This is a genomic window from Nostoc sp. (assembly GCF_036919495.1).
Taxonomy (GTDB): Bacteria; Cyanobacteriota; Cyanobacteriia; order Cyanobacteriales; family Nostocaceae; genus Nostoc.
Map to the genome: position 1 here is coordinate 1 of NZ_JBALBZ010000007.1, position 57,671 is coordinate 57,671.

Below are 57,671 nucleotides of genomic sequence, written 5' to 3' on the forward strand. Positions count from 1 at the left end.
TAATAATTATTTGTCAAAAAATGATGGTTCGACACAAGTTCTCTATTTAAACAAGAGAATTTTATCTGATTTTTTTTCAAAATGAGAATTGCTGTATATTATACTAGAGTTTGGATGTTTTGCGTAAATTTTTAACTTAGATAAACTTGGCATTTTATGCAAAACTTCACAAAAAAAGTGTTTCACTTCATTGATTCATTACATTTATTACCGTAGTTTTATGCGGTATTTACGTATATATCTTTCTATCGTAAGCTTAGTTTTGTTTAATGCATTGATATCTGCATTATTTCAATTAACTTTGGAGCTATGATTATGAAAAATATTTTCAGCCAAATCGCCGCGATCGCAGCAACCAGTGCTGCTTTTAGTGTTGCTGTTGCTACTGCTAACAACCCAGCACAAGCTATTGAGTTAAACTTTAACTGGCAAGGTGATGCTGGTTATTCAGCAATAGGTTCATTCAGCTACGACGAAACTACAGCACCTACAATTATTTCAGAAGCTGGTCCTGGAGCAACCAACTTTTTACAATCCTTGAATGTATCCTTTTTAAATCCATCTAAAAATCTTTTGGGAACTTATAACACCGTTACTGGTGGAGTATCAGAATCTGATTTCTTTAAATTCAACTTTGATACTTCCACTCAAACATTGTTTGGCCCCTTTGATATAGCAGGAGGAAAGGCTGTAATTGGAGAATATTTCCTTCAGGGAACGGTTGGCGACTCTTTGTTCTTACGTCAGTATATCGGGCAAGACAAACCAGACATAACACTAGATCAAAATTCTGGCTCTATTCAGGTATCCAAAGTCCCTGAACCTGCTTCTATGTTGGGTTTGCTAGCGTTTGCTGCCTTGGGTCTAGGTTCATCTGTGAAGAAAAAGCAAGCCTCTTGCTAGCAATTAAGGCTTTCTAGTCAGAGCTTGCTCAATTTACTGAATCTCTATTCTAGCCCTACTAGTTCACTGAACTGGTAGGGCTATCATTAAAACTCATTAATTCTCATCAACACTATGTGCCAGTTTAAAGGGCGGAATGCGGGTTATATGCACGAGCTTGAATATGATGGTAGAATCCCCCAAGTTGCAAATTTAGGCATTAGTTCAGAAACAACCAGGACAAATATTGTCATAAATAACCAAAAATTAAAACCTATGTCTAGAAGAGGATGTTTTAAAAGGATATTTTACTTAGTTGGTGAACATAGCGAAGCATTTCAGTACATAACTGAAAGCTAATCTTTTCGTTGTAGTTCATCCAAGTCAGTATCAGAAAATTATCCCTTCTGGAACTTTTAAAACGACCTCTAAAAACCTAAGGTATTTACACAAGGTAATATCTTAATTTTTCAGTGCTTTCTGTAGTACAAAAATTCTCTTTTAAAAATCACTAAAAAATTCATCAACAATGTTTAACGCACTGTTAATGAAGCAAATTTATAAATTCAAATAACTAATAAAATTAGCAGCCCATACTGACTATGAAGGAATAAATCCGATTATCTCCGGCTGTCTTCACAAAAATCACAAATAGCTCATGCACATTCTGATTTATTCCTATAACTATCATCCAGAGCCGATTGGTATTGCTCCGTTGATGACTGAATTAGCAGAAGGACTAGTAAAGCGAGGTCACCAAGTGCGCGTGATTACGGGAATGCCGAACTATCCTCAGCGCGAAATTTACGATGAGTATCGGGGTAAGTGGTACGTTACTGAACAAATAAATGGCGTCATCATTCAACGAAGTTACTTACGAATTAAGTCTAAACCTAATCTCCTAGATCGGCTATTGCTGGAGTTAAGCTTTGTTTTCACGAGCTTACCCCAAGCCTTTAAAGGCAGACGCCCTGACGTGATTATTTTAACAGTTCCGCCTCTTTTCGGTACTTTACCAGTAACAATATTTGGTTGGTTATATAACTGCCCAGTAGTTCTGAATGTGCAAGATATTCTACCAGATGCTGCGGTACGTATCGGGCTATTGAAGAACAAGTGGATGATCCGAACTCTTGCAGGTCTAGAAAAATTTGCATATCGGTCTGCACATACTATTAGTGTCATTGCCGATGGGTTTCGTGAGAATTTGGTGAATAAGGGAGTATCTGCTAATAAAATCGTTTGTATTCCCAATTGGGTAAATGTAAATTTCATCTGCCCATTACCAAAACAGAACAACTCCTGGATATCTAGCCATCAACTTGATGGAAAATTTATAGTCCTTTATTCGGGCAATATTGCTCTAACGCAAGGTTTAGAAACAGTAATAGAAGCAGCACTTTCCTTGCGTCATATCAAGGAGATTGTCTTTGTTATCGTTGGCGAATCAATAGCATTGCAAAGGTTGCAGAAATATTGTCTTTTAAATGGAGCAGATAATGTTTTGCTGCTACCGTTGCAGCCGCGAGAAAAACTACCCGAAATGCTAGCAGCATCTGATGTAGGGTTGATTGTCCAAAAACGCAATGTGATTTCATTCAATATGCCTTCAAAAATACCACTACTGTTGGCGAGTGGCCGCCCGATTGTGGGTTCAGTTCCCGCTACTGGTACTGCTGCAAAAGCAATCAAACTTAGTGGTGGTGGGATAATTGTTGAGCCAGAATCACCCAATGCAATGGCTGCTGCGGTGCATGATTTATATACTAATCCTACTCTAGGGACGAATCTAGGTAACGCAGGAAGACAGTTTGCCGAAGAAAACTATTCCTTGGAACAAGCACTTAATCGATATGAAGGGCTGCTTTCTCATATTGTTGCTAACCAAAAGTCACCTCTAGGTATCTTGCCAAAATTAAATTCCAAGAAATCAGTTGTAGATGGTTGATATGGCTGGATAGTGGAGATTTTTTCCCAAAATGAGATGCTTCTTAATTAGCAAATATTAAGCGGTTGAGAAGACAAAACCGTAATTAGGAAAAATTAAATCACCCATTCGGGTGAGTTGAAAATCAACCGGTCGGGTGACCTAAGTGTAGGAAGTTGAGACTGCTCAAAAATAGGAATCTAGAGAACACTGGTTAAATTGCACGTAGTTAATAGCGTTGGCGTACTACTAGGTCGAAGCAAGTTACGCGCAGCGTGTCGCAGACAAACCTCTCCAAGAGTTGGGATTGCTGCGTACTTTTCTCTTTCTTAAGATCAGTATTCACTACTACTTAAGAGCGATAAACTCATCTGTAACTTACACTAGTGTCGTGTTTTATGTGGTTATAATGCAAGCAAGCACTTGCAAACACTTATGGAAAACTTAGCATCAAGGACGGCACAAACTCATGCACGCTTGATCAAAGCAGCAACTCAGGTGTTTGCAACAGCAGGTTTAACAGGAGCGACAACGCGGGAAATTGCTCGTGTTGCTGCGGTCAATGAGGTAACTTTATTTCGTCATTTCCAGACCAAAGAGCAACTATTAGCTGCTGTGATTACCGAAGCGATGCCTTCGGCGGGCTACGCCTACGCTTTACAGGCAGAAGCTTTAGCCTATCACGACGACTGGACTCAAGACCTATACATTGACCTCAAGAATTATGCAAAGCTTTGCAACCAGATGATAGAGGAGCATGAAGACCTGATTCGGACATTTATTGGGGAAGCGAAGCGACATCCCCAAGCCGCCCGTCTGATTTTATACGAAACTGACAAATCGCTGCGCGAACAGCTAGTTGTGTACTTGCAAAAGAGTCAAGAGAAGGGCACGGTATCCTCAGATATAGATTTAAAAGCTTCTGTGGATAGTTTCACTGGTATGTTGCTTCACGGTATCCTGCGTTTTAGCGACATCCCCACCGCACTAGAGTACAGTCGTGAATGCTACATGGAAACTTGTGTGAATTTATTTATGCGCGGTATTAGCCCTTTGCCGTTATAGAAGTCAGGAGGTTTAGTTGATTAGTCTGCAACAAGATTAACCCTATTTTCTTTTTCAGCTAAGGCACTGGGTTTATACTACCTAAAAAAAGTTTTATAAATTACACTTTGAAAATGATTTGAGCTAAGTAATGTACAAAATAACCATAATGTGCTGAATAATATTGATTTCAGGTGCTAGACAACGTGAGCGATCGCCCAAATACCCAAATATATATTTGTTACCAACATCAATAAAAAAGAGCTAAAAACTATTTAAATAATCAATCCTTTTTTAGCGAAGAGTAGATTGCCCAAGTCTAAATTCACAAGACGAGAAACCAAATATTATGTCCAATTCTGAGTTCCCTGATTCTACCCTACCTATTGAAACAGAACAGGCTTCTGTTAATGATTCTAGTCAAGAGTTGCAACCATTGCCAGAGCGATCGCCAAAGCCACCTCAAAAGCGGCGTTGGCCCTTGCTGTTGGGAATCGTACTGTTAGTTGCAGGTGTTGGTATTGGTTGGCGCTGGTGGCAAACTAGTAATGCTAGCAATGCACCACCGGGCGGGCCTGCTGCTGGTCAACCGATGGCAATTCCCGTTAAGCTAGCAACTGTGCAAACTGAAACTGTGCAGGAAAGCTCAGAGTTTATTGGCTCCTTAGAGGCTCCACGTGCGGTAATCATCAAGCCACAGGTTGAAGGACGAATAACCCAGATTTTCATCCAAGAGGGCAACCGTGTTCAACAAGGGCAAGTTATTATTAGCCTAGAAAGTGATAATGTCCGAGCGCAATTATCACAAGCAAAAGCCGGATTAGAACAAGCCCAAGCAAAGCTTGCGGAACTTGTTGCAGGTACGCGACGAGAAGAAGTTGCCCAAGCTAGAGCGCAGTTAGCCCAAGCCCAAGCTCGGTTTAGAGATGCCCAATCGGGATCGCAACCACAAGAAATTGCTCAAGCTGAGGCTCAAATTCAGTCAGCTAAATCTGATGTAGAACTCGCACAGTCACGAGCCAAGCGATACACACAATTGAGAAAAGAAGGTGCTGTTTCTCAAGATACCTTAGAAGGATATGTTAAAGAACAGCAAAGTGCTGAAGCTGCCCTTGTCGTAGCCCAGAAACGCCTAGATCAACTCCGCCAAAGCAGAAATTCTAGTATCAATGAGCTAGCTGGCGCCCTAGAACAACAGAAACAAAACTTAAGGCAACTAGAAAATGGTTCCCGCCCAGAAGAAATTGCCCAAGCGCGATCGCAAGTAAGTCAAGCAGCTGCCCAAGTCCAAGCTGCCCAAGTCCAAGTACAATATACAAAAGTCCTTGCACCTTTCACTGGCATTGTTGGTGATATTCCAACAAAGGTGGGAGATTATGTGGAAAAAGCAGACCAGCTGACTACACTGACTAGAAATGACTCTTTAGAACTGAATATTTCCGTTCCCCTAGAAGAAGCCAAAAAGCTGCGCTTGGGATTACCAGTGCAAATGCTGAACGCCCAAGGCGAACCCACAGCAAGGGGTAAGGTGAATTTCATCTCTCCAAATGCCAGTTCAGATTCGCAAACAGTTTTGATAAAAGCCAACTTTGGTAATTCTAGAAGTCAACTGATCAATCGCCAGTCAGTCCAAACCAAAGTGATTTGGAACCAACGTCCAGGAATTTTAATTCCAGTTACAGCAGTATCTCGCCTGGGTGGAGAGACTTTTGTGTTTGTAGCTGAAGCGCCAACAGAAAAGAAAGCTGAAGCGCCAGCAGAGAAGAAAGCTGGAGCACCATCTTTAGTTGCTCAACAAAAACCTGTGAAATTGGGAGTTATTGAGGGGAATAATTATCAAGTTATCGAAGGACTAAAAGCTGGGGATAAAATTGTTGTTTCCGGTATTCTCAACCTAACTAATGGCGCTCCCATTACCCCTGCACCAGAAGAAGTGGGTAGTCAGAAGCTTTAGTTGAAGAAGGGAATGGGGAGTGGGGGCAATACGGTTCGGTTAAGCCCAAAAAATGAAAAAGAAACGAGTGATTGTATTGAGTACCTTTTAAACTCATTCCCTGTTCCAATCTGTGATAAAATTCGTATTTTAACTGTATTTTCTACATTGGGGATATTTCCGTTGGCTATTGCTACAGGTGCTGGCGCGGGAAGTCGGCAATTAGGAACAGCAGTATTTGGAGAGATGTTAATTGCGACTTTCTTGAGTTTGTTTCTAGTGCCAATTTTGTATGTCGTAGCCAGTGCGCCCTTGCGGTTCCCCAAGTTCGCTCTTAGCGTTCCCGCTCTTTAGCAACTGGCGCGACACAGAGAAAAGAGAAAAGTGCTTTATTTCAGTAATCTTAGACCACTGAGGGTAACTAACACTGTAGAACCTTCATGCCCAATCACGCCGATGGGTAGGTTAATATTGCCTAGAAAGTTGCCCACCAAAAGCAACATAATGAAACCCAACGCTACGAATATATTCTGTTTTACTATGACTTGCGATCGCCTACCCAAATGCATCGCTACCGCAATTTTTTCTAACCTGTCTGCCATCAGTACTATATCTGCGGTTTCTAATGCCACATCACTACCAGATACTCCCATCGCTATACCTACAGATGCTTGGGCTAGAGCGGGTGCATCATTAATTCCATCGCCCACCATTGCAACTGTTTGATATTCTTGCTGTAGACGGCGGATAACATCAAGCTTATCTTCTGGTAAAAGTTGAGCATGTACCCGATCAATTCCTACTGCTTTGGCGACACTGTGAGCAGTTTCCTGATTATCCCCAGTTAGCATGACAATTTGTTCAACTCCCAATTTCTTTAACCGGGTAATGGTTGCGGCTGCTTGCGATCTTACTTCATCTGCGATCGCAATTATACCCATCACCTCAAATCCGGCTCCCCTCTCCAAGAGCGCGGAGGGATTGGGGGTAGGGTTCTTCGCTACCCAAACCACAGTTTTACCTTCTCGCTCTAAAGATTGAGCCATTTCTCGCAACTCTTCAGGTAAATTTGTTACATACTTTTGCACAAAAACGGCATTCCCCACAATTATCTGTTGTTCTTGGGCAATTCCCACAATTCCTTGTCCAGGTATAGCTTGCACTTGAACTGCACCAACCAAATTCAAATCACCAGCCGCCTGCACAATTGCCTTACCGATGGGATGTTCTGAATAGGATTCCACACTAGCGGCGGCTTTTAATACATCTGCTTGGGTGTATTTACTAAGTGAAATTACCTGAAATACCTGCACCTTTCCTGTTGTTAGAGTACCAGTTTTATCAAATGCGATCGCTCGGACTTTGCCAATCTTCTCCAACTGCGCCCCATTTTTAAACAAAATCCCTTGTCTTGCACCATTGGCAATTCCTGAAAGTAGGGTAGGCATAATTGCAGCCATCAACGCACAGGGAGAAGCCACCACAAGAAAAGTAAGGGCGCGATAAATCGTCGTTTCCCAATCCCAACCCCAGAGAAATGGCGGTAGAGTTGCCAGTAATATCCCGGCTACTACAATGACTTTGGCATATCCTTTCTCAAAGCGATCGATAAACTCTTGCGAAGGAGGAGCTTGAGTCTTTGCCTGTTCTACCAAACGAATTACACGCTGAATTAAACTGCTTTGGGCTGGTTTGTGTACCTTAATTTGTAATGCACCATAGCCGTTGAGTGTGCCGGCAAATACTTCTTCGCCCACTGTTTTCTCTACAGGTAAAGACTCACCTGTAATTGCAGCTTGATTGAGGGTGCTGTAACCAGATAAAATTATCCCATCAGTAGGAATTAGCTCTCCAGGTTTGACGACAATTTCATCACCGACTTTTAGCTGAGTAATAGGAATTTCCTCTTCTTTTCCCTGAAGCAAAACCCTTGCTGTATCTGGTGTCAAACTCATCAAACTCCTGATACTCCGCTCAGTTCGCTGCATGGCGTAGCCTTCTAGTGCGCCACTGATGGCAAAGATGAGTATCAATATTGCCCCATCAATAATTAGATGATATTCTCTTCGCCATAAACCAAGACTAGCAGCACCAATAGCCGCCACAATCATCAGCAAATCTACATCGAGTTCTTTTTCTTTGAAGAGGGTAGTCAATCCTTCTCGCGCACTTTCGTAACCACCAATTACATAAGCGGCGGGTAGCAGCAGGAATGCTAATCCCAAAGCGCCGAGATGCAAGGCGAACCATCCGAGAAATAGCAGTAAGCCACACAAAAGGGCGGCTACGGTATCTGCGTGTTCTCTGGTGAATTGGCTAAAACGTTGGGGGTAGAGCATGAGAGGTGAATTAACAAGGACTCTCTTACGCTAAACCTTGACATTTATGTTAATGTCAAGGTTTATAATGATTTTGAAGCGCATAGGCGCTTCGCCTTCCCGCAGGGTAGGGGCGCTGAGGGAAGCGCTGAGGTACGCAGAGTTAAATTTTTATCTGTGTTCTGGGAGCGTTTTTCAAAAGCTGGATGTGGGTAAATGGGACGATTTAACTGTATTTCCTAAAAATGAGTCAGCTTGTAAACCCTATGTAGAAAACTTGGTAAATCAGTGTTACCAAGGTTTGGATGAAGATGCACCGCCATCTCTTCAGGGGGCTTGTGGAGAATTACAAAGAATTTTGCCGTTGTTGGAGTAAATCATGAACGCTGGTTGCTTAACTATTAAAGAACTTACCGATGCAGTAGGAGGCGGTTTAACTCCGCGCATGGTGCGCCATTACCATCAATTAGGACTGTTACCGCAACCAGTGCGATCGCCTAGCAATTACCGTCTCTACACCAAAAAAGATGTCCTTCGCTTGCAACGGATTGTAGCACTCAAGCAGCAAGGGTTTCAGCTAAACCATATCCGCAATATTTTGGAGGTGGAACCAGAGACTGACACAACTGTTAACTTGATGGGACAACTCCAGCAGCAATATCGGGCGGTGATGCAACAAATTTCTCAACTGCGACAAACTGCATCAGCATTAGAAGGATTATTGGGGCGCGATCGCCATTGTCAAATTATGCAGGCGGAAGTTTTGGCGCAACTCAAGTTACTTGATGTTGAAACTCAAGCTGGATTGGGGGGATTGGAAAATCTCTGGAGTGGCTTGGATGCAGAAATTCATACTCACTCGGAAGCTTTTTCAGAATCACTACAACGCTTACTACCTGATTTATCTCATCGTTCAGAAATTGAACAACACTTAATTTCTCAGTTGGTTTTAGCTTGTGGCGATGTGAGTTTGGTGTCTTTTATCAAGTTGAGTCGAGGTGCGATCGCAGCTAGTCGAGAAGCTTTATCTTCAAGCTGTCAAATTGTTGTCGATACCCAAACGGTTGCTGCTGCTTTGGATCAAACCCGATTACTTCACTTGGGATGCCACATTGAAACCTTAATTGATAATCCCCATATTACCACCGCCACAGAAGCAGAAGTTGCCTTTTGGCAGCATCAAAAATGGCGAGAGAAATTGCAGCAAGTAAGCAAGGGTTGTATCCTGGTAGTTGGTTATGCTCCCTCAGTCCTTGTAGAAGTTTGTGAGGCGATTACCAACCAGAAAATTCAGCCTGCATTAGTAATAGCAATGCCCATTGGCTTTAGCCATGCTCCCGCAGCCAAGCGACAACTGATGCAACAAGAGATACCTTTTATTACAGTTGCAGGCACGTTGGGAGGTGGCGCTTTAGCTGCTACTGCCCTGAATGCATTGGTGGAGTCATTGATTGATAAGCCAGATTGTCATTGTTACCTCAATCAAAGTAACTCATAGAATAAATTATCAATTTTTAGTAGCTCTAATCTCGCTATTTTTGATAGAGAACATAAGATTTATTACGGTAAGCAACTGGCAGATATAGTGGATGTTGAATGCGAGTTACTAAATACGAAGCGTGATATTTTATGATTAGTGCATTAGCCTGCTCAGTTGTCAAATTATTGTAGCCGTCTGTAAGTAGTTTTTCATTAAATTTAATTAATGGATCAACCCCATTAAAGTTACCACTCAAGTCGCGCATACGTGAAAACCATTCTAATGTCCCAGTTTTTGTCTGAGCCATGAGCTTATATTTAGCAATGGTTGGACGCTCTGTCAGCCAAATGAAGTTAGCAAATTCAACCGGTGGAGATATGAATATGGCATTTTTTGGAGTATTTTTTCGCACCCAAGCAGCCATATCTTTCCACTGCGGATCTACCTCCTGCACTTCGTTAGGAAAATTAAGTGTGGATTGAAAATCTTTCTGAAAGTTATGGAATCCTTTGACAATGCTTATACTAAGCGCCAGACTACATAGAAATAACAATACTTTTTGTTGTTTTCTACTTGTGAAGATTTGATCCAAAGCACAGACAAACAAAAAGCAGGCATTTAGGTGCAACATTACGTCACCTACGCGGAAAAGGTAATATTGTAGCAAGCTTCCTTGAGAGTCGAATGGAGCAATGACTACTCCCAGTAGATATGGGATTAGACTGATTAGTGTGAACTCAAATAGTCCTATACGAGCTTCGTACTGTTCAAACTGTTCAGATAGCGCTTTAGTTGGACGATTGAACCAAAGGAAGCCAGCACTGCTCACAAGTATTACAAGGAAAAATATAGGAGTTATCCACCAATGTGCAGGCCATGATAAAGGATTCAGATGGTGGGGCATCCTGAGAAAGACATATATATAAGAAATTGATATGGGGCTTGTAGAGGTTGGACTGGACAACTCTTCGATTATCGCTTTTAGACCGAATACACTTGCTATCAGGTATAACGGAACAATAAACCCTAATTCTCGCATACTAGGAAAACGGGTTTTTCGTCTTAAAATCACCCACCCTAGTACAAACAGGCTTGTATAACCGCCTACCAAAACATGAAATGAAGTTCCTAGCCCTAATAGAAAAGCCGTCAGGCGATAACGTTTCCTTAGCATGAACGCTATGGCCAACAAAACCATAGCATAAGCAAATATTTTTGTTTCTAGCGCTCCTATGATCCTTTCCCCAGCAGCAACACCTTGATTTCCTGAGAGGAACATTGCAACCGCCAACATCAGCAATAGCAAATTCAATCCTAGTTTTCGACCTATGAGTACTAGTCCCCAAGCTATCAAGCTGTAGCAAAATAACCGTCCTATTATCGAACTAGCCAGAAACCCCAATTTTCCTATGATCCAGCCAAATAAAGTTTGGAACAACACTCGATAAACAGGTGGTTGGTTAACAGACCAATCTCCCGGAACCCAGCTATGATCGGCGAACTGTCTTGCTAAAGGTAAAGCGTCAATATCATTTCTTGCCATGATATCAAACAACAAATCCTTGAGACAGATTAATGCCAAGACTGCGATGATTTCTAATACTAGCCAAGCCGGATCTGCCAAAGCTGATTTTTTGTGTAGATTTTGTTGACTCATCTCTGGCAATTTAACCATCTTAAAAATACCTAAATTGTATAATTATTACACTATTTAAGTAAAGTTAAGTAAAGCTATTTAAGTAAAGTTAAGTAAAGCTTAAACTAGTGAACAGTCAACAGTTATCAAACGTATAGTAGGGGATTTAAAACAGTTATCAATTAACTGTTTACTGATATAGTGGGGTACTTATACCAATTGTGTAGAAGATGCACAGAATATTAAACGAACCGCCAAGTACGCCTTCGCAAAGCGTCTCGAAGAGAAGAGCGCCAAGAATAGAGACTTAACTCATTTAGTGCAGCTTCACATTAAATTGGTATTAAGCGCATTTATCTTAACTAATAACTATTTACTGAGAACTGATAACTGTTGAATTTGATACCAAACAGCATATTTAATCTATTTATAGCGATATCTCGTTTCAATGGATACTGGGCAGAGACTCGGCATTGCCGTGTCTTTATGAGTATGTGTGTTCATTGGTGGTTAATTATTTTTTCTGTACCTTACTCATGCGGCAACCGCTATATACTATCTTTATCAATAAAGGCAGAGGGCAGGAGGTAGAAGGCAGAATTCCCTTCTGCCTCCGCGCTAAAGTCAGTGACTGTACCAAACTTGGGTTTAAGACCCCCACCAAATTAAAAATTTGGGGCTGCTTATTCAGGAGGGATCTGAATCCCCAACTGAGGTAAAACCCTCTGCCTTCTGCCTTCTTCAATATTTATTTAGCTAATTTTTCCAGCATGACTATCATTCCGTAATACGTAATTAAAGTATATAAAGTAACGTGTAAGCACAAAATTTAGTTAAATAAATTTTGTCCAGCAAAGTAAAAAGAGTTAAAGTCAGTCCAGGTATATAGTGACACAAATATTTACAATAACTGATAAGAAATATAACAGGGATGTATAATTAGCGCGTCTCCTGCATAATCCATAAAAAGATAATGATTAAGGCTGGCAGGCTTTCTATTTTTTACTTTAATAAAGGGCATATGTGGCAACAAGAAAAAAAAGATATTTCGATAGTCAGACTGGTATTATGGCTTACCTTAGCTAGCACCCCTATGGCAGCAAGTTTACTGGTGTCAAAACCGATGCTGGCACAATCTAAACCTGAAGCCCCCTCTTTTACACTGCCGCAAACAGTGCAGAATGGGGCGACAGTGCGGATTGATGGTTCAAGTAGCTTGGGTGCAATCAACCAAAGCCTGAAAGAAAATTTTGAAAAACAGTTTTCTGGCGCAAAGGTTGAAGTTGCTGCTAACGGCACTGATACGGCACTGAAAGCATTGCTAGATGGCAAAATCGACATAGCAGCAATGGGGCGTGGGTTGACGCCAGCAGAAAAAGCCCAAGGACTAGAGCAACTTCGCTTACGCCGTGAGAAGATTGCGATCGTGGTTGGTGCAGATAATCCTTTTAAAGGAAACTTGACTAGTAAGCAATTTGCCCGGATTTTCCGGGGACAAATTACAAATTGGTCACAATTAGGAGGTTCTTCAGGGAAGATTCGGTTAATCGATCGCCCTAACACGAGTGAAACTCGCAATACTTTTCGGACTTACCCAGCCTTCAAGACTGCTGAATTTACTACAGGGCCCAATGCTACCCAACTAACTGAGGATAATACCGCAGAAATTATCAAACAACTGGGCAAAGACGGCATCAGCTATGTATTAGCTAATGACGTATCAAAATTGAAAGGTGTGCGAGTTCTGCAATTAGATAAAGCCTTACCAGGTGATGATAAATATCCTTTTTCGCAACCTTTAGTCTACGTTTACAAAAAAAATCCGGGTTTAAGCACAGTAGATTTTCTCGGCTTTACCCTTGCAGATCCAGGAAAGAAGGCTATAGAACAAGGTAGAACTGCCGAAGCAGAGGCGATCGCAACCAACATATTACAACCTGTTACGGCTTCCACCGGTGGCCAGACGACACCTACTGCTACGCCTTCCCCGACTGCAACTACTTCTGTATTTGCCGAACAGCCATTTGTGGCTCCTGCTACTGCACAACCCATTCCGATTGTCAATAGGGAAACACCATTTTGGTTGCTCCTACCTTTGTTTTTTGCTCCTATAGCTGGGGCTTTCTTATGGTGGATTTTGGGAAAACGCCCATTGTCCAGTGAGAAAACAGACAACTTACCAGAATCAGATCCTCGTCCACCCAGCACAGAAGATAGAGAAATGGCAGTGCTCAACGCCAGCACATCTCCCTCCATTAACGGAGCGATGCTTGAGGAGCAAGCAGTGCCACACTTCCAAGAGCAAGAAAGCCCCGATCGCACTCCTTTCAACATCTATGCTCAAACAGAATCTGACCTAACCCAGAATCCTACTCAAGGGACATCAAATTTAGTCCGAGAGGGAACTAATGGCACCTCTAATTCCCATGAAGACACAACATCAGGTGTAGCTAATGGCTCAGAAAATAACAACTTAGGAGCAGCAGCATCTTTAACTAATGGTGCGGCTCTATCAACGGGCATCGGGGCAGCTAGCTGGTCTGCCTTTAACAATAAAGAAACAGAAGCAGATGCAATTGATGAGGCAGGCAGCCAGGATAATTATCCTGAGATTAATAATCCTGAGCCTGATTCTGAGGAAATTGCCTGGGATTCTGATGAAATTGAATGGGACACAGAAGCCCCAGCAGCTGTAGTAAATACTTCATATCCTCACCTGCCTAATATTCCAGAGGAGGTATCTGATGTGGAACTGTCTTTATCTAAGGAGATAGCCCCACTACCGGAATTACCAGATGTGCCGGAAGTAACATCTGATTTTGGATATTGGGACACAGAAATTAATGAAGGTCAGATAGATGAGCAACTTCAGGCAGAACTGAACTGGCTAGAGAGTATTACCTCAACTGAAGATACAGACTCAGTAGATGAATTGCTCTCATCATCTGAGGAAGTGACAGCCAATCTAGAACCATCAACAGCACAAACATCCTCACTGCTCGACGATTTGCCAGAATTATCAGAAGAAGATGTATTAAATGTGGTAGCGGACGCAGCTGAACCCACTGTCAATTTGCCAGAAGAAGAATCTCAAGCAGAGCCTATTGTTGAAGAAGGTATTGCTGAAACTGACTCCACAGATTTAGCGGGTGCTGCGGCTTTAGCAGCAGGCGTAGGAATTGCAGGCTGGACTACCATTTCTGGATCAGATGCCCAAAGAGAAACTGATACTACGGTTGATAATGTGCCGCTCGCGGCTGAAACAACTGTTTATTTGATCGATACAGAAGAAGAGAGCAGTATTTTGCTCACCCCGCATACTTCTACATCGGCTCATGTTTCTTGGGAGATATCCGAAACCAAGAAGGCAAGGCTGCTTCAAGAGGGTGGCTCTCAATTGGTAGTGCGGCTTTACGATGTAACTGGGATTGACTTGAGTTATGAAAGTCCTCACCTAGTACAGCAGTATGAATGTGAGGACACAGCACACGATCGCTTGGTAGAAATTCCTATCAGCGATCGCGACTACATAGCTGAAATTGGCTATATCGCTTATGGCGAGTACTGGCTGTTCATTGCCCGTTCGCCAATTGTCCGTGTCTTCAGTCCTGTGCATCCAGATCCCATAGTTGATGATGTGGCGATTGCGGATGAAACAGATATTCACTTAAAAGACGCCCAAGAAGAGATCGCCCAAGAAGAAAGCAGTATTGTCCTCACACCTCGCACTTCCCAATGGGCTGATGTCTCATGGGAGATTTCCGAAACCAAGAAAGCAGCACTGCGCCAACAGGGTGGCTCTCAATTGGTAGTGCGGCTGTATGATGCAACTGGGATTGACTTGAGTTATCAAAGTCCTCAGTTTGTCCAGCAGTATGAATGTGACGAGAAAGCACACGATCGCTTTGTGGAAATTCCCATCAGCGATCGCGACTACATAGCTGAAATTGGCTATGTCGCTGATGGCGATGCCGAAGGCGGTAAACTACGCTGGCTATTCATTGCCCATTCAGCAATTGTTCGTGTCTTCAGTCCAGTGCATCCAGATCCCATAGTTGAAGATGTGGCGTTAAAAAGCGAAACACCTATTGTTCATACAGATTCCACTGTTGAAGATGTGGCGTTAACAAGCGAAACACCTATTGTTCATACAGATTCCACCGTTGAAGATGTAGCGTTAACAAGCGAAACACCTATTGGTTTGCTAGATGTCCAAGAAGAGAGTAGTGAAGAGGAGAGCAGGATTTTGCTCACACCCCGCACTCCCAAATGGGCTTATGTATCTTGGCACCTTTCCAAAGCTCAGAACGAAGCACTGCGACAACAGGGCGGCTCCCAATTGGTAGTGCGGCTGTATGATGTGACTGGGATTGACTTGAGTTATCAAAATCCCCAGCTTGTACAGCAGTATGAATGTGAAGAGGTAACACGCGATCGCTTTGTGGCTATTCCCGTCAGCGATCGCGACTACATGGTTGAAATTGGCTATATTGTCGGTGGCGATGCCTACGGCGGTGAACTACGTTGGTTACTTATAGCCCGTTCACCTAATGTTCGGGTTTTCAATCGTTCCCACGAAGATTTTTGGTTTGTAGCAGATGCTGAGTTGATTATTCATGGAGCAACCCAACCAAATACAAGCGTAAATATTGGTGGCCATTCCATCAAAATCAAACCCGATGGTACTTTCCACCTACGTCTTCCCTTTTCAGATGGTTTAATGGACTATCTCATAACGGTAGCTGCTGATGGGGAATCCACTAGAACTATCCATAAGAAGTTCTCCCAGGAAACTTCCGAAAGCTAGTAATTTCCTAAATTATCCCCTCGAACCCTATTCTCCCCTTTTAGGCTACGTTGTCTAAAAAAGCTCGATGCAACAAAGGTGTAGGTCGATGCAACAAAGGTGCAGGTCGATGCAACAAAGGTGCAGGTCGATGCAACAAGGGTGCAGGTCGATGCAACAAGGGTGCAGGTCGATGCAACAAAGGTGTAGCTCGATGCAACAAAGGTGCAGGTCAAGAGACTTGTGTACACACAAGTCTGAAGTCAATACGGTTCGGATAAGACTCGATCCCCCCAACCTCCCTTAAAAAGGCTTGCTCAAAATGGCTCTATTTCCCCCTTTTTAAGGGGGACTAAGGGGGATCTTTAAGACCTATGCACCTTACACTGAACCGTATTGAGTCTGAAGTAGTTTAAGAAGCTGGTTTTTACCCCACCCTAACCCTCCCCGTATGTATTGGGGAGGGAACTAGATTTCCGGCTTCCCCCCAATGCATCGGGGGGATTGAGGGGGGTAATTCGACTTGTATGTACACCGTAGCCATTAAAGGAGAGGGAGTAAAACCAATTACTTCTAACCGAATTATTTTGACTCCTGTCTCCTATGGTGATATCTTAGCGGGTTTCAAATTTCTGGCTTTGTAGAACATTTCTAAGCTATTGCGATCGCCTACAAAACGCCAGTGCCACGGTTCATAACTCACACCTTGAACATTATCTTTAGGAAATGACATTTCAAAGCCAAAACGCGGTGCATTTGCTTGCAGCCACTGATAAGCCTTGGTATTGTCAAAGTTAGTTTGGAGATTAGTTGCTGGTACTGATCCGTCTCCAACATCCACAGCATAACCTGTGTGATGTTCGCTATGACCAGGAGGAGCGCTGAGGGCCGCTCGTTGTGCTGGCGTTTGATTTCGTTGGGCACCGACAGCAAAAAACAACTGCTCTTGGTCTTTGACTGAGCGAAAGCCAGAAATTGGCACTAATATTATACCTGAACGCCGCGCTGCTGCTACCATCTCCTCAAACTTTTGGGCAGCAGCTTTTCGCATTCTAATGCCCCTGTTTGCGGAGATAGTTATTAATTCTGACTCAGGGGCTTCTGGATATGGAAAATGCCCTAACACAGTATCGCTGGAATTCTTAGCTGCTGCTGGACTCGCAGGAGCAGAAGTGGCTGGTAAAGGTTGAGAATCGGCGATTTTTTTAGGTGCAGTGACGAAATACAAAAAACCGCTAATTAAAGACAAGAGGATAAATCCTGCAACTCCCGCAATAAGCCAAATTCGGGGTTGCAACCAAATTTTAGGTGTTGCATCAGGGGTATCGCGTACAGCCACTGGAATATCATCATCAAAGTCATTCGATGAGTTTTGCGGTTTTCCAGAAAACCCAGCCTTATTCAAGGGTAAACTCCTGTTTTTGTGGGATAACCATAACAGATTTTGCACTGGACAAAAGTAAACGTAACAGGTAGCATTTTACATCTGTGGTTCTTAGGCGCAATCTTGACAAACCTCTTAGAACTATACGTCAAGCTGGGTGGATTAATCCTGGTAGGTTTTATTCTGGGACGCAAACTTCCTGTGACAGTTCCTACACGTTTGGGACAGTTTCTTTTTTGGGTGGGAGTACCCATCAGCATAGTATCGTTTTTGCGTCAATCTAGCTTGTCGGGGCAAATTTGGATTGCACCTGCCTTCGCTTACCTCGCCATTTTATTAGGAGCATTTTTAGCTTGGTTAGGGATTAAAGGACAAGCCTATTTTAGAAATACTGTCCCCCAAGCACCAACTCAGGCTAGCTTGATATTAGCAGCAATGTTGGGTAATACAGGTTATCTTGGTTTTCCAATTACCTTAGCAATACTAGGCAAGGAATACTTTGCTTGGGCGCTATTTTACGATTTGTTAGGTTCATTCCCAGGAGCTTATGGCTTGGGTGTTCTAATAGCTGCCCGTTTTGGCGGCGGTGTCCAGAATCGTTGGCAGATTATTAAGGCCATTTTGATTAATCCTGCCCTATGGAGTTTCGGATTTGGCTTGCTGGTTCGAGAAGCGACAATTCCCACAGTAGTAGAATTCTGCTTGGAGAAATTTGCTTGGAGTAGTGTAGCTTTATCTCTAGTGTTAATAGGAATGCGACTAGGGCTGCTCAAATCTTGGCGTAGCCTACCACAAGCAGGGATGAGCTTGGGAATCAAAATGCTGCTAGTTCCCTTGATATTAGGGAGTATCTTACCACTGTTTGGATTAACTGGTTCCATAGCAAAGGTAATTGTCTTACAAATGGCGATGCCTCCAGCTTTTGGCACACTGGTAATTGCTGAGACATTCAATCTCGATCGCGATTTGGCAGTTACTGCCTTAGCTGCTGGGGCTATACTATTGCTGCTTACTCTCCCACTTTGGTTGTGGCTATTTTGATTTGGGATTTATGGACTTGCGATCGCTTAAAATCCCAAGAAAAAAGCATCTTATCGTTCTAATTTAAAAGTAATTTATTAAACCACAGAGGCGCAGAGAACACAGAGACAAGAGAAATTATTATCCAAAAATTTTACCCAGCTTGAAAGTACTAGTCCTATGTTTATAAATAGTTTAGAAGCATTATGCATCCTGTACTGGATGCTGCCCATAATATGGCAAAGCCTCTGACCAATTAGGAAATTTGCCCTCTTGCCAATCGAGATTAGCTAATTCCAAAATACTTGTCACCATCGCTGCTAATCCAGATTGAGCTTGAATTAACTGATAATTAGTGTTCCAATTCGCTAAAGTTTCCTGCCATGCTTCTGGTGTCAACACTCTATCTGATAAACACACTTTTAGTTTAGAAACATCTGGATCAAACTGATAAATAGCAGCAAAAATTTGACCTCGTTGTGCTGGCATTTCTACAGCAATAGTTTTTAGATTTTGACTTTTACCTGCTTCTGTCCAAGCTACGGCAGCCAATGTTGAAATTGCAAATACAGGAATATCTAACTGTTGCCCTAAAGTACGAGCAGTAACAACACCAATCCGAGTTCCTGTAAAGCCGCCAGGCCCTTTTGCAACTGCGATAAAGGATAAATCTACCCAAGTTTGCGGTTTGATAAATTCAATTAGATATTGATGCACTAAGCTAGATAAATCACGTCCTAAATTCCAAATTTGAGAGCGAGTTTCACCAGCAAAGTTACTAATTGCCAAACCTAATTCTGGGGTGGTGGTATGTAGTGCTAAAGCGTATTTATTTATTGCAAGGTCTTTTAGTTCCGTTGTCAAAGTTGCTTAAAATATCTATTTTTATAGAGTTAACGTTATTTATTTAAGCATATAACATAGCAGTTCTTAATTAAATAGACTAGGAATAGAAGTCTCACGGCAAAAGCCTTGCTGTTTCAACAAAATCAGAACGCGATGGCGCAAACGCCTGCCGTAGGCGATCGCAAATGTTCGCTTGCTGTTCACTTTATAATAGCGATCGCTTCCTGACATCTCTTGCCTATACCATGAATTAGCGATCGCTGAAGAACAATATCTCATCTAAGGGCACAGCAATTCTGTACCCCTACCGCCTCTCTATTTAGCTGAAAATAGCTGTAAGATACACCAATCATTTTCTGTCAAGTCGGCACTAATTCACCAGGACGCAACTTCGACCATTTACCCGTTTCTCGCTTAAAGCTCAGACAACCAACAACATCCCATTCCATTTCAATTACATCATCTTTAGTCCGAATGTTGACATTGATAGAAGGTTCATTCGGATCAAAATTTGGTGTTTCGGTCAAGTGAGGCTGTTGGTGCTGCCCTTCTACGGCATGATAGGTAACACAGCTGTCTACATAGTGGCAATTCACGCAAATACACATAATAGAACCAACTCCAGGGGCCTTTATTGTTAATCTAACGTAAGCCCAACTGTTATTCATGAGTTGCTGGGTTGATTTTTATTACAATGCTTGAAGAAGAATTCAGGAGCAAAGCAAAGAAAGTTCGCCTTCGGTCAAAATTAATAGCGTGAGTGATTCAGACTCGCCACTGACAGCGTAGCCTCTATTTCTCTACAAGATGCTACTCGTAGCTTGCTTCACCGTAGGAGTACACAATCTAAAATCTAAAATCTAAAATCCAAAATGGTATTAGCTCCCGAAAATTGGCCTTTTAGCTTAGAATTCTTACCACAACCCGCTTACATGGTAGGTGGTGCTGTCCGAGATGCTATCCTTGGCAGAACTCGCGGATATCTGGATTTAGATTTTGTTATACCATCTAAGGCGGTAAAGGTAGCGAGAGCGATCGCTCATCATTACAAAGCTGGTTTTGTGTTACTTGATGCAGAAAGACAAATTGCGCGTGTGGTTTTTCCCCACGCTACGGCTGACTTTGCCCAGCAGGAAGGAGATACTATAGAAGTTGATTTGCACAGACGGGACTTTACAGTAAATGCGATCGCTTATAATCCCCATACCCAAGAAATCATCGATCCTCTGCAAGGTCATGTAGACTTACAACAGGGCATTTTGCGAATGGTATCACCTGCGAACCTAGAAGATGATCCTTTGCGGTTAATGCGAGGTTATCGCCAAGCTGCCCAACTAGGTTTTACTATTGAGCCAGCTACCCAAGCCGCTATTCGTTCTTTGGCATCACATATCAGCAAAGTTGCAGCCGAACGAGTTAGGGTAGAAGTTGGCTATCTCCTGGCAAATTCTCACGGTACTCCTTGGATTACAAGTGCTTGGGAAGATGGTTTACTTGCGCCTTTCTTCAAAAATGCCACCCGTGAAAGCTTGATAAAACTAGCAGCAGTTGACGAAGCAGCTGCTTTACTGTGCCAAAATTGGCAGCAATTAGGGGAAAAACTGCAAGAATATGTCCGCGATAGTGTTAAAACTACTTGGTTAGGTATTGCCAAACTTACTTGTCTTGTTAACCCAGTTCCAGAGTTAGCAGAAATAGAACTACAGGAACTAACTTATAGTCGTGCCGAAATCCGGGGTGTAACCACTGCCTTGAAACTGTTACCGCAGCTTCAAGTAGTCGATATGTCTTTGCGAGAACAATACTTTTTCTTTCATGACGCAGATATTGTGTTTCCCGCGATGACAGTATTAGCTGTAGCACTAGATATTTTGGTAGAGGCAATGTCTGGTGACAAGCCACTACACACAGCAGTGGAAACCAAAGCAAAACGCTGCCTTATTTGGGCACCTTTGATCGACCGCTACCTGAACCCTGATGATCTGGTCGCTCATCCCACTCCACTAGTGAGCGGTAAGGAGTTGATTATAGCATTAGATATTCCAGCTTCGCCAATTATCGGGCAACTGTTGAGAGAAATTGGTGTAGCACAAGCTGAGGGGAAAGTTTCAACAAGAATAGAGGCGATCGCTTATGCACGTCAATTACTTGAAGGTTAGATATTAATTCCAGAAAAAGAAGAAAGCCGCTCAAAAAATTGGTTGCAATTTAATCGTTAACCCCACAATACAAGAAGTTTCTTAGAAGAAATCTGGGGTTAGCGTAGCAAGCTTTCGGCTCAATGATATACCAAAATTAATGCGTGAATTACTTAAATGAGAAAGCAAACTGGAGTTTGAGAAAGCAAAAGCTGATTTTGCTTGCGGAAAACACTAAAATGATTAAGCAAACTGGGGTTTGAGAAAGTAAAAGCTTATTTTACTTGCGGAAAACACTAAAATGATTAAGCAAACTGGGGTTTGAGAAAGTAAAAGCTGATTTTGCTTGTGGAAAACACCAAAATGAGAAAGCAAACTGGGGTTTGAGAAAGCAAAAGCTTATTTTGAGTAAGTAAAAGCTCATTTTGAGTAAGTTGAATCGCATTTTTACTTAGTTCAATATGAATTTTAGTCTAGGCGATACCTTCGGTAAGCTTCGCTAACGCGCTTTTCAGTTTTATTACGATACGCTTTGCACAAAACTAGCTTATTCTGGATTTGGGGGGAGGCGATCGCAGCTGCTGTCAGTGATACTGGCTCCATAAGCTTGCCAAAGTATACGAGATTTTACTTATGGTTTTCAGTCTAACAGCCTCTAAACATCTAATGAAGAGCAAATAACAGAAGAAATTATAAAACAATTAAAGGGACGACTCCAACAAGTGAAATTGTCTCTTTAAACCAGGGCTATTTCATTCTCATCTAGCTCGCCTCAGAATCAATTCTGAGGCTAATAGCACTCATTCGTCTAAATACAACTAATAAAGGCTTTTAGTCCACTTTAGTGGAGTTGAGCTATTAGCCCGGAACTTTAGTTCTGGGCGGTTTATGTCTAGAACGAATCTCTTAGTGTTCATACTGAAATTAGACTTGAGAGTTGATTTATTTTCGGAAGTTTTCGGATCTAAATCTAATTTCATAAAGTCCTAGCAAGCCTGCTGCTAATAACAAAGGTAAGAAATAATAGACTCCCCGATAAGCTAACATTGAACCCAAAACTGCCGCAGCCGAAACTTTAGAAGAGAGAATGAGCAAAATTATAGTTTCAAATACTCCCAAACCACCAGGGACATTACTAACCACACCTGCAAACATCGCTAGTAAATAAATGCCTAAAAAGTCTAGATATGACAAAAATATATTGCTAGGAAGTAAAGCATAAAGAACTGCTGCCGCAAGAATCCAGTCAAAACTAGAAATTGCTATTTGAACCAGGGATATTTTAAAGGAAGGAAATCGAAATTCTTGTCCCCGAATTATTAACGGTTGTTTAATAAAAATACTTCCAATTAAATAAATAGCGACTAATAGCAAAAAAATCACGCCGATGGGACGCACAGTAGCAAAAGGCAAATGTAATTGAGTGGGAATCTTCAGTGGGTTGATGACGAACAAGAAACCTGCAACAGCAAACATCCCCAACCAAAAAGTAAAATTGGCGAAAGCAATTACTTGAGCGATCGCAACTGCTGAAACTCCCCAATTAGTATAAAATCGATAACGGATAGCACTGCCAGTTAGCAAGGCAAACCCGATAGTATTACTAAATGCAGAGCTAATAAAGCTGGTGAGAGCAATTTTGTTCCAACTTAGGGAACGATTAATGTAGCTAAAACCTAAGATATCATACCCAATCATCACCAGATAACCCAACGCTGTCAGCCAAATTGCCCAGCTTAAGCGACTTTTGGGAATTGCTGCTAGAGCGTTGAGGATATCACGATAATTATACTCATGCAATTCGTTAGCGATCGCCCACAGGCAAAGCACCAGCAGCAACAAGCCAAATAAAGAACTGAAATTGAGTCGCAGCTTTTTAAGCATTATCAAAAAACTTATCCTAACTCTTGACTTTTAATTTACCGAAGAAAGGCAGGGCAGAAGGCAGAAGGAAGAAAATATAATTTTTGCCCTCTGCCTTAATGGTTTAGAGCAAGTAAATTTATTTATGAAAAAAAGAAAAAATATGTATTTCGAGTGGCGAAGCGCAAGAAATACTACGTCCCTATTGAATCCCCTAAATTTATTTATGAGGTTTCCCTTCTGCCTTCTGCCTCCTGCCTTCTGCCTTCTCAAAACCAGTCGTAAATTTTCCATCCTGTTGACACAGCATTGACATATCATTTGCATAAGCTTTTGTAAGGCAAATACCTGCTACCCAATAGATGAACTACAAACGATCTAAAATTCTCTTGCTAGTTTCAGTGTTAACTCTTGTTGGCTGTAATTTCTCCCAAAGTACCGTAGCCAAACCACCACAACAGGATTTACAAACCAAGCTTTCCGTTGTTCCAACCCACTCCAATACTAGCGACTCAGCTACTCCCCTAACCTATAAAATTGAAACCTACAATAGTCAGGTAATGGGCGCAAGTCGCACCTACGGCGTTTCTTTACCCCCTGCTTATGACGAAAACCCAAAACAAAGCTATCCTGTAATATTTCTCCTCCACGGTGGACATGGTAATCCCACTGATTGGTTTATTCAGAATAAGGGACAAGCTCTCAAAACTGTTGAAAAACTTTATAGTAAAGGTAAGTTGCCACCCAGCATCATTATCACACCAGACGGCAACGACAAACGTGGCTCTAGCCCTCACCGAGATCCCGAATATATTGATGGCCCTAACGGTAAAGTCTCTACAGCCGTGGGGGATGAGTTGGTAAAAGTTGTGCAAAGCCGTTATCGTACACTAAACAATCCAGATTTTTGGGCGATAGGTGGTTTATCTTCTGGTGGTTGGGGAGCAATGAATGTGGGATTACATAATCTAGATCATTTCTCGATTTTATTTAGTCACAGCGGTTATTTTCATGATAAAAGTGGCCCACTGAATAGCCCAATAACTTATATCAAAACCATTCCTTTACAAACTCAAAAAAAATTGCGAATTTATCTAGATTCTGGTACATCAGATATTGAAGAAATCGACGAAGCTCAAAATTTTAGCCAAGTACTAAATAAGCTGAAAGTTTATAATTTGTTTCGGCAGTTTCCTGGTAGCCACACTTGGAAATACTGGCGGGAACATTTATCCGATTCGTTGACATTTGTGGGAGAACAATTTCGAGTTTCTGAAATAGCACATAGGACTAAACATCTAGGTTCAGCCCCTTTGGGGAAGTCAAAAGTCAAAAGTTAACACTGAGCAAAGTCGAAGTGTCAAAATTCAAAATTATTAGCAATTCGCAGTAAAAATCATCCTGTATGTAGCATAGATTTTATAAATCCTTTGATATTTAAACATCAATGTGGAAAACTCAGCTGCAATTTTTCACCAGATTAACTATAGTAAGTTCTAGTGGAGGTGATTTTTTTAAACGTTAAATTAATATGAAGATTTCTAAATTTTTAATTAGTTTAGTAGGAGCGATCGCACTCCTCACTACTGCTGGTTATTATTATGTATTCATCTTAGGTGCGCCACAACTAGATCCACCTCAAGAAGAGGCAAATACTGGACTGAAGTTTCAATTAGCAACCTTCAACTCCCAAGCGATGGGTGCAGTCCGCAACTATGGCGTGATTTTGCCGCCTAGTTATAATAAAAATCAGCAAAAACGGTATCCTGTGATATTATTACTACACGGTGGTCATGATGATGCCCGTGCTTATGCTGATAAATATGCCCTCTTAGATGTATTGCATGAACTTTATCAAAGTCGAAAATTACCGCCATCGATTGTAATTACACCTGATGGTAATGATAATCGGGGTTCGAGTCCTTTATACGACCCCGATTATTTTGATGGGCCGAATGGCAAAGTGGGGACTTTAATTGGTTCAGAACTAGTGCAAGTTGTGAAGTCACGCTACCGCACTTTAGAAGAACCCCAGTTTTGGGCGTTGGGAGGTCTTTCTTCTGGAGGATGGGGAGCTTTTAATATCGGGTTACGCCATCTCAACAACTTCCACATTCTCTTTAGTCATAGCGGTTATTTTACCGATAATAGCGGCTCACAAAATAGCCCCCAACAAATCGTGCAACAGCTACCAGTTGAAGATAGGAAGCAATTGCGTGTTTATCTAGATGCGGGTTTGAATGATACTAATTTGCTGGCTTCTACCAAAGATTTCAATGAAACCTTAAATAAATTAGGCATTGCTCACGTATTTTATGCATTTCCAGGAGGTCATGGTTTGTCTGGTGCTGATATAGGTTGGAACTACTTCCACAAGCATCTTAAAGATTCCCTGTTTTATGTAGGGGAACAGTTTAAAAATTTTGGATTTAAAAATTAGGAGTTAGGAGTTAAAATTTTAAAAATTAGGTTCTACTGCTTTCCTTCTGCTATGGAATTAAAATTTAATTCCTATAATTAACACAGCCGATAAAACTGATTTGCTAATTGTTTTACTTAATAAAGTGAGGGAGTTAAAACTCCTAGCTTATAACTACTAACTACTAACTTCTAAGTAATACTTTTAAACTTATGACCAATAATTTAAAAACTCAGATTGGACTTTGGAGTGCAGCTTTGCTTACAGGTTTAGTCGGAGTAGTAAATTTATTATCAGCAGTGACACCTAACCTATATGGGCGAAATCACTGGTTGAAGGAATTTTTACCATTTGATATCCGAGCTAGTGGTCATATATTTGCAGCCCTGACTGGGTTTGTTTTACTAGCACTTGCGACTAATTTATTACGTCGCAAAAGAATAGCCTGGTTACTTACCATTGGTTTACTAGTGATTTCCATTTTCAGCCATTTGCTGAAGGGATTGGACTATGAAGAAAGTCTACTCTCTGGAGTTTTACTGGTGCAATTAATCTTGATGCGCCATTATTTCACGGCGCAATCAGACCGTCCTTCCATCGCACGGGGAGTTCGAGCGATGATAGGCGCTTTATTATTTACCCTGGCATACGGAACTATTGGATTTTACTTATTAGACGGCAAGTTTTCAGAGAATTTTAATTGGCGTGAAGCCATAGTTCAGACTTTGGCGATGTTCTTCACTGAGGATAATTGGGGACTGCAACCAAAAAGCAAATTTGGAGAATTTTTTGCTAATTCTATATATGTTATTGCCGCAGCTACTATTACTTATGCAATGATAATGCTCTTGCAACCTGTTTTTTGGCGAAATGTAGCAACGCCAAATGAGCAAAAAAGAGCTAAAGAAATTGTCGAGCAATATGGATGTTCTTCTTTAGCAGCGTTCACACTTTTAAATGATAAAAGTTATTATTTCAGTCCTTCGGGTAATAGTTTAATTGCTTATGTTCCCAAGGGACGGGGTGCGATCGCCTTAGGAGATCCCATCGGCCCAATTGAAGATCGCAAAGAGACAATTGTTGCTTTCTGGCAGTTTTGCCAACGCAATGACTGGTATCCTGGTTTTTACCAAACTTTGCCCGATGATGTTGAGCTTTACAAGTCATTGGGGTTTAAGGTACTCAAGATTGGAGAAGAAGCGATAGTTGACCTGAAAAGTTTTACGTTACAAGGTAAAGCTGGTAAGAACTTTAGACCATCAATCAGTCGTTTAACTAAGCTAGGATACCAAATCGAGTTTTACCAACCACCCATCGCCAATGATTTATTGCACCAGCTCAAATCTGTAAGTGATGAATGGTTGAAAATGGTACAAGGTTCGGAAAAACACTTTTCTTTAGGTTGGTTTGACGAAGCTTACCTGCGAGAGTGTGAAATTGCTGTGGTGCATAATCCCGAAGGTAACATCAGCGCCTTTGCCAACATTCTCCGGGAGTACCAACTCAACGAAGCCACTATTGACATGATGCGACATCGCGCGTCCCTCGAAAATGGCACAATGGACTTTCTATTTATTTCCCTGCTTCAACATTTTAAAGAGGGTGGTTACGACAGCTTTAATTTTGGACTTTCTGCCCTCGCGGGAGTTGGAGAGAACCCAGAATCACGCCGCTTAGAGAAAGTATTGCATTATTTATACGGACATTTGAATCGCTTCTACAATTTCAAGGGACTGCACGCCTACAGAGAGAAGTTCCGCCCCCGTTGGGAACCACGTTATTTGGTTTACCCCAGTTTAGCTGCCTTACCAGATGTAGTTGTAGCATTAATTCGCGCAGATTCAGGCGATCGCCTCTTCGATTATTTCAAACCCGGAGCCTAAATGTGGACTCAAAAAACTTGGAATGATTTTGACTGAATTACTTTGCATGAGCAAGAAGGTTGGAATCACAACAGTCACTATTAGTCTGTCAAACTAGCAATGAAAAGTTTGTAGTAAGGACTTTAGTGCTTACTACGAACTTACTTACCAATCAATTTAAACTTGACAGACTGCTATCACGGTCTACGCCTACACAATCTAGCATTTTTATGATACAATTGTACTATAAAAGAATATCTGGTGAGTATGCAACGCAAAGTTTACCAGGCGATACCCAAAGTTTGTAGGAAATAAACGCGATATTAGCTAGTTCGTGAATGCGATCGTGAATACACAATAGTTGTGTAGTATATACCAAATTTAGTATTTTGGTATCAATTTATTGTGTATTTTTCCTTCAATTTTCCAAGTTTTAACAGGCTTGAAAAGATTCTTGACCTTTATATGGAAGGTAGCAATATGACGAATAATAAAATTTCTCTGGTAGAACTAATCCAAATTTTTGCACAATATCGCAACAACATTATCGTCAATATCAAGCACCTGCAAGAACATTATCAAAGAACAGGCATCAAGCGCGTTAAAGGTGTGAGAAACGAAAATGGAGAACTGCTTCAGCCTTGGTTGCGAACAGAAAATATAGATAATGCTGAGTATGTTGGTATGGGCGAGTTTCAGTTTAATCGCAATACCGCTACTATCAATATGCTTATCAAACGTAAAGTAAAACTTGCCAAATTTGAAGACCAAACCCCCACTATTGAGATAGCAGGTTTGCTAGTAAATGACCTTAATAGCTTTAATAATTACACAATTGTTAGTGACGGCAAACTAAACGTCAAGTCTTTACAAATCAAAATCAGCAGTAAAAAAGCCTTTGATTTACTCAAAGAAAAGGGTGTCTTAGATGCAGAAGATTTTGACTTCCGTGCTGAATATACCATTGAGTTAGATAACTTGCCGCTTGTAGGTGCAAATAGTCCTTACAGCAGTATTGATGGACTATTCAATGAACTTGCAGGAATTAAGGTACTTATTAGTATTATTTATGCTCAATTAAGAAAAGAGTCAGATGTATTTATAGCAGGACAATTAGATGAATTTAAAAAGCACTATCTGTCCAAGAATGTTTACATCAACTTTCCTACAACGAACGAATACACTGACATCCATAAAGCTTTAGTTAATGGTACTATTGAGTCAAAAATTAGCTATAAAATTGACATCGGCAGTCAAGATATTCTGAATCTGAGTAAGTTACCTTCTGCTAACAAGTTTCTAAGTAAGATGTATCGTCTTTATGACAAAGAGACTGGAGAAATTATCATTAAGCCTAGTTTTGAGATGGCATTTGATGACAATCTCGCTGTTAGATACAGGCTACTGTCATCACGCACCAAGATTACGAAAGTTGATGATTTTATGAAACCAATTTTTGATGATTTTCTTGGGCTTGAGCAAAATGGCATAGTCGTAGATATTCTTAAGAAAGTTGGTGCTGATAGTTTGGCGCAGTTATTACAGGATAAACAAACTGGTAAGCAAATCAGCAAAGAGGAAATGGTTGCAGCTTTAACCGCAGCGAATACCAAGCTAGAACAATATGTAGAAAATATTTACCAATATAAGATATCTCCCTTAGTATTTTACATTGGTTGTACTGGAGTATTACCAGATACAATGGAAGCAAAACTTATGACTGCTGAAGAAGCTGCTGCTAAATATCCCAAATTGCAATTTTCTAAAGATGAGCAACAAGGTACTTTTTTTGCAGTTGGTGATAGTATTATCAGCATCTACACTAAGACTGAATATTACAGCAAAAAGGTTGCTATTCTAAATCATTCATGAACGATAAGATCCCCGTCTGTTCAAAATAGACGGGGATCTGTAGCTTTCAATTCTTAAAAATCAAATAGGATTACTATATAAATAATCTGTTTTTGCTTAAGAAGTTGCTTATTCTCCCCCAAGTGCCAACTGGATAACCAAATGAGCGATGCCACTAAGTCCCGTCCCGAATTCTGGAATTATAAATATAAGCATCATTGCAAAAATTCCGAATTGATTATATTGCAGTGGCTTTAGCTGAGGAAAAATTTCACTGAAAACATGAAAACCATCCAGTGGTGGAATTGGCAGCAGATTAAATAGAAATAAGGTCAAATTGATTTGAGCCGCTAAGTAAAGAAATTCCCCACTCAGAAGTCCTGAAAGACTCAGATTAGAAAGAAATTTAAGCATCCCAATAAATAGAATACCTAAAGCCAGATTTGATAATGGCCCAGCTGCTGATACCAAAATATTGCCTAGCTTACCAGAGCGAAACTTAGATGGGTTGACGGGCATTTGTCCCCAAGCTATACCCATGAGACAGAGAAAGATGATCGATTCCTTACCCATGTGAACTACAGGATTAAGTGTGAGATGACCAGTTTGCTGAGGAGTGTTATCTCCCTGACTCATCGCAGCCAAGCCATGAGCAAGTTCATGCAAAGTAATGGAAAATATGACAATTACAACGATTCTGAAAAAATGAATTGGCTCTGTGACTAGTGTTTGAATAAACATACGTTACTAAATTTTGGTAATGCCCCATCTGTGTAATAACAAGCTTTTGGTATAAATTTTATGAAACAAATTACTGAAACTGCTACTGTAATTTTTGGTATATTTTATAAATAAAAATTTATTAGTTTTATTTATCTCAGTTGATTTGATAACTTAAAAAAAAGGAATTAATAACACTTTAAGGATTTTAAAACCTGGGAATAAGTACGTATTTATTTTATTTTTATATAAAAAAATGATTTATTATTTATTAATTTGTTTTATAAGTATAATAAAGCACTTTTATTCGAGTAAGATCACAAATCACAGATAGATGGGCTTTATTTGCGCCTAATTGCATGTATAGTTTCATGTTTCTCTAACTCAAAGCAGAGCCGCTATTGTCTTGTTACTGTGGTATATCACTTGGCAAAGTTAGTTTTATTACTTGATATGGCAATAGATTTACTAATAATCTTTAAGAAAATTATGCAGAAATCAACTTCAATGAGACAATCTGACCTAATCTTCTCAACCTAAAGGAAGACATGAACGATCGCACAAAGGCTCTCCAGGCTCTCGCAGCTGAACGTTGGCGCGTATCCCTGATTCTCAGTGGAGCCATGATGTTTATTTACTTTGGCTTTATCTTATTAATCGCGTTCAATAAGCCCCTGTTGGGGTCATTAGTAATTCCTGGTCTTAGCCTCGGAATTTTACTAGGGGCGTTGGTAATTGTCTCAGCATGGGTATTAATTTTTATCTACGTGCGTTGGGCAAATAGCAGTTACGACGACCAAATCGCAAGGCTGACACGCAAGTAAATCAGCTATTAGCAACTTCTCGTCCAAAATCCAAAATACTAAACCAAAAAAAGCATGAATAGTGTGTGGTTGGATCTGCCACTAGCGGCGGATATTACCAGTCTTGGTAAGTTTAACCCGTTGGCGATCGCTTTCTTCTTTCTGTTTGTTGCCAGTTCTCTAGGCATTACCTTTTGGGCGGCAAAGCTCACCAAAAATACGGCACAGTTCTACACAGCTGGCGGTAAAATCAGTGGTTTCCAAAATGGGCTGGCCCTAGCAGGAGACTTCATGAGTGCAGCCAGCTTTTTAGGTATCACTGGACTGGTGGCACTCAACGGCTTTGACGGCTTAATTTATTCTATCGGCTTCTTGGTGGGCTGGCCGATTGTCATGTTCTTAATTGCAGAACCATTACGTAACTTAGGTAAATACACTTTTGCCGATGTAGTGGCTTATCGCTTACAGCAAAAACCTGTACGTATTGCCTCTGCGATTGGAACGCTGGTAGTGATTAGCTTTTACTTAATTGCCCAAATGGTAGGTGCTGGTGAGCTAATCAAACTATTGTTTGGCTTTGATTATGAATTAGCTGTGGTTATCGTCGGTTGCGTGATGATGGCTTATGTAATTTTTGGCGGGATGATTGCCACCACTTGGGTACAAATTATCAAAGCAGTTCTGTTACTCGGCGGAACGATCTTACTAGCTATCTTGGTACTAGCACGATTTGGCTTTAACCCGATCGCTCTTTTCGCTGCTGCATCTGAGAAATATACAGGTGTATTAGCTCCAGGCAAACTGGTTTCTGATCCTTTGGATGCTATCTCTTTGGGAATGTCGTTAATGTTCGGCACTGCTGGATTACCCCACATCCTGATGCGTTTCTACACTGTACCGGATGCCAAAGCAGCGCGGTTATCTGTTACTTACGCTACAGCTATTATTGGCGTTTTTTATCTCCTTACCTTCATCCTGGGCTTTGGAGCGATGGTGTTAGTAGGTCAAGATGCCATCAAGCAAATTGGTACTGGTGGTAATATGGCTGCGCCGATGTTAGCAGAATTTCTCGGTGGTGATGCTTTCTTAGGTTTTATTGCTGCTGTTTCCTTTGCAACTATTTTGGCAGTTGTCGCTGGGTTGACACTCTCTGGCGCAGCTGCATTATCCCACGATTTGTGGGTGAACGTGGTGCGATCGGGTCATGCTGACGAGTCAGAACAGTTGAAGGTGGCTCGCGGTGCAACAATGCTTTTGGGGTTAGTGGCGATATTTCTGGGCATTTTGTTTAAAGGGCAAAACGTCGCTTATATGGTAGGTTTAGCATTTGCGATCGCTGCTAGTGCAAACTTCCCAGCATTGCTTTTATCAATGCTTTGGCGACGCTTCACCACCAACGGTGCCGTTGCGAGTATGTTAGTGGGTACTATCTCCTCTTTAGTGCTGATTTATTTGTCACCTACTATTCAAATAACGATTCTCAAGCACGCTTCTGCACCCTTTCCGTTGAAAAATCCTGGATTAATCAGTATCCCACTGGCGTTTATTGTAGCGATCGTCGTTTCACTATTGAGTACTGAACAACAGGCACAAGACAAATTTGCGGAAGTTGAGGATCGCATCCATATTGGTTCTGGGATGTGATTTTGTCAAAGCATAAACAAGTCTAAGCGGCGAAAGCCGCCGCTCAGAACTACAGCGAAAACGCATAACATGGTAACTAGGCAGTGTGTTCGCTTTTAACTAAAACCCTGCTTTTGCCTACTGTCCAAGCTCTTTAATGTTTTTCATCACTTGTTCATATAAGTCGTTGTTACCTTGACTTTGAAAAATGCTTGCTGCTTGTTGTAAGTCTTTGAGCGCTCCCTGTTTGTCTCCACTGGTGGCGCGGGCATTTCCCCGGTTATTATAGGCAGCGCCAAAGTTAGAGTTGAGGCGAATGGCTTGATTGTAATCTTCGATCGCACCCGGCTCTCCATTGGCAGCACGGGCATTTCCTCGGTTATTATAAGCGATCGCATATTTGGGGTTGAGGAGAATTGCTTGGTCAAAATCATCTAGCGCCCCTCTTTTTTCTCCCAAGGCGGCGTGGGCATTTCCTCGGTTATTGTAGGCTTCGGCATAGTTGGGATTCAGGCGAATCGCTTCACTGTAATCTTTAACTGCTTCTCTGTTGTTTCCTAGTGAGGCGCGGGCATTTCCCAGGTTATTGTAGGCTTCCGCGTCGTTAGGGTTGATCCTAAGTGCTTGATTGTAATCTGCGATCGCTTTTTCCTTGTCTCCCAAATCAAAGTAGACTAATCCCCGGGCGTTGTAGGCAGCGCCATATTGAGAATTTTGAGCAATTGCCTTACCATAAGAAGCGATCGCAGCTTGTAAATCGCCGTTTAAATGCTGATTCTTTCCCTGAAGATAAAATTCCCCACCTTTTAATGCTGTAGCTGAACTACGGCTAGGTTGACTGACTCCTATTTCTGTTACCAAAACATTGTCATTCTTACTACAAGAAATACTGCTAATTGCGGTCAATGTAGTAAAAATAGCTATGGTAAATACTTGATTTACCTTTGTTCGCTTTTGTTTAAATAAACGCCGTCTCATAATTTAATATAAACTGCCATAACACCTGAACGCAATTAGTACTAAAATCTAGATTTTAATTCTTTAACTCAATAGTTATTTTAACTTTGGATAGACATTTAAAACTAATTTATAATTTTCCCTACTCTTCAATAAAATTATTTAATAGTTATATTAAGGAAAAATCATAAAAGATAAAGTATAAAACTTGTCATTTTGGCTCTTTGCTATTTTCATCTCTGTAATTCTTGACAATGGATTTCTGATCAGTAACCTACTGTTGTTAATGTTTTTTAGAATACTGTTTGAAAGAAAATTTAAATATTAAGATTTATTCTAAGACGATAACTCCATAAATTATGGCATTTGTAGCCATCTAAACAATTTAATCATCCTCAATATCACTTTCTTGAGTTTTGGGATTTAGCCGCCAAGAGGTGGTTTTTTCAATATCTACAGACAGTTGTTCTAGATTTTGCCCTAAATCTTTTTGGAGTTTTTGAGTAAGTGTGATTGGAAAATCTAAATCAATACCTTCATTTTGCGCTAGCCTTGCTAATTCTGTAAAAGTAGCTTTAACTGTAGTCCGTTCATAACTAGTTAGTTTGTAATGGGCAGTTTCAGATATATTCTGAGCTTGCATAGCTTTTTTTATCCGTTCTTGCAAATGCTCAAATTCTGAATTCAACAACTTATATTGTTGCTCAAATTGCGAGTATCTGCTACTTAGTGATATTAAGTCTTCCGTTGCGGGATCGGGACTGGCTTGGGCTTGTAAATCTAATAAATTGGAGTGGATTTGAGCCAGATAAATACAATCTAAGTAAGCATACTCTATCTGTTCTTCAGTCAGGGGACGTTTTCCCCAATCGCTTGTTTGCTCTTGTTTCTCGATATTGTTAAAGCTACAAAGTGATGTAGCTATGGTTTTGAGTTGGTAATTAGGTAATGGTAAAAGATAGTAGGGAATTTTTTTTGCTATATCTAAAGTACAAGTAATATTTTGGGCTTTCTTGTTACCAAGAAGTTTTAGATCGTAACTGGCGTTGTGAAAAACTTTTTCAATGGCAGAATTTATCATAATTTTTTCAATAAATTCAGCTATAATATTAGGCTGATCTAGGACATCTAAAAGGTAGACGCGATCGCCACTCATATCTTGGGGATTATCTAATACCTGGATCAGCGATAGTCGGGGATTACGGCTTTTATAGTCAGCAACTTCTGTATCTATCCACAGCGTTTTAGCGTTGGTATATTCAGCGACAATGGCACTAATTTCGCGGGCGGAAGTAAGGTATGGCATTGGCTAATATTTCCTGATATTTGGGGCATTGTTAAGTAAGCCATAGTTTTCTAAAGTAACATTTTGTTGGTAATTTTGCTGCCACAGAATTGCAAAAATGCTGAAGTTTTGAGTTGCATAGGCTTAGATATCGCCAAACTGACTTAAATCTGATAACATCGAGTCACTACTGTTAGGCTGGACAGTCTACCACCGAAAGAGCTACTGGGCATCTACATTAAATTTATAGAGAGCTACAGACTGTATGTAGACGCATCCTGGTTAGTAACCGTCAGGAAAATTGAATTGGCGCTTCTGAGAAATGGCTGCAAAATCTTAGGAACATGGATTAAATAAGATGCAAAATTTTATCCTGTCTTTAGCTTCCCTCTCCTTTATAAGGAGAGGGATTGAGGGTGAGGTAAACCAGGGATATAAATTGTATGTTATTTAATTCTCATTCCTTAGCCTCAAGAAATCGTCTAAGTTTCAATTTCCAGTAACCTGAGCAATTGCTTGGGAACTTTTGCTACTTCACATTTAATTGCTTTTTAACATCTGCTCCTCACAATCACACACCTCAATTAATCGCTTCTAATATTCAATTTGGAGAAGATAATGAAAAAGCTAATTCTATTACTAGTTAGTAGCATTTTGGTAGTTGGTACTTTTGGCTGCCAAGAGGCTCCTAAAACTGGTTCAGAAACTTCTAGCACTACTAATGAAGCTGCTCAAGCAACAGCAACACCAGCTTCTCAGATAAATCAAAATGCCAAAATTCCAGGAACAGAAACGACTCCTTTAGCAGCTAGCACAGATACTAAAGTTAAAACCGATTTTGGAAAAACGGCAGCAACAAAAGCTAAGAGCAGCTTGAAAACTGAAGTTAGCGAAAAGTTGAATAAAGGCTTACCAGGCAATAAGTTACAAGTTGAAAACAAAAAGGGTGAAATTATCCTCAAAGGCACAGCGACTTCTGCTGAAGAACTCAAGAAAGCTGAAACTTTGGCTAAAGAAGTTCAAGGTGTGAAGACAGTGAAAGTGGAAGCAAAAGTTGAAGCTGTGAAAATGCCATAAAAGAATAACTGAAATTCTTAGTTAACCGTGGACTAGTTAAATCAGCTTATATCATCAGAAAATTTAAACAGGACTTACATCTACGTAAGCCCTGTTTTTTTGCTTAAATAAGGGTGAGTTCATTAGTAGTTACGTCCGAAAGAATAGTTATTATGGGTTTATTTATGTATCGGGAAGTGCTTGTTTGAGGATATCTTCTACAAGTACCTTTGAGTTGAATATCATCAGGACGCTGAAAGTCGAAATAATCTTCTAGTTGCATAATTTACTTTATTATATTCTAAAATCATCTTACATACTTGTAAAATCTTCTTGCAATAAATAGTAATAAACTGATAGCGATCGCTTTGCCTTTGATCGTCTTGGTAGTTAGTTATCTCAACTAAAACTGGAATGATTTGATATAGTTGGTTTTGAGCGCCTGCAATAAAATCTCGTGCTTGTGTTAACTCTAGCAGTATTGTTTTTTCTCTAAACCACGATTCTCCTACCCCTCTGCGTTCTCTGTGTCTCTGTGGTTTGATAATCCCTAATTTTCCCCCTACCCTCTTGCGAATTTTTAATTAGTTGATACACTTGTTCTTCATTAGCCCAGTGAACCAGCGCCTATGGTGCATATCAAGCGCGTGGAACTTACGAACTTCAAATCCTTCGGTGGCACTACCTCAGTCCCTTTGCTACCGGGGTGTACTGTCATATCTGGGCCAAATGGTTCGGGTAAGTCTAATATTCTAGATGCACTGCTATTTTGCCTCGGACTCTCCAGTTCTAAGGGAATGCGAGCCGATCGCCTGCCAGATTTGGTAAATAACACCCAAACCTCTAAAGGACGGGCTTCAATAGAAGCTAGCGTCACTGTAACGTTTGATTTGTCGGGGGAGGATATCTTACCCAAAACCGCAAAGGTGCAAAGTGAAGAAGACGTAGAGACAGTTGAGGAAGCAGAGGAAGAAAATCCAAAATCCAAAATTCAAAATCCAAAATCGACAGAGTGGAGTGTTACTAGAAGGCTGCGAGTCACTCACCAAGGGAGTTACACATCGAATTACTATATCAATGGTGTACCTTGCACGCTGACGGAATTGCATGAACAACTAAGTAACCTGCGGGTTTATCCTGAAGGCTACAATGTGGTGCTGCAAGGGGATGTCACCAGCATTATCTCGATGAATGCGCGGGAACGCCGGGAAATTATTGATGAATTGGCTGGGGTGGCGGCATTCGATCGCAAAATCATCCAAGCCAAATCAACTTTAGATGAGGTGAAGGAAAAAGAAGATAGCTGTAGGATTATTGAGACAGAATTAACTGCACAGCGCGATCGCCTTTCCCAAGATCGGGCTAAAGCTGAGAAATATCAAAAACTCCGCACGGAATTTCTAGCGAAACAATCCTGGGAAGCTGTTTTATCATGGCGATCGCTACAAGCACAACAAGAAAAGTTAGTTCACGAAATTCAAACAGGCGATCGCAATTCTACTGAACTCACTACCCAACTCACAAATCTAAATTCCCAAATCGTCCAAAAAACTGCTGAACTTGAACAACTCAATGCTCATGTCAAAGCATTGGGAGAAGATGAACTTTTGGCGGTACAATCTACCCTCGCCACCCAAGAAGCAGAACGAAAGCAACTCCAGCGTCAGCTAACGGAATTACAAACAGCTTCCCAAGAAACCGCCAAACGTCTGCTTCAAACTCAGCAAGAAATTCAAAAACATCGTCATTCCCTAGAAGAAATTGCCCAAACCCAAATTGTAGAGACGCGATTCATCGCGTCTTCCCAACACCAAAGGAATGAAGCCCACCAAGCTTTAGAAACCTCCCGCGAAGCAGCCGCTGAAATCGCCTCGGCTTCGGAAGCGTGGGTGCAGCAACAAACTGCATTCAACCGTCAAATTGAAGCTTTGCTGCAAACTCTAGAACCGCAACGTACCGAACAAGCACAACTCAGGGAACGCAATAATCAGTTACAGCAATTAATTTCAGAGCAAACCCAGCTAATTGAACGCGACGAACCGCTATTAGCTCAAAAACAAACCGACTGTAATCAAATTGAAACGGAATTTAACGCCTCTAGCGAACCTATCCAAAATTTAGCCCAAAATCTCTCAGCCACAGAACAAGAACTGCAAATCCAACAGGAAACCCAAAAACGTTTACTTTTTGAACAACGGGAAAAACAACGCCAGTTGGATAAAATCGAGGCGCAAGCGCAAGCACAGCAAGAAGTCCAAGGAACCCAAGCAAGTAAAGTCATTTTACAATCGGGAATGCCTGGACTTTGTGGCTTAGTTGTGCAGTTAGGAAAGGTGGAACCCCGCCATCAGCTAGCTTTAGAAATGGCTGCTGGTGGACGTTTAGGACATATTGTGGTAGAAGATGACAGCATCGCCGCAGCCGGGATTGAATTGCTCAAACAGAAACGTGCAGGGAGAGCGACTTTTTTACCGTTGAATAAAATTCACGCTCCTAAATTTACTCAAGATGCAACGCTGCGTTTTGCTAACGGTTACGTTAATTATGCTGTTAACTTAGTTGATTGCGATCGCCGTTACAAAGATGTATTTAGCTATGTTTTTGGTAACACCGTAGTTTTTGCCAACCTGGAGGCGGCGCGGAAAAATTTAGGGTTATATCGCATCGTCACCTTAGACGGGGAACTCTTAGAAACTAGCGGTGCAATGACTGGTGGTAGTAACACCCAGCGTTCAGCGTTGCGGTTTGGCAATGCGGAAGCGGCGGAATCTGATGAAGCGATCGCTTTAAGAAATCGCTTGGTGGATATTGAGCGAGTTTTAGAGCGTTGTACAGAAGCGATCGCTACTTTATCAGCCAGAACCAAAAAACTCACGCAAGAACTTACAGAAGCGCGTCAGGCGCGACGCGAACAGCAGTTGCAATTGGAACAGTTACAGAAAGATATTAAGAATTTGACAGCGCAATTAGAGGGGACGCGATCGCAACTCGCTCAAAACAGCGAAAAATTAGCCACTGCTCAATCTCGATTAGAAATCTTAGAGCGGGAATTACCTGGACAAGAAACTCAATTGCAACAATTGCGACACGCTTTAGCAGAGTTGGAAGCATCCCAAACTCCCAGCGAATGGCAACAAATCCAGGCAACAATTAAAATTCAAGAGCAACAATTGCAACAACGGGAGACAGCGTTACGGGAAGCTGAACAAAGATTAAAAAATTTGGAAAATCAGCAACAACGTTTACAAGAAAAAATTCAAGAAGCAGAAACGCGAATCACCGAATACGAAACCCAACAAATCTCTTGTAGAGACGCGATGAATCGCGTCTTGAGCCAAACCACAACGCTAGACAACCAAATCACCCAAACCCGCGCCAACCTAAGCCAAATGGAGCAAAATTTGGGAGAAGAGAAACAGAAACGCGACGCTACAGAACAAGAAGTGCGATCGCATCTTTTGCGCCAACAACAATTGCAATGGGAAATCGAAAAACTCAAAGAAACCCAAGAGAAGCGGCGGGAAGAACTCATTGCACTGCAAAACCAGTTGCGGGAAGTGGGAGCAGAATTACCAAATCCCTTGCCGGAAGTTCCAGATAAGGTAGATTTGGAAGAATTGCAAAAAGAATTGCGATCGCTTACCAAACGCTTACAGGCAATGGAACCTGTTAATATGCTGGCGTTAGAAGAATACGAACGCACCCAAAACCGTCTCCAAGAACTGACGCAAAAATTAGAAACGCTAGAAGGGGAACGCACCGAACTACTTTTGCGGATTGAAAACTTTACCACATTGCGGCAACTTGCCTTTAAAGAAGCTTTCGATGCTGTTAACGAAAACTTTCAATCGATTTTTGCCATTCTTTCCGACGGCGACGGCTTCTTGCAACTAGAAAATCCTGAAGATCCCTTTAGCAGTGGGCTAAATTTAGTTGCACATCCCAAAGGTAAACCCGTACAGCGCCTAGCTTCCATGTCTGGGGGAGAAAAATCACTTACAGCCTTGAGCTTTATCTTTGCCCTGCAACGCTACCGTCCATCGCCATTTTACGCCTTTGACGAAGTAGATATGTTCCTAGATGGGGCAAACGTAGAGCGATTAGCTAGAATGATTAAACAACAGTCACAACAAGCGCAATTTATAGTTGTGAGTTTGCGTCGTCCGATGATAGAATCAGCCGAACGCACAATTGGCGTTACTCAAGCACGAGGAGCTTACACTCAAGTTTTGGGGATTAAGTTACAATCATCCAATACATCTGCTTGAGTTTTTGTTAATAATAGTGTATAGATAAACCACGTAATGTGCGAGTTTCTCTCAAACCTAACCCCCAAACCCTTCCCTACCAGGGAAAGAGAGCAAAAATCAAAACCTCTCTCCCTGTGGACAAGAGGTTTGGAGAAAGGTTCTAAGAATAAGTTGCACGTCGCGTTAAACCGGATTCGAGATCAGGACTCGGTATAGAATGACCTCCGAACAGATAATTAGGCGTTCCGACATATTAAATACCCAGGTGATTACCCGCGACAACGGCAAGCGGCTAGGCATCATCAGTCAAGTCTGGGTTGATATAGATCAACGAGAGGTTGTGGCTCTTGGTTTGCGAGACAGCCTGATCTCCATTTCGGGCATACCGCGCTATATGTACCTCAACAACATCAGCCAGATTGGTGATGTCATCCTGGTTGATAACGAAGATGTAATTGAAGATATCGAAGTTGAATCTCTCAGTAATCTGATTAACTGGGAAGTAATTACAGAAACAGGCGAAGTCTTAGGCAAAGTTCGGGGCTTCAAGTTCAACGGCGAAACCGGCAAGCTTAACTCTATAGTTATTGCTTCTTTAGGATTGCCCCAAATTCCCGATCAATTTCTGAGTACTTACGAGTTCTCAGTAGATGAAATTGTCAGCACTGGCCCCAATCGGTTGATTGTGTTTGAGGGAGCCGAAGAACGGGTAAACCAGTTGACAGTTGGTTTACTAGAGCGTCTAGGTATCGGCAAAGCACCTTGGGAGCGAGATATAGAAGAAGAATACGGCTATACTCCACCGCGCCAAGTTGCACCAGCCAATCAACTGCCTAGTGGAGTGCCATTGCAGCCACCCAGGCAAAAAGTTCGCGCCCCCGAACCCGTAGCGCGGGAAGAGGAATGGACAGAAGACTATGTGGAAGAACAAAGGCCACAGCGTCAGGTAATGAAAGCGCGGCAGTATGAATCTATTCAATACGAAGAAGACGAGGAAGAAGATAACTGGAGCGAGGCAACGGGCAGCGACAGGTATCAACAACCGCAGCCGCTAAAATATGATGCCCAGCCCTATAGCAAGCCTTATGTTGATGAATATGATGATTATGACGATGTAGACGGCGATGCTTGGGAAGATGCGCCGAAGCCTGTGAATATTCCCAAGAAAGTTAAGGAAAGACAGCCAGAATACGAAGAAGAAGGCGGATATTAGGTTTATCCCCACCCTCAACCCCTTTCTTGCGCCAGCGAGGAGGGGGTTTTTTTTATGAACGAAAGTAAAACTCATCGTCTAAGTGACTATTTTGTTAATGTTCTTCTCTCTGCGTTCTCTGCGCGGCAGTCGCTCATGGGGGAAACCCCCAAGACCGCGCTGCCTTGTCTCTGTGGTTCGTTTCTTGGAATAATTTATTTCTTGGAAGTCCCTAATTTATTTCTTGGAGTTCCCTAAGTAAAAAATTAGCAAAAAAAGATGTACTTCAGTGCTTAACACAAAGACTAAAATCCTTATTACAAACTTATTTACCTAGCAAAGTTGTATTGGTAAAATACTAGCCTTTATTTGAAACCTAAAATGCCTAGCTTATCCGCTATTTCAAATAGGATGAGCGGAGGTTGTTTTTTATTGCCTATACCTGTGGTTTCTACTGTAGCCAACAATATTATTTTTAGAGATTAATCATGCTTTCAATAGATCAATCACCCCTAGCTAATATTCTCGGATTTTTAGCATTAGCTAGCTATATAGCAACATTACTTCCCACCACTCTAAGAATTGTTTTTCCGCAAACTAAAGAGACTGGAATTCCCCAATGGCTGCTAAAACACCGCCGGAACATTGGTATTATAGCTTTCTTTTTGGCTTTAGGTCATGGTTTCCTAATGGTTCAAAAGAGAAACTTTGATTTTTTTGACATTAAGACATTTTGGATATACATTCAGCGTGGATTTATGCGATCGCTATCAGTCCAGATGGTAATACTTTGGTTAGTGGTAGCTACGATCGCACGATCAAGATTTGGAATCTGCACACTGGCAAATTACTCCACAGTTTTAAAGGTCATGCTGATGCAGTTGTATCCTTGGCGATTAGCGCCGATAGCCGTATACTCGCTAGTGGCAGCTGGGATAATCGCATTAAACTGTGGAATCTGGAAACAGGAACTCTCATCCGTACCCTTGATGAGCATAAAGACGATGTAGAAGCGATCGCTATAAGTCCCAACGGAAAATTGCTTGCTAGTAGCAGTGCTGATAATACCATTAAGCTCTGGAATCTCGACACAGGCAAAGAACTCTTTACGATCCAGGATGTAGGCTGGGTAAAGTCTGTTGCTTTTAGCCCCGATAGCCAGAAGTTAGCCAGTGGCAGTAAAGATAACTCCATCAGAATTTGGCAGCTTAACACTGGCAATCCGACACTTATACAGACTCTCACAGGGCATTCCCAAGAAGTACGTTCTGTTGCCTTCAGTCCTGATGGGCAAACCCTTGCCAGTGGCAGTATGGATAAAACCATCAAGCTGTGGCGCTTAGGTGATGGCAAATTGTTGCACACTCTAACGGGGCATTCTGAATCTGTATGGTCTGTTGCCTTTAGCCCTAATGGACAAACCTTAGCTAGTGGTAGTTATGACAGAACAATCAAGCTCTGGAATCTAGCTAGTGGCAAACTCCTTGCTAACTTTGCAGGACATACTAAGTCTGTATGGTCTGTTGCTTTTAGTCCTAATGGGCAAACCTTAGCTAGTGGGAGTAGTGATGAAACCATAAAACTTTGGTCTATACCCCGCGATACTAACCCTCATACTCAAACACTTAAAAGATATTTAACCCCACATTTGACATCAAGTCTTGGCAAATGGCATTCGTAGCTACACAGGGTTAATGAGTGTACAAAGCGATAATGTTTGCCTACTGAAGTATTGGCTCAAAATATTTACTAACGTGTCAAATACTCATTACCACTGAGGATTTGTCAGAACTAATGCCGCAGCCTGAGAGCTATCTAATGCATGGGAGAAAAAATATCCCTGCCCATATTCACAGTTCAACTTTCTCAACAGTGCTAGTTGCTCTTCTGTCTCCACCCCTTCGGCAGTCACATCCACACCTAATTTGTGTGCCAATGTAATAATTGTCTCAACAATATCTAAATTTCCATCATTAAAAAAGCTCCCGCTAACAAAAGAGCGGTCTATCTTCAACTGATTAATTGGAAAGTGGTGGAGACGACCTAATGAGGAATAGCCCGTACCGAAGTCGTCAATTGCCAACTTAATTCCTAAATTTCTCAGTTGCTTTAGCCTGATGATGGCTTTATCATCGTTTTCCATAATTACGCCTTCTGTAATCTCCAGCGTCAAATTCGGTGCGGGGAGTCCAGTGTCTAGTAGAACTTTATTGATGTGCGGCAGCAAGTTTTCTTCACTGAACCTAATAGTAGAAAGATTGACACTAATGGTCAAGGGACACTCAGCCAGATCCCCACAGGTAGAGGAGAATTGCTCTTGCCACTGCTGTATCTGACTACATGCCTCATGCAAGAGCCACTGCTCAATAAGGTTAATTAGCCCGGTTTCTTGAACAGTTGACATGAAATACTCTGGCAAAACAATGCCGTGTTTTGGATGTAGCCAGCGCACAAGCGCTTCAAAACCAGTTATCCTGCCGCGACTGAGTGACACTATCGGTTGATAATAAACCCGAAACTCTTGAAGCTCAACGGCTCGGCGTAGCTCGTTAATCAACTCCAAGTGTGCCATTGCTTGAATATGCATGTCACTGTTAAAAATCTCATAGCACGCTCTGCCTTGTGCCTTAGCTCGGTACATCGCAATATCGGCGTCACGCAAGTAATCTTCTGGTTCTTTAGAGCCTGTTATGCTTAAAGCAATGCCAATACTCGCTGTAGTGGACACTTCGTGACCGTCTAAAACCACAGGAAGTGCCAGATTCTTTTGTATTCGCTCAACAACCGTTACCATTTCTAATACATCTTTAATTCCCACCAGCAAGATGATAAACTCGTCTCCTCCCAGCCGTGCAGCTATATCTGTAGAGCGCAAGCATTCTTGAAGCCTCTGAGCAACCGTAAGCAGTAATTGATCTCCAAATATGTGCCCCAGGCTGTCATTGATCACCTTGAAACGATCTAAATCTAGAAACAAAACAGCAAATAGAAAATCTGAATGCCGTTTGGAATAATTGACCGCATCTTCTAAGCGGTTCATAAATAAAGCGCGGTTTGGGAGTCCCGTTAGTACATCGTGAAATGCAAGGTGCAGCAGTTGTGACTTGGCTCGTTTATGCTTTGTAATTTCATTCCCCAATTGCTGATTTGCTTTTGCCAGTTCCACTGTGCGTTTTGCCACTTGTTCTTGTGCTTGTTTAGCTTCGCTGATATTACGCAGCAACCAACGCCAGCCAACCAACTTTTCTTGTGAGTTATACACTGGAGATGCCCTGATACTACCAGGAAAGGGTCTACCCAAGCGTGGCTTTAGATCCATTACGCAGTCCTGTATCTGCTGCAAATTATTATTTATTAGGGAGCTAAATATCTGGCGGTCTTGTTGAGCAATAAATAGAATTAATGGTTTACCTACCAGATATTTTTGCTCTACAGAGAGCATAGTTGCTGCTGCATAGTTAGCCTCTAGAATCTTCCCTACGGTATTAGTTACCAAATACCCATCCGGCGCAAAATCGAATAATTCTTGGTAACGCTGGCGTTCTATCTCTGTTTTCGTTCTTGCTACCTCTAACTCTAGGGAAGTAGCCAATAGTTCTTCCATTGCCGTTTGGAGTTCATCGAAAGCTGCTATCATTAGCTCTTGTTGTGAGTTCGGTTGAGTTGCAGTCCGCTGCCATATTCCCCGTACCCGCGATCGCAATTCTGTTATCTGTTGGCTTAACTCATCTACATCCATATTGCTTAAACTGCAAAACTGTGAAGCGTGGGTGTAAGTAATTGTTAAATTTAAATACCAGTATTAATGAATACTAAAAAGCTGGCATCTATAGCAGGGTGTACTTTTAATACTTACGCACTGTGTTCTTAATTATTCGTTGTGTAGCGTGAATATTAGTCTTTAATCTGATGTCTTTTTTCTTAACTTGTGCCTAACGAGGCTTGGATATTTTTAATAGGTTGCCAGACTTGCTACTGTGGCCATTTACTTGTAGCACCTATGACATAACTTTTTGAGAAAAACCACAATTGGAATGCAGTATCAAAATTTTTAATTAACATTTCGTCATCTAAAGTCAGTTCAGACTTTTTCAAATTTTAAATATATCTATATCGTTATCGTTTAACCCTGTTTTGTCAAATTACTTAACTGCTCAGAAACTCACCAAAAACTGCTAGCGTCAAACAAAGGAAAATATCGTTGTGGACTTTCGAGCTTGAAAACCCGTTCTAATTACTGGCAACTGCTGCCTTATATCCGACTCCAGTGGCAAACCCTCACCAAGGGACTTTTTGGTATCTTAGGATACGTACTGGCGACATTAGTCTTGATCAATCTCGCCGGTAAATTGGCAACTCCCTTTGCCCAAGGTAATGTAGTAGCGATCGCTCAAATAACTGGTAGCTGTGCCTTAGTATTTCTTGTTAGAGGTTTGTTTCAATCCATACAAGATATGTACATGGCGAAAGCTTCTTTGAGAGTTGCTTTTCATGTTCGCCAGGAAGTCTACGCACATCTTCAAAAGCTAAATCTCAGCTATTTTGAAACCGCAAAAGCAGGTGATTTATCTTACCGCCTCACAGAAGATGTTGACCGGGTTGGCGAAGTGGTAAATAAAGTATTTCACGACTTTATCCCCTGCATTTTGCAGTTGCTAGCAATTCCGATTTACATGATTTATCTGAATTGGCAATTGACATTAGCAACGGTGATAGTTGCACCGTTGATGGGTATTTTAGTCGGCTGGTTTGGTGAACGGTTACGCAAATATTCCTTAAAAAGTCAAAATCGCGTGTCGGGTTTATCCGCCATCCTCGCGGAAGTTTTCAACGGTATTCGTTTGGTACAGGCTTTTGCTGCCGAAAATTACGAAATCGCCCGCTTTGGCCATGAAGCAGAACGCAGTCTGAAAGCCAAATACTCAGCTGAACGCCTGAAAGCGATTCAGATTCCCATCGTCGGATTTCTGGAAGCTTTAAGTGCATTATCGTTACTGATTGTGGGAGCGTGGCAAATTTCCCAAGGTAACTTAACAGTAGCGAATTTTTTCAGTTATCTGGCGGCGGCGGCGCTGTTAATTGATCCCATCGGTCACACTACTAATAACTACAACGAATTTAAGCAGGGTGAAGCATCTGTTGATCGTGTTTTTGAATTGATGGCAATTCAGCCGACGGTGATCGAAAAGGTAAATGCGATCGCTCTCCCCCCAGTCAAAGGCAAAGTAGAATATCGTCATATTTCCTTTGCCTATAAACCAGGTGAACCTGTATTAAAAGATATCAGTTTATTGGTATCACCAGGTGAAGCGATCGCTCTTGTGGGTGCTTCTGGTGCTGGTAAAACCACATTTGTCAACCTCCTCCCCCGTTTTTACGATCCGGAAGTTGGTCAAATATTAATTGACGGTGTTGATATTCGAGATGTAAAGCTGCATAGTCTGCGGCGACAAATTGGGATTGTTCCTCAAGAAACCATCATGTTTTCGGGGACAATTGCCCAAAATATCGCCTTTGGACAAGATGTTTTTGATATGGAAGCAGTTAAAGAAGCGGCGAAAATTGCTAATGCCCATCAGTTTATTAGCCAATTGCCAGAAGGTTATCAGACTTGGGTGGGTGAACGTGGGGTAAACTTATCAGGTGGACAAAGACAAAGAATTGCGATCGCTCGTGCTGTTCTGCTCAATCCCCAAATCTTGATTCTTGATGAAGCGACATCAGCATTAGATTCCGAGTCAGAAGCGCTGGTACAGGAAGCGCTGGAAAGACTGATGGAAAAACGGACAGTATTTATTATTGCTCACCGTTTATCGACAGTTAGACGGTGCGATCGCATTTTAGTTCTCGAACAGGGACAAATTGTCGAATCGGGAACCCATGAAGAATTATTAGCCTTAGAACGTCGCTATGCGCGGTTTTATGCCCAGCAATTTAGTTAGTCAAAAGAGGGAATAGGAAGTGAGGAATCTCACTTCTTTACTCAGAGCAGCCACATCTAGAGTACTCTTGACCAGAAAGAAAAAGGTACAGAGTAAGTAAATTTATTTATGGGGTTGTTACTTTTGAATGCGTTCGCGCAACGTCTTATAGGGAAGGGGTTGACCGAAGAGGCAAAGGGGCAGGGAGAAGGGAGCAGGGGGAGCAATCTCTGCCCCGAAGCCGTGAAGCGGAGCGGAACATGGGTACAAGCCCCGCCATAAAGGGCGCTTTTGCTGGGGCTACAAGCTCGTCTGGTGTTTTCCCCCTTGCTCCCTGCCCCCTGCCCCCCTGCTTCTTTTGACGGAATCTCAGAGAATTCTGACAATTGAACCTTGGGTACTTGGCTAAAAAGGCTCAATTTGATATTCTTGATCGACATATCAAATTGATATATCAAAATGCTGAAGTTAGCAGTATTAGGTTTATTACAGCGAGAGCCATTAAATGGTTATCGGCTTAAACAGCAACTAGAGATGTTTATGAGTTGCAGTATTTGTGTCAACTATGGCGCGATTTATCCTCTTTTGAAGCGCATGGAAGAACAAGGTGAAGCTATCCTATGTGCAGAACAAGGAGAAGAAGGTGGGCAATGTGGAAAGGTATATGAGATTACACCCCTCGGCAAAACCATTTGGTATCAAGAGATGCTGGCATATCCTCATGAAAGCTGGGTGAATATGCGATCGCGATTCTTTATCAAATTTTTTTTCTTTAGTCATTTATTACCCAAAGAACGAGTCCAGTTGATCGAACATCGATTGATGCTATGTCAGTTACGCCTTACAGAGAAAAAAGCACTTGAAGTTACTGATGATTTATATCAAGCGAAAGTGCAAAAGCGGGCAGTTGAAGTGATCAAATCAGAAATTGAGTGGCTAGTTGAGCAACTCCAAGCAGAACAACTTCAATTAGCTCAAACACCAACCTCAGTAAAACAGCTTTAACACAAAAAACTTTTGAAGTATCCTAACTAACTATGTGGATCGTCAAAATTGCTTTACGTCTTCCGTATACATTCGCGATCGCCGCTTTGATGATTGCGATCCTGGGTGCAATCACGATATTTAGTACACCGGTTGACATTTTTCCCGCAATTAACATTCCGGTTGTCAGTGTAGTTTGGACTTACACTGGTACGACGTCTGAGGAAATGGCACAGCGAATCGTCACCATTAGCGAACGCGCTATGACAACAACCGTTGGTGACATCGAACACATTGAGTCTCAATCTTTAAGTGGTGTTAGTGTTGTCAAGGTTTTTTTCCAACCCAACGCTAATATCGCCTCAGCAGTAGCTCAAATTACCTCTGTTAGCCAAACAATTCTCCGCCCTTTGCCACCTGGGATCACACCGCCATTCATCATTCAATACAACGCTTCTTCGGTGCCGATTATCCAGATGAGTGTCAGTAGCAAAACCTTACCGGAAGAAGCACTTTTCGACTATGCTACCAACTTCGTCCGCACCCAATTGGCAACAGTGCAAGGAGCGAGTATACCTCTGCCCTATGGTGGTAAACCTCGGCAAATTATGGTTGATATCGATCCCCAAGCGATGTTAGCTAATGGCATTTCTGCCCAAGACGTGACTAATGCTGTCAGTGCCCAAAACCTAGTTTTGCCCGCAGGCGATATGAAAATAGGCGATCGCAACTTCGCCGTACAAATCAACAATAGTCCAGATGTGGTGGCAGCCCTAAATGACTTGCCGATTAGGCAAGTTAATGGTACTGTCATTTCCATTCGTGATGTCGCCCAGGTAAGAGATGGCTTTGGTGTGCAATCCAACATTGTACGTCAGAATGGCAGGCGATCGAGCTTACTTAGTATCCTGAAGAGTGGTAATGCCTCGACGATTGATGTGATCGAGCGAGTAAAAAAAGCTTTGCCTCGCATCCAATCTACCTTACCCCCAGAACTGAATTTAGCGTTTTTGTTCGATCAATCTATATTTGTGAAAGCTTCGATTCAAGGCGTTCTCAAAGAAGGATTGATTGCAGCCTGTCTCACCGCGCTGATGATTTTGATTTTCCTGGGAAGTTGGCGCAGCACGGTAATTGTAGCCGTATCGATTCCTCTCTCGATGCTAGTTTCAATTATTGTGATGAGTCGTTTGGGACAAACTTTCAACATCATGACCTTAGGTGGTTTATCCTTAGCTGTTGGTATTCTTGTAGATGATGCCACAGTGGAAATTGAAAATATCCACCGAAATCTCGGACAAGGTAAACCCATCAAACGAGCAATCTTAGATGGGGCGCAGCAAATCGCTACTCCAGCACTTGTAGCAACATTATGTATTTGTATTGTCTTTGTGCCGGTCGTGTTTCTCAGTGGAGTGGCAAAGTACCTATTTGTCCCCCTAGCAATGGCAGTAGTATTTGGGATGCTTGCTTCTTATGTGCTATCTCGGACTGTAGTACCGACAATGGCAAGCTATCTTTTACCATCCGAAGTAGACTGGCATAGAGAAAGCGAGGATCACAATGGTCATAGCAACAACCATCATCTAGATTCGCCAGTTCAAAACAATAATGGTCGCGACAACCATCATCTAGATTCGCCAGTCCAAAACAATAATGGTCGCGACAACCACCACAGCCATTCACTAGTCGAAATTCATGATAATCGCGACCACCACACCCATTCGCCAGTCCAAAACAATAATGGTCATAGCGATAACCACCACCAAACAGAAGAGGTAGCAACGACAACTACCAAACCTGTGAAGAAAGATTGGATATGGCGGCTACACGAAAAGTTTAACCGACAATTTGAGAAATTTCGCAGTTGGTACTACAACGTCCTAACCTCAGCATTAAGTCACCGCCGCATAGTCTTTGTGCTGTTTGGTGCTTTTATTGTTAGTGCAGGAGTTTTGTTGCCATTCGTCGGTCAAGACTTTTTCCCTGAAGTCGATGGTGGTCAGTTTAGCCTCCATGTTCGAGCCTTACCTGGTACTCGTTTGGAAGAGACAGAAAGAATTGTCAGCCAAGTTGAAGGCGTTATCCGCCAGACTGTACCGAAAGAGAATCTCTCTCTAATTCTGGATAACATCGGCTTACCCACTAGCGGCATTAACCTTACTTATGGCTACAACGGCGCGACAATTGGGCCGGCTGATGCTGATATTCTTGTGTCTTTAAAAGAATCTGGTGCAACTTTTTCTTACATCAAGGAACTCCGCCAGAAATTGAAAGCGACATTTCCCAGCTACACCTTCTTTTTTGAGCCAGCCGATATTGTGACTCAAATTCTCAATTTCGGTTTGCCTGCTGCTGTTGACGTGCAAATATCTGGCCCTCTGAAAAACTCAAAGGGCAACTTTGAAATTGCCCAACAAATCGCCGCCCGGATGACGCGCATTCCTGGGGCTGTAGATGTACATCTTCAACAAGTTGTTGATGCTCCCAAATTACGTCTTGATGTAGATCGCACTGAGGCTCAACAACTGGGTATGACCCAGCGTGATGTTGCCAATAGCGTTCTTACTTCCTTAAGTTCAAGCGGTCAATCTGCAATCAACCAATGGCTCGATCCCAAAAAAGGCGTGAGTTACACCCTTGCTGTACAAGTTCCTCAGTACAAACTTGACTCTATTGACAGCCTGAAAAATACGCCAGTTGGCAACGGTCAAACTGCACCCCAACTTTTAGGTAATTTAGCTAGTGTAAAACGCGACACAGTGATGCAAGTTGTGAATCACTATAATATTCAGCCAGTTTTCGATATCTACGCTAACGCCTCTAATCGCGACCTTGGGGGAGTTGCCGCCGATGTAAATCGAATCATCGCTGATTATCAGAAAAAATTGCCTAAGGGAAGTCAGATTAATGTTCGTGGGCAAGTGCAAACGATGAACTCTTCGTTTTTGGGACTTGGTTTAGGACTTGTGTTTGCAATTGTGTTGGTTTACTGCTTAATGGTGGTGAACTTCCAATCTTGGCTCGATCCCTTGATTATTATGATGGCGCTGCCAAGTGCCTTAGCTGGTATTGTCTGGATGCTGTTTGTCACTCGCACCACTTTCAGCGTTCCTTCGTTAATGGGTGCAATTATGAGTATAGGTGTAGCGACATCAAACAGTATTCTAATGATCACTTTTGCGAATGAGCAACGTGTAGAAGGGGAAAATGCATCTGGTGCAGCCCTAGCGGCAGGCTATACAAGGTTGCGTCCAGTGTTGATGACTGCCTTAGCCATGCTCATTGGTATGGTGCCAATGTCTCTCGGTCTTGGTGAAGGTGGCGAGCAGAATGCACCCTTGGGTCGCGCTGTAATTGGTGGCTTGTCAGCTGCAACAGTTGCTACTCTAATCTTTGTACCTGTTGTATACAGCATTATGCGGCGTCAACAACCTCGTCCTATTGATGAGGATGATGACGATTTAAATTTCTCAGATTCAAAGACAGCCTATTCGTTGTCATCATCTCAAGGCAAGTCATAGCAGATAATAACTACGGTGTACACATAAATCTCTTAAAGTTACTACGTAACGTAGGGAAGATTAATTTTTGCAGGTTGATGCAACAAAGGTGCAAGTCAATGCAATAAAGGTGCAAGTCAATGCAATAAAGGTGCAAGTCGATGCAATAAAGGTGCAAGTCAATGCAACAAAGGTGCAAGTCGATGCAACAAAGGTGCAAGTCAATGCAATAAAGGTGCAAGTCAATGCAATAAAGGTGCAGGTCAAAAACTTGTGTGTACACCGTAGGGGAAACAGAAAAGGTTAAAGGAAAAGAGTTTTTTCTGAGCTGCTTTCCCTTTTACCCCTTACCCCTTATCCCACTTCTGCAAGAAGTCTAATAATGGTAATGACTCTAGCTGCTAAATTTCTGCAAATTAGATAATACAGGACAGTTCACCTATGGATTCTCAGCATCGTCCATCTCCTGATTCTGAACAACAAACGACTTCTAAAAAACACAGGCGCGGCATCGGTGGAATTGGTTGGACTATAATTGGTGCTGTTTTTTTTGGTAGCTTACTGGCGATAGGTATTCTACCCCGATTGAGCCAAAAGTCGGAATTACAAGCAGCAGTCAAGGAAGCAAGCACCCTACCCTTAGTCAACGTAATCGCTCCCCGTCGCGCTACTGGTGCTACGAAAGTGGAACTACCTGGCAGTGTTGTAGCCCAGAATCAAACGACCATCTACGCTCGCAGTACTGGGTATTTACGGCGGTGGTACGCAGATATTGGCGATCGCGTCCAAGCTGGTCAGTTGTTGGCAGAAATTGATTCACCAGACACCGATCAGCAAGTTCTGCAAGCGAAGGCAGAGGTAGTGCAAGCACAAGCCAATGTATCTCAAACTCGTGCTAATTTAGCTAAAAGTATTTCTGATTTGAAGCAAGCCCGCGCTAATCTATTGATCGCACGTCAGAGCTGGGAGCGCTGGCAACTTCTTGTCAAGCAAGGTGCAGTACCTCAACAAGATGCAGATACAAAATATGCTACATATCAAGCTAATCTTGCCAGCGTTGAGGCAGCACAAAACACTATTAATTCTGACTCTGCCAACATCAAAGCAGCACAAGCTAACGCCTACGCAAGTCAAGCAAACTTCCAGCGTAATACCGTATTGCAGTCTTATAAGAAAGTCACTGCTCCTTTTGCAGGAGTGATTACTGCACGTAACGTCAATACAGGTGTTTTAATTTCAGCAGGTAATGGTAACACCAGTACCAGTACCAGCAACACTAACACTAGCAATAGCAGCCTTTATACTATTGCTGCTTATGACAATCTAAAGGTAAATGTGAGTGTTCCACAGAGTTTATCACAGTCACTTCAAACTGGACAAACAGCACAAATTACAGTCAGAGAGTTACCCCAACGAGTGTTTACGGGTAAAGTAGTGCGTACTAGCAACGCTATAGACCCAACTACTCGCACTTTACTGACACAATTAGAAGTACACAATTTGGACGCGACGCTGCGACCTGGGATGTATGCCAATGTCAAATTTGCCATTAACCGCACCAATCCTCCCTTTGTTGTGCCAGATAGTGTTTTAGTCGTTAATGGCAAAGGTACGCAGGTAGCAACTGTAACCAAAGACCACACAGTGCATTATCAAAAAGTTGCCGTTGGGCGAGATTATGGTACTGAAGTAGAAATTACATCAGGTCTCTCAGGAAATGAATCGCTCATTGCCACTCCTACGGTTGATGAGACAGAGGGTTTGCGGGTGCGGCCAGTTACGCAAACAAAGTAGACTCAATGAAAAACTCTATCCCGCAAGTGGCGTAGAGTTTTTGGACATTGGGCATCTCCAGAAATTAAATATGCGTTACCTAATACCGTTTCTTTGTGAGCTGCATATATTTACCCCCCGGCTACGCCGTCCCCCCTTGTGAAGGGGGGACTAATTATGTGCATCTTCATACAGAATTGGTATAAAACCCTTGTAGAGACGTAGCAGTGCTACGTCTTTACATTATTTTCACTCCTATGTCTATTGGGCATTGGGAATTGAAAAGAGGCAGAGAAAGACAAGGCGAATAACCAATGCCCCATGCCCCGCTAACTATATCCTAGACTGGATTGCCTTGATTAAATCATAAAAAGGTTGCCAATTATCTTCCTGAGCAATTGGTTCCCAAATAGATTCAATCACAGGTCTTAACAATGCTGCTTTGGGATTATTAACAGTTAGAGTTTGGGCAATTACATTGATGCGATCGCTCTCCAAATCATTCAAAATTTTATGATACAGTATGCACCAATCATCAAAAACTCCTGACGCACCCGGTACTGGCACAATATCTGAATTATTTAGCACAAAACCTGGATCATCCCGCCATTTCGATGAAAAAGTCCGAGCCATCTCATAAAAGAATTGGTGATAACCAACTTGGCTATCTTTCAAAAATTCAACCGTTAGATTCAACAGTTCCCCAGCTTCTGGATGTGGCAAATCCTCAAAACCTAACTTTTTCAACATCAAAGAACTGTATTCAGCTTGATAATACTCATCAAACATTGCTAATCCAGCTTCCATTTCCTCTTTATCGATAATCGCCTTTAAAGGTTCCTGGAGCATTTGTAAATTTAACTGACAAATACTTGGTTGATTACCGTAACAGTAGCGTCCATAATAGTCAAAATATGCAGCTATAAACGATGGGTTATAAGTTGGGATAAAGCCGTAAGGGCCATAGTCAAAACTCTCTCCGGTAATCGACATATTGTCAGTATTTAGAACTGCATGACAAAAGCCAGCCGCCATCCACTGCGCTACTAGTTCTGCAACTCGTTTCACTAATTCGGCGTAAAACAAGGCATATTTATCTTCTTCAGCACTTAAGTGTCGATAATACTGCTCAATTACGTGGTCTAATAACTTCTTAGTTAAATCTGGACGCTGGAAAAAATGCAGTCGCTCAAAAGTGCCAAACCGAATATGAGAGCTGCTCATTCTAATCATCACACACGAGCGGGTAGGCGAAGGTTCATCGCCCCGCCAGAGGGGTAAACCTGTTTCAATCATGCTCAGACAGCGCGAGGTACGTACACCCAAGTGGTGTAATGCTTCCGCAGCCAGAACTTCTCGCACCCCACCTTTGAGCGTCAGCATACCATCGCCACCACGGGAGTAAGGCGTTCTTCCAGAACCTTTCGTGCCAAAATCGTACAATTCGCCATCAGTGGCGCGTACTTGCCCGTAGAGGAAGCCTCTACCATCACCTAACTGTCTGTTATATTCACCAAATTGATAGCCGTGGTAACGCAGCGCCAAGAAGGGTTTACGCCCCTGAAATTTGCCAAAAGCTGTGATAAAATCATCATCTTTGACTAGTTGGGGGTCTAAACCCAAGCGGGGTAGTAGTGCATCGTTACGCCAACGCAGGAGGTGTTGAGGAAATTCCTCTGCTGCAACCTCATCGTAGTAGTCATCGCCTAGAGATTCCAAGGCGCTTTCGTAGTTGAGGGAGAGAAAAGGATTGCTAGAATTTTTGTAGTTCGGAGTTTCAGCCAGAGTCATTACGAGCAAAGCTTAATTCATTCTTCCCTTAATACTACCTCTGGCATCAGCATCAGCATAAACGCAAAAAGCGACCCATATCTAAAATATGGCAGCGCCCCCATTAAAATCTAGAGCAATGGATAAAGTTTTGCAATTAAAGAAAAACTTAACTCAATTAGCTATTTTAGACGCTACATTTGAGGTTTTTGGCTCAGAATCACACCAATATCAATTTAAACCTTGCTTGAATAACAAAGATATTCAAGTGTTTGAATCTAGATATAATATTACGTTACCAAGTGAATATCGAAACTTTCTCTTAGAAATTGGTAATGGTGGTGCAGGGCCAGGATACGGCTTATCTGGACTATCGGGAATTGAATCTGAAGATGTCATCCCAGAAAAACTATACCCTGAGAACTACGAAATTCTCTCTAAACCATTTTCTTTCACAAAAGCATGGAATGGTTTGGATTTAATTGTCAAGAATAATACAGATTTTGTTACCAACAATGATGACTACTTCGACGATAAATTTATCCACGGTACTCTCACAATTACAAATTATGGTTGTGGAATTTATGCGATGTTAGTCGTTACTGGGGAGCAGTCAGGAAAAATCTGGATAGATGACCGTACTAATGATAATGGGATATATCCTGCTTCTTTGAGCTTTTGTCATGCTTTCCATGACATCAACCCTGATGATTCTCATTCAAATAGCAATGAGGAGCCGCCTTTAAGTTTTTCTGATTGGTATGAAGACTGGCTCAACCGAAGCTTGCATCAAATCCGCCAGTCTTCCGAAATTTAACCTTAATTAAATCAAACTAATTTTTTATTTTGTAATTGGTTGTGATGTTGGTGGAGTAATTCCTACTGAGTTTGATGCTGGTTGTGATGCCTGTGAAGATAGAATTTGTTTCACTTGCTGGTTATAAGTTTGCAAAATTGATTGAACCTTTTTCTGTTGATCTGGATTCAAATTCAAAGATGTTAACGCTGTTCTGATTCTCTGACGGGATTGCACTGCTGCCTTAAATTTAGTAGTTTGGGATGGGTTTAATAGAGCCTGAATATCCTTATCTCTTTGCTGACGGGCCACTTGGATTTGTAGGCGCTGTTGATTTGTGAGTTTGGTTTTTTGGTGTGATGCAGGACTAGTCTGAGTTTTTAAGGCTGGTGGTGTAGAGGTGGGATTTGAAACTGGTTGTGCCAAAACACTTCCGTGTAAGATGGTAGCAAAAGCAAAGATAGCAGAAAAGACAGATAAGCGTTTTATAGAATTAACAGACATTTTGAAAAACTCCTCAATCGTTTAATAGAATTGGGCACATCGGCTTAAGCGAACCTTGATAACTGAGCCGACTAGCGAATAAATATTACTATTGCATTTGCTTGTGGAGTTATTGTGTATTTATTATGAATTTCCTATGAATTTATAGATGTTTATAACTAATTTACTAAACTTATGAAAAGGAAGGTATTGCCCCATTACGAATAGCTGTAAATTGAACAATTTTCACCAAGTATAAATAAGGTTTGGGCAAAAACTAAGCGTTATGCACCTATAATAATTACTTAATTTTCGTTTACAAATAGTATTTATAAATCAATCCGGTTTAGTTAAGGCTAAAACTTTTTATAAAAGTCAATTTTTTAACGAACCGCCAAGGACGCAAAGGACGCAAAGAGAAGGAAGAAATCCTTAACTGAACTGTATTGATTTATAAATAAGTAAATTTTTAATTAGCTATAGTCAGTTAAATATTTTTAAAAAATATACTCAGGCGTTTTTAAAATTTAGGTATTTGCCAATTAGGATTGATAAGACTTGTCATAATATGATCTTCCCATTGCCCATTAATCAATAAATAGTCTCTAGCATATCCTTCAATGACAAAACCTAGTCTTTTGAGTACATTACCACTGCGCCGATTGTGGGGCATATAATTAGCCATAACTCGGTGAAAATTTAACTCTTCAAAAAGATATTGAATGGCGGCTTGTAGCCCTTCTGTCATATATCCTTTCCCTTGTTTACTTTCAGCAAGGCTATATCCCACATAGCAAAAATGAGCGGCTCCTCGGACAAAATTACTAAAATTTACAGTTCCAATAATTACGGTTGGGTTTTTTTTAGTAAAGATAAATAGCTTTAACGATTGACCATTAATAAATTCCAGAAAATTGTTCTCTATCTGATACTGCCAATACTCTTCAGTGAAAAACCCATCAACCCAAAGAGGGTAAAATGGAGTGAGATAGGTTTTATTATGAATGAAGTATTTGAGAATTTGGGGTATATCTTCATGGATAGCCGCTCGTAAGAACAGGCGATCGCTTGTAATTAGTGGCAGTTCGGATATCATAAATTACTTAATCGGCGGGATCTGTTCCTAAAACATTCTCTAGATTTTAAATTCTCTCATACCGTGGTTT

42 protein-coding genes and 1 pseudogene (1 of these 43 running past the window's edge) are annotated in these 57,671 nt (G+C 41.6%); 26 read left to right on the forward strand and 17 right to left on the reverse strand.

The annotated features are described in order from the left end of the window. The first annotated feature begins 315 nt into the window (after positions 1 to 315). From V7K25_RS00390 to V7K25_RS00410, 5 genes and pseudogenes are all read left to right on the forward strand, one after another. Positions 316 to 903 carry a PEP-CTERM sorting domain-containing protein gene (locus V7K25_RS00390; RefSeq protein WP_335154074.1) on the forward strand — a complete coding sequence of 196 codons (588 nt, stop codon included), beginning with the start codon at positions 316 to 318 and terminating at the stop codon, positions 901 to 903. A gap of 637 nt (positions 904 to 1,540) precedes the next feature. Continuing rightward, the gene (locus tag V7K25_RS00395; protein WP_335154076.1) at positions 1,541 to 2,830 is read left to right on the forward strand and encodes a glycosyltransferase family 4 protein; all 1,290 of its coding nucleotides are present in this window, start codon (positions 1,541 to 1,543) and stop codon (positions 2,828 to 2,830) included. Between the two features lie 414 nt (positions 2,831 to 3,244). After that, positions 3,245 to 3,874, forward strand: coding sequence for a TetR/AcrR family transcriptional regulator (locus V7K25_RS00400; RefSeq protein ID WP_335154077.1), 630 nt, complete (start codon positions 3,245 to 3,247; stop codon positions 3,872 to 3,874). Positions 3,875 to 4,202: 328 nt separating this feature from the next. Beyond that, positions 4,203 to 5,807, forward strand: a complete 1,605-nt coding sequence (locus V7K25_RS00405; protein ID WP_335154079.1) for an efflux RND transporter periplasmic adaptor subunit — start codon at positions 4,203 to 4,205, stop codon at positions 5,805 to 5,807. Positions 5,808 to 5,933: 126 nt separating this feature from the next. Beyond that, positions 5,934 to 6,140 (forward strand): annotated as a pseudogene (locus V7K25_RS00410) (efflux RND transporter permease subunit); the annotation flags it as partial. A 35-nt stretch (positions 6,141 to 6,175) separates the two neighbouring features. On the opposite strand, the gene V7K25_RS00415 reads toward V7K25_RS00410, so the two are convergent. After that, on the reverse strand, positions 6,176 to 8,125 hold the full coding sequence (locus V7K25_RS00415) for a heavy metal translocating P-type ATPase (protein ID WP_335154081.1): 1,950 nt from the start codon (positions 8,123 to 8,125) through the stop codon (positions 6,176 to 6,178). Positions 8,126 to 8,192: 67 nt separating this feature from the next. Here V7K25_RS00415 and V7K25_RS00420 point away from each other — a divergent pair, with 67 nt between their 5' ends. Continuing rightward, positions 8,193 to 8,480, forward strand: coding sequence for a hypothetical protein (locus tag V7K25_RS00420; protein WP_335154082.1), 288 nt, complete (start codon positions 8,193 to 8,195; stop codon positions 8,478 to 8,480). A gap of 3 nt (positions 8,481 to 8,483) precedes the next feature. After that, positions 8,484 to 9,602, forward strand: a complete 1,119-nt coding sequence (locus V7K25_RS00425; protein ID WP_335154084.1) for a precorrin-8X methylmutase — start codon at positions 8,484 to 8,486, stop codon at positions 9,600 to 9,602. A gap of 34 nt (positions 9,603 to 9,636) precedes the next feature. Here the strand turns inward: V7K25_RS00425 and V7K25_RS00430 are convergent, their stop codons facing one another. Then, positions 9,637 to 11,259 (reverse strand): DUF6798 domain-containing protein, encoded by a 1,623-nt coding sequence (locus V7K25_RS00430; protein ID WP_335154085.1) that lies wholly within the window; start codon positions 11,257 to 11,259, stop codon positions 9,637 to 9,639. Between the two features lie 982 nt (positions 11,260 to 12,241). On the opposite strand from V7K25_RS00430, the gene V7K25_RS00435 reads away from it, so the two are divergent. Next, positions 12,242 to 16,027, forward strand: coding sequence for a DUF4912 domain-containing protein (locus V7K25_RS00435; RefSeq protein ID WP_442948044.1), 3,786 nt, complete (start codon positions 12,242 to 12,244; stop codon positions 16,025 to 16,027). Positions 16,028 to 16,067: 40 nt separating this feature from the next. Here the strand turns inward: V7K25_RS00435 and V7K25_RS00440 are convergent, their stop codons facing one another. Both V7K25_RS00440 and V7K25_RS00445 read right to left on the reverse strand, forming a co-directional pair. Continuing rightward, positions 16,068 to 16,229, reverse strand: coding sequence for a hypothetical protein (locus V7K25_RS00440; protein ID WP_335154089.1), 162 nt, complete (start codon positions 16,227 to 16,229; stop codon positions 16,068 to 16,070). Between the two features lie 378 nt (positions 16,230 to 16,607). Then, positions 16,608 to 17,411 (reverse strand): M15 family metallopeptidase, encoded by an 804-nt coding sequence (locus V7K25_RS00445; RefSeq protein WP_335154090.1) that lies wholly within the window; start codon positions 17,409 to 17,411, stop codon positions 16,608 to 16,610. 102 nt (positions 17,412 to 17,513) lie between these two features. Here V7K25_RS00445 and V7K25_RS00450 point away from each other — a divergent pair, with 102 nt between their 5' ends. Next, positions 17,514 to 18,431 (forward strand): AEC family transporter, encoded by a 918-nt coding sequence (locus tag V7K25_RS00450; protein WP_335154184.1) that lies wholly within the window; start codon positions 17,514 to 17,516, stop codon positions 18,429 to 18,431. 183 nt (positions 18,432 to 18,614) lie between these two features. On the opposite strand, the gene tsaB is transcribed toward V7K25_RS00450, so the two are convergent. The 3 genes from tsaB to V7K25_RS00465 form a co-directional block, all read right to left on the reverse strand. Continuing rightward, positions 18,615 to 19,274, reverse strand: coding sequence for a tRNA (adenosine(37)-N6)-threonylcarbamoyltransferase complex dimerization subunit type 1 TsaB (tsaB, locus tag V7K25_RS00455; protein WP_335154092.1), 660 nt, complete (start codon positions 19,272 to 19,274; stop codon positions 18,615 to 18,617). 66 nt (positions 19,275 to 19,340) lie between these two features. After that, positions 19,341 to 19,535: a hypothetical protein gene (locus V7K25_RS00460; RefSeq protein ID WP_335154093.1), complete on the reverse strand. Its 195-nt coding sequence runs from the start codon at positions 19,533 to 19,535 to the stop codon at positions 19,341 to 19,343. An 80-nt stretch (positions 19,536 to 19,615) separates the two neighbouring features. Then, a complete protein-coding gene (locus V7K25_RS00465; protein ID WP_118167283.1) occupies positions 19,616 to 19,864 on the reverse strand; it encodes a Ycf34 family protein in 249 nt (82 codons plus the stop codon). A 264-nt stretch (positions 19,865 to 20,128) separates the two neighbouring features. Here V7K25_RS00465 and V7K25_RS00470 point away from each other — a divergent pair, with 264 nt between their 5' ends. Beyond that, positions 20,129 to 21,415, forward strand: a complete 1,287-nt coding sequence (locus V7K25_RS00470) for a CCA tRNA nucleotidyltransferase (protein WP_335154095.1) — start codon at positions 20,129 to 20,131, stop codon at positions 21,413 to 21,415. Positions 21,416 to 21,862: 447 nt separating this feature from the next. On the opposite strand, the gene V7K25_RS00475 is transcribed toward V7K25_RS00470, so the two are convergent. Then, entirely contained in the window at positions 21,863 to 21,997 is a 135-nt protein-coding gene (locus V7K25_RS00475; RefSeq protein ID WP_335154097.1) for a hypothetical protein, read from the reverse strand. A gap of 339 nt (positions 21,998 to 22,336) precedes the next feature. Further along, positions 22,337 to 23,278, reverse strand: a complete 942-nt coding sequence (locus V7K25_RS00480; RefSeq protein WP_335154099.1) for a lysylphosphatidylglycerol synthase domain-containing protein — start codon at positions 23,276 to 23,278, stop codon at positions 22,337 to 22,339. A gap of 341 nt (positions 23,279 to 23,619) precedes the next feature. On the opposite strand from V7K25_RS00480, the gene V7K25_RS00485 reads away from it, so the two are divergent. The 4 genes from V7K25_RS00485 to V7K25_RS00500 all read left to right on the forward strand — a co-directional run bounded on the left by V7K25_RS00485 (position 23,620) and on the right by V7K25_RS00500 (position 29,410). Then, on the forward strand, positions 23,620 to 24,597 hold the full coding sequence (locus V7K25_RS00485) for an alpha/beta hydrolase (protein ID WP_335154101.1): 978 nt from the start codon (positions 23,620 to 23,622) through the stop codon (positions 24,595 to 24,597). 191 nt (positions 24,598 to 24,788) lie between these two features. Further along, positions 24,789 to 25,697 carry an alpha/beta hydrolase gene (locus V7K25_RS00490; protein ID WP_335154103.1) on the forward strand — a complete coding sequence of 303 codons (909 nt, stop codon included), beginning with the start codon at positions 24,789 to 24,791 and terminating at the stop codon, positions 25,695 to 25,697. Between the two features lie 191 nt (positions 25,698 to 25,888). Continuing rightward, complete coding sequence (locus tag V7K25_RS00495; RefSeq protein ID WP_335154105.1) at positions 25,889 to 27,559, forward strand: phosphatidylglycerol lysyltransferase domain-containing protein; 1,671 nt, start codon at positions 25,889 to 25,891, stop codon at positions 27,557 to 27,559. A 459-nt stretch (positions 27,560 to 28,018) separates the two neighbouring features. Further along, positions 28,019 to 29,410, forward strand: coding sequence for a hypothetical protein (locus tag V7K25_RS00500; RefSeq protein WP_335154107.1), 1,392 nt, complete (start codon positions 28,019 to 28,021; stop codon positions 29,408 to 29,410). 108 nt (positions 29,411 to 29,518) lie between these two features. Here the strand turns inward: V7K25_RS00500 and V7K25_RS00505 are convergent, their stop codons facing one another. After that, on the reverse strand, positions 29,519 to 30,130 hold the full coding sequence (locus V7K25_RS00505) for a site-2 protease family protein (RefSeq protein WP_335154109.1): 612 nt from the start codon (positions 30,128 to 30,130) through the stop codon (positions 29,519 to 29,521). Between the two features lie 527 nt (positions 30,131 to 30,657). On the opposite strand from V7K25_RS00505, the gene V7K25_RS00510 reads away from it, so the two are divergent. Continuing rightward, positions 30,658 to 30,933: a DUF485 domain-containing protein gene (locus V7K25_RS00510; protein WP_334851441.1), complete on the forward strand. Its 276-nt coding sequence runs from the start codon at positions 30,658 to 30,660 to the stop codon at positions 30,931 to 30,933. A 54-nt stretch (positions 30,934 to 30,987) separates the two neighbouring features. Next, positions 30,988 to 32,556, forward strand: a complete 1,569-nt coding sequence (locus V7K25_RS00515; protein ID WP_335154111.1) for a sodium:solute symporter family transporter — start codon at positions 30,988 to 30,990, stop codon at positions 32,554 to 32,556. Between the two features lie 117 nt (positions 32,557 to 32,673). Here the strand turns inward: V7K25_RS00515 and V7K25_RS00520 are convergent, their stop codons facing one another. Together V7K25_RS00520 and V7K25_RS00525 are read right to left on the reverse strand one after the other, a co-directional pair. Continuing rightward, the gene (locus V7K25_RS00520; RefSeq protein WP_335154112.1) at positions 32,674 to 33,513 is read right to left on the reverse strand and encodes a tetratricopeptide repeat protein; all 840 of its coding nucleotides are present in this window, start codon (positions 33,511 to 33,513) and stop codon (positions 32,674 to 32,676) included. Between the two features lie 364 nt (positions 33,514 to 33,877). Further along, the gene (locus V7K25_RS00525; RefSeq protein ID WP_335154114.1) at positions 33,878 to 34,798 is read right to left on the reverse strand and encodes a ribonuclease D; all 921 of its coding nucleotides are present in this window, start codon (positions 34,796 to 34,798) and stop codon (positions 33,878 to 33,880) included. A 597-nt stretch (positions 34,799 to 35,395) separates the two neighbouring features. On the opposite strand from V7K25_RS00525, the gene V7K25_RS00530 reads away from it, so the two are divergent. From V7K25_RS00530 to V7K25_RS00545, 4 genes are all read left to right on the forward strand, one after another. After that, a complete protein-coding gene (locus tag V7K25_RS00530) occupies positions 35,396 to 35,854 on the forward strand; it encodes a BON domain-containing protein (RefSeq protein ID WP_335154116.1) in 459 nt (152 codons plus the stop codon). A 608-nt stretch (positions 35,855 to 36,462) separates the two neighbouring features. Continuing rightward, entirely contained in the window at positions 36,463 to 40,101 is a 3,639-nt protein-coding gene (gene smc, locus V7K25_RS00535) for a chromosome segregation protein SMC (protein ID WP_335154118.1), read from the forward strand. Positions 40,102 to 40,300: 199 nt separating this feature from the next. Then, positions 40,301 to 41,296 carry a PRC-barrel domain-containing protein gene (locus V7K25_RS00540; RefSeq protein WP_335154120.1) on the forward strand — a complete coding sequence of 332 codons (996 nt, stop codon included), beginning with the start codon at positions 40,301 to 40,303 and terminating at the stop codon, positions 41,294 to 41,296. Positions 41,297 to 42,008: 712 nt separating this feature from the next. Next, positions 42,009 to 42,956, forward strand: a complete 948-nt coding sequence (locus tag V7K25_RS00545; RefSeq protein ID WP_335154122.1) for a WD40 repeat domain-containing protein — start codon at positions 42,009 to 42,011, stop codon at positions 42,954 to 42,956. Positions 42,957 to 43,043: 87 nt separating this feature from the next. Here V7K25_RS00545 and V7K25_RS00550 read toward each other — a convergent pair whose 3' ends face one another. After that, positions 43,044 to 45,014 (reverse strand): sensor domain-containing protein, encoded by a 1,971-nt coding sequence (locus tag V7K25_RS00550; protein ID WP_335154124.1) that lies wholly within the window; start codon positions 45,012 to 45,014, stop codon positions 43,044 to 43,046. 478 nt (positions 45,015 to 45,492) lie between these two features. Between V7K25_RS00550 and V7K25_RS00555 the strand changes: the two genes are divergently transcribed. From V7K25_RS00555 to V7K25_RS00575, 5 genes are all read left to right on the forward strand, one after another. Continuing rightward, positions 45,493 to 47,217: an ABC transporter ATP-binding protein gene (locus V7K25_RS00555; RefSeq protein ID WP_335154126.1), complete on the forward strand. Its 1,725-nt coding sequence runs from the start codon at positions 45,493 to 45,495 to the stop codon at positions 47,215 to 47,217. 438 nt (positions 47,218 to 47,655) lie between these two features. After that, entirely contained in the window at positions 47,656 to 48,201 is a 546-nt protein-coding gene (locus V7K25_RS00560; RefSeq protein ID WP_335154128.1) for a PadR family transcriptional regulator, read from the forward strand. Between the two features lie 32 nt (positions 48,202 to 48,233). Continuing rightward, on the forward strand, positions 48,234 to 51,704 hold the full coding sequence (locus V7K25_RS00565; RefSeq protein ID WP_335154130.1) for an efflux RND transporter permease subunit: 3,471 nt from the start codon (positions 48,234 to 48,236) through the stop codon (positions 51,702 to 51,704). Between the two features lie 67 nt (positions 51,705 to 51,771). Next, complete coding sequence (locus tag V7K25_RS00570) at positions 51,772 to 51,990, forward strand: hypothetical protein (protein ID WP_335154132.1); 219 nt, start codon at positions 51,772 to 51,774, stop codon at positions 51,988 to 51,990. A 134-nt stretch (positions 51,991 to 52,124) separates the two neighbouring features. Further along, the gene (locus tag V7K25_RS00575) at positions 52,125 to 53,477 is read left to right on the forward strand and encodes an efflux RND transporter periplasmic adaptor subunit (RefSeq protein ID WP_335154134.1); all 1,353 of its coding nucleotides are present in this window, start codon (positions 52,125 to 52,127) and stop codon (positions 53,475 to 53,477) included. A gap of 312 nt (positions 53,478 to 53,789) precedes the next feature. On the opposite strand, the gene V7K25_RS00580 is transcribed toward V7K25_RS00575, so the two are convergent. After that, positions 53,790 to 55,247 (reverse strand): protein adenylyltransferase SelO, encoded by a 1,458-nt coding sequence (locus V7K25_RS00580; protein ID WP_335154136.1) that lies wholly within the window; start codon positions 55,245 to 55,247, stop codon positions 53,790 to 53,792. A gap of 118 nt (positions 55,248 to 55,365) precedes the next feature. On the opposite strand from V7K25_RS00580, the gene V7K25_RS00585 reads away from it, so the two are divergent. After that, positions 55,366 to 56,043, forward strand: coding sequence for an SMI1/KNR4 family protein (locus V7K25_RS00585; RefSeq protein ID WP_335154138.1), 678 nt, complete (start codon positions 55,366 to 55,368; stop codon positions 56,041 to 56,043). Between the two features lie 24 nt (positions 56,044 to 56,067). Here V7K25_RS00585 and V7K25_RS00590 read toward each other — a convergent pair whose 3' ends face one another. The 3 genes from V7K25_RS00590 to V7K25_RS00600 form a co-directional block, all read right to left on the reverse strand. Then, on the reverse strand, positions 56,068 to 56,526 hold the full coding sequence (locus tag V7K25_RS00590; protein ID WP_335154140.1) for a hypothetical protein: 459 nt from the start codon (positions 56,524 to 56,526) through the stop codon (positions 56,068 to 56,070). A 499-nt stretch (positions 56,527 to 57,025) separates the two neighbouring features. Then, the gene (locus V7K25_RS00595; RefSeq protein ID WP_335154142.1) at positions 57,026 to 57,601 is read right to left on the reverse strand and encodes a GNAT family N-acetyltransferase; all 576 of its coding nucleotides are present in this window, start codon (positions 57,599 to 57,601) and stop codon (positions 57,026 to 57,028) included. Positions 57,602 to 57,640: 39 nt separating this feature from the next. Continuing rightward, positions 57,641 to 57,671 carry the 3' end of a hypothetical protein gene (locus V7K25_RS00600; protein ID WP_335154144.1) on the reverse strand. Its footprint extends 137 nt past the window's final position, so only the last 31 of its 168 coding nucleotides appear in the window; the start codon falls outside the window, past its right edge; the stop codon is at positions 57,641 to 57,643.

Coding starts and splice junctions, on each gene's coding strand:
- V7K25_RS00460 (WP_335154093.1), bottom strand. CDS start 19,535: ATGAGATATTGTTCTTCAGCGATCGCTAATTCATGGTATAGGCAAGAG.
- V7K25_RS00480 (WP_335154099.1), bottom strand. CDS start 23,278: ATGCTTAAAAAGCTGCGACTCAATTTCAGTTCTTTATTTGGCTTGTTG.
- V7K25_RS00550 (WP_335154124.1), bottom strand. CDS start 45,014: ATGGATGTAGATGAGTTAAGCCAACAGATAACAGAATTGCGATCGCGG.
- V7K25_RS00495 (WP_335154105.1), top strand. CDS start 25,889: ATGACCAATAATTTAAAAACTCAGATTGGACTTTGGAGTGCAGCTTTG.
- V7K25_RS00565 (WP_335154130.1), top strand. CDS start 48,234: ATGTGGATCGTCAAAATTGCTTTACGTCTTCCGTATACATTCGCGATC.
- V7K25_RS00505 (WP_335154109.1), bottom strand. CDS start 30,130: ATGTTTATTCAAACACTAGTCACAGAGCCAATTCATTTTTTCAGAATC.
- V7K25_RS00530 (WP_335154116.1), top strand. CDS start 35,396: ATGAAAAAGCTAATTCTATTACTAGTTAGTAGCATTTTGGTAGTTGGT.
- V7K25_RS00430 (WP_335154085.1), bottom strand. CDS start 11,259: ATGGTTAAATTGCCAGAGATGAGTCAACAAAATCTACACAAAAAATCA.
- V7K25_RS00585 (WP_335154138.1), top strand. CDS start 55,366: ATGGATAAAGTTTTGCAATTAAAGAAAAACTTAACTCAATTAGCTATT.
- V7K25_RS00590 (WP_335154140.1), bottom strand. CDS start 56,526: ATGTCTGTTAATTCTATAAAACGCTTATCTGTCTTTTCTGCTATCTTT.
- V7K25_RS00420 (WP_335154082.1), top strand. CDS start 8,193: ATGATTTTGAAGCGCATAGGCGCTTCGCCTTCCCGCAGGGTAGGGGCG.
- V7K25_RS00580 (WP_335154136.1), bottom strand. CDS start 55,247: ATGACTCTGGCTGAAACTCCGAACTACAAAAATTCTAGCAATCCTTTT.
- V7K25_RS00560 (WP_335154128.1), top strand. CDS start 47,656: ATGCTGAAGTTAGCAGTATTAGGTTTATTACAGCGAGAGCCATTAAAT.
- V7K25_RS00465 (WP_118167283.1), bottom strand. CDS start 19,864: ATGTGTATTTGCGTGAATTGCCACTATGTAGACAGCTGTGTTACCTAT.
- V7K25_RS00405 (WP_335154079.1), top strand. CDS start 4,203: ATGTCCAATTCTGAGTTCCCTGATTCTACCCTACCTATTGAAACAGAA.
- V7K25_RS00390 (WP_335154074.1), top strand. CDS start 316: ATGAAAAATATTTTCAGCCAAATCGCCGCGATCGCAGCAACCAGTGCT.
- V7K25_RS00395 (WP_335154076.1), top strand. CDS start 1,541: ATGCACATTCTGATTTATTCCTATAACTATCATCCAGAGCCGATTGGT.
- V7K25_RS00485 (WP_335154101.1), top strand. CDS start 23,620: ATGAACTACAAACGATCTAAAATTCTCTTGCTAGTTTCAGTGTTAACT.
- V7K25_RS00525 (WP_335154114.1), bottom strand. CDS start 34,798: ATGCCATACCTTACTTCCGCCCGCGAAATTAGTGCCATTGTCGCTGAA.
- V7K25_RS00490 (WP_335154103.1), top strand. CDS start 24,789: ATGAAGATTTCTAAATTTTTAATTAGTTTAGTAGGAGCGATCGCACTC.
- V7K25_RS00575 (WP_335154134.1), top strand. CDS start 52,125: ATGGATTCTCAGCATCGTCCATCTCCTGATTCTGAACAACAAACGACT.
- V7K25_RS00470 (WP_335154095.1), top strand. CDS start 20,129: ATGGTATTAGCTCCCGAAAATTGGCCTTTTAGCTTAGAATTCTTACCA.
- V7K25_RS00520 (WP_335154112.1), bottom strand. CDS start 33,513: ATGAGACGGCGTTTATTTAAACAAAAGCGAACAAAGGTAAATCAAGTA.
- V7K25_RS00540 (WP_335154120.1), top strand. CDS start 40,301: ATGACCTCCGAACAGATAATTAGGCGTTCCGACATATTAAATACCCAG.
- V7K25_RS00475 (WP_335154097.1), bottom strand. CDS start 21,997: ATGGAGCCAGTATCACTGACAGCAGCTGCGATCGCCTCCCCCCAAATC.
- V7K25_RS00415 (WP_335154081.1), bottom strand. CDS start 8,125: ATGCTCTACCCCCAACGTTTTAGCCAATTCACCAGAGAACACGCAGAT.
- V7K25_RS00400 (WP_335154077.1), top strand. CDS start 3,245: ATGGAAAACTTAGCATCAAGGACGGCACAAACTCATGCACGCTTGATC.
- V7K25_RS00595 (WP_335154142.1), bottom strand. CDS start 57,601: ATGATATCCGAACTGCCACTAATTACAAGCGATCGCCTGTTCTTACGA.
- V7K25_RS00425 (WP_335154084.1), top strand. CDS start 8,484: ATGAACGCTGGTTGCTTAACTATTAAAGAACTTACCGATGCAGTAGGA.
- V7K25_RS00500 (WP_335154107.1), top strand. CDS start 28,019: ATGACGAATAATAAAATTTCTCTGGTAGAACTAATCCAAATTTTTGCA.
- smc (WP_335154118.1), top strand. CDS start 36,463: ATGGTGCATATCAAGCGCGTGGAACTTACGAACTTCAAATCCTTCGGT.
- V7K25_RS00515 (WP_335154111.1), top strand. CDS start 30,988: ATGAATAGTGTGTGGTTGGATCTGCCACTAGCGGCGGATATTACCAGT.
- V7K25_RS00510 (WP_334851441.1), top strand. CDS start 30,658: ATGAACGATCGCACAAAGGCTCTCCAGGCTCTCGCAGCTGAACGTTGG.
- V7K25_RS00435 (WP_442948044.1), top strand. CDS start 12,242: ATGTGGCAACAAGAAAAAAAAGATATTTCGATAGTCAGACTGGTATTA.